A 57,044-nucleotide genomic window follows, 5' to 3' on the forward strand; every position below is an offset into this window, starting at 1 on the left:
ACTCCGGTCGGCGCACGCATCGCCGAGCACTCAGATCGGTTCACGCAGGGCGCCACAACAGGTGAGCTAACCGTTCCCGACGACGACGAAACCACGTCACGGGAACGGTTTTACTCATTCCTTACCCACATGGCGTCGTCAACGAAAACGAGACCCCCGCCATCCCGGTGTTTTCAAGGGATCTGCGGGGGTCTCAGCTGGCGGTGACGGTGGGATTTGAACCCACGGTAGGGGTGAACCTACACAACATTTCGAGTGTTGCACCTTCGGCCGCTCGGACACGTCACCGCCGACCAGTTTACGACAGGTTCACCTCACTGGCCAATCGAGCCGGCGAGCGACCGGTCCCGCGGGCAACGACGGCTTGCTTCGATGTCGAGAGACCCCCTCCCCACCGCTCACCGAGCCCCGCCATACTGGCCTCATGAGCGTGATCGAGAACTCGAAACTCACCGTCGTCGGCGCGGGCAGTGTCGGTGCGAGCACGGCCTACGCGGCCCTCATCCGAGGGTCCGCCCGACACGTCGCCCTCTACGACATCAACGCCGCCAAGGTCGAAGCGGAAGTGCTCGACCTCGCCCACGGCACGCAGTTCACCGGCTCGAGCGACATCGTCGGCTCCGACGACGTCTCCGTGGTCGAGGGCTCCCAGGTCGTCGTGATCACCGCGGGCGCCAAGCAGAACCCCGGCCAGACGCGCATCGAGCTCGCCGGCGTGAACGCCGGGATCATGCAGAAGATGATGCCGCAGCTGCTCGAGGTCGCCCCCGACGCCGTCTATGTCGTCGTCACCAACCCGTGCGACGTGCTCACGGTGCTCGCGCAGGAGTCCACGGGGCTCCCGTCCGAGCGATTGTTCGCCTCCGGCACCGTTCTCGACACCTCGCGCCTGCGCTGGAAGCTCGCCGAGCGCGCGGGGGTCTCGCGGTCGAGCGTCCACGCCTATATCGTCGGCGAGCACGGTGACACCGAGTTCCCGCTGTGGTCGAAGGCCACCATCGGCACGGTGCCGATCCTCGACTGGGTCACCCCTCGTGGCGACAAGATGACCGTCGACGAACTCGACCAGATCGCCGACGACGTGCGAAACGCCGCCTATAAGGTGATCCAGGGCAAGGGCGCCACCAACTACGCCATCGGCCTGTCCAGCGCCCGCATCGTCGAGGCGATCCTCAACGACGAGCACGCCGTCATGCCCGTCTCCCCCGTCCTGCACGACTTCCACGGCGTCGACGGGGTCGCCCTGTCGGTTCCGTCCGTCGTGAGCGCATCCGGTGCGCGCCCCATCCGCGAGACGACGTTCGCGCCGAACGAACTCGAGCTGTTCCACCGTTCCGCCGAAGCGCTTCGCGACGTGGCGTCGTCGCTGCGCTGATCACACTCCCGGATGCCGTGCCGCGACGAGGTCTGCACTCCCGCCGGCGGTGCGGCATCCGGTGCTCCGTGTGCCGCTGACCGCCCTCAGCCCGCGGAGACCCCGCCGCCGGGGATCGCGCTCAGCAGCTCACGGGTGTAGTCGTGCCGGGGATCGGCGAAGATGTGCTCCGCCGTGCCCTGCTCGAGGATGACCCCGCGACGCATCACCGCGACCTCGTCGGAGATCTGCCGGATGACGCCGAGGTCGTGCGAGATGAACAGGTACGTCAGACCGTGCTCGGCTTGCAGATCCACCAGCAACTGCAGCACCTGCTCCTGCACCGAGACATCGAGCGCCGAGACCGGCTCGTCGAGGATGATCATCTCGGGCCGCAGGGCGAGGGCCCGCGCGATCGCGACCCGCTGACGCTGACCGCCCGAGAGCTGGGCGGGCCGCCGGTCGGCGAGGGCGGGGTCGAGTCGCACGTCGGCCATGAGATCACGCACGGCGGTTGCGCGCTGGGCACGCGATCCCATCCCGAACGCACGGAGCGGCTCGTCGATGATCGCCCCGATCTTCATGCGCGGATCGAGGGAGCCGAAGGGGTTCTGGTAGACGACCTGCAGACGACGGCGCAGCTGTCGAAGCGCCGCGCCCCGCAGCCGGGTGATGTCGGCCCCGTCGAAGAGCACCGTCCCGGCATCCGCATCCACGATCCTCGCGACCATGCGCGCCGTCGTGCTCTTCCCCGACCCGGACTCGCCGACGATCGCGAAGGTCGTTCCCCGCGCGATGGAGAAGTCCAGAGCGTCGGCGGCGACGATCGGAGCGGCCGACGATCCGTACGTCTTCGACAGTCCCGCCACGCGCAGGAACGGCTCCACCGCATCGGCCGCCCGTCGGGCGCCCGATGTCGGCTCGAGCCGGTGACTGCGCAGGCCGGGAGCGGCGGCGACGAGGCGACGGGTGTACTCGTGGGTCGGGTCGGCGAGGACCTCGGCGGAGGTGCCGCGCTCGACGATCTCCCCCTTGTTGACCACGACGATCCGGTCCGCACGGTCGGCGGCGACCCCGAGGTCATGGGTGACCAGCAGCACCGACGTGCCGTGCGCCTCGCGCATCTTCTGCATGCGGTCCAGCACGTGCCGCTGCACGGTGGCATCCAGGGCGCTGGTGGGTTCGTCGGCGATGACGAGCTCGGGGTTGCACGCCCACGCGATGCCGATGAGCACCCGCTGCCGAAGACCGCCGGAGAGCTCGTGCGGGTACTGCCGGGCACGCTGGGCGGGTTCGGGCACGCCGACCTCATCGAGGATCTCGATCGCCCGTGCCGCGGCGGCGGGCGGCGTGAGACCCCCGTGACGACGAATGACCTCGGCGATCTGCTCGCCGATGCGCAGCACGGGATTCAGGCTGTGCGAAGGATCCTGCGGGACGAACCCGATCCGAGCGCCGCGGACGCGACGGAGAGCCCGCTGGGACAGCGACATGATGTCGACGTCGTCGAAGCGGATGTCGCCGCCGACGATCGTCGCCTCCTGCGGAAGAAGCCGCACCAGCGCATGCGCGATGGTGCTCTTGCCCGATCCGGATTCACCGACCACCGCGACGACTTCGCCGCGGGCGATGTCCAGATCGACGCCCCGCAGAGCGGGATTCACACCGGTGGGTGTCGCGTAGTCGACGCGCAGGCCTCGGACAGAGAGCAGAGGTTCGGGGCTCATCGCTCTCCTCCGATGTAGCGGGCGATGCGGTTCACGGCGAGCACGACCACCAAGATGACCACACCCGGGAGGATGCTCAGCCACGGCGCGATCGCCACGAAGTCACGACCCGCCGAGACGAGCGCTCCCCACTCCGGTGCGGGCGGCTGCGCGCCGAAGCCGAGGAAGCTCAGCGCCGAAACGGCGAGGATCGCGACGGCGAGCTCGAGCGCGGCCATCGAGATGATCGGACGGGCGGCATTCGGCAGCACGTGGCGTACGAGGATCGTCGGCCCCCGCACCCCCAGGGTGCGCGCCGCTTCGATGTACTCCTCTGCACGTACCCGGATCACCTGAGCGCGCATGACGCGGGCGAAGGCCCCGGAGGTCCCCAGGCCGACGCCCAGTCCCACCGCAACGGGTCCGAAGCCGAGCGAGGCGACCACGATGAGGGCCAGGAGGATGCCGGGGATCGCGATCACGACGTCGACGAAGCGCATGACGACCGCATCGACGACACCGCGCAGGTAACCGGTGATCAGGCCGATGATCGCACCGAGCGTCACGCCGGCGACGACCGCCAGCCCCGCGGCCGACAGCGACAGCCGGGCGCCGTAGACGACGCGGGAGAAGACATCGCGGGCGAGATGATCCGTGCCGAACAGGTGCTCCCAGCTGGGCGGTGCGAGCCGCATCGCACCCACCGACTCGTACGGGTCGTAGGGGGCGAGGAGTGCAGGTGCTGCCACGGCCAGCGCGGTCAGGGCGAGGAGCAGGATCGAGACGACCATGCCGGGGTAGCGGAGGATCCTCATGAGCGCGCCCCCGTCTCATCCTCCGACCTCGCCGGATCACCGGCGGGCCCACCGAATGCCGCGGGGACGGGGGCCGAGCCGCCGAACGTCGAGGCGACAGGATCACCGTCGACGGGCGCTTCGGCAGCCGGGCGCGCGCCGACCACCTGCGTGCGCGTGCGCGGATCGATCACGCCGTAGAGCGCGTCGACGACGAGGGTGACCACCGCGTAGACGCTCGCGACCACGACCACGACGCCCATCAGCACGTTGATGTCTCGGGCGAGGACGGCATCGACGGTGAGTCGACCGATGCCGTCGCGCGAGAAGACGGTCTCGACCACCGCGGTGCCTCCGGCGAGGTACCCGACCTGCAGGCCGATGATCGTGATGGCGGGGAGCATCGCGTTGCGGAGCACGTGCCGGAAGACGACCGTGGACTGCGACAGCCCCTTGGCGTTGGCGGTGAAGACGAAGGGGCTCGCCCCCGCGTCGAACACCGCGGCGGAGAAGACCTGGAAGAAGATGGCCGCCGTCGGCAGGGCCAGGGTGATGCCGGGCAGGACCACGCTGGCGAATCCGGTCGCGCCGGAGGCGGGGAACCACCCCAGTCCGAACGAGAAGACCGTGATGAGCACGAGGCCGGTGAGGAAGGCCGGGATGGCGATTCCGAGCGGGGGGATCTGCACGATGACGTTGCGCACCCAAGCCGGGCGTGCAACGTAGGCCCAGACGGTGAAGCCGAGGGCGATGAGGAAACCGACGACGAGCGCGAAGCCGGCGAGTGCCGCCGTAGGACCGGCGACACGGAGGATCGTGTCGGTGACCGGGAGGCCGGTCGCGATGGAGACGCCGAGGTCGCCGCGGAAGATTCCGAAGAACCCGACGAGGTACTGCTGCCACAGCGGCCCGTCGAGGCCGTAGCGGGCACGCAGCTCGGCGAGCGCCTCGGGATCGGTGGTGGTCGCGTCCCCGCCACGGACGGCGAGGGCGGCCAGGACAGGGTCGCCGGGCAGCGCGTGGATGAGCAGGAATGCCACGGTGTAGGAAGCCCACACCACGAACAGAGCCTGAGCGATCTTGGGAAGCAGGAACCGTGCGGCGGTCCCCGCCTTCGCTCTCCTGCCCTTCGCGTCCACGCGCTGCACCGGCGATGCCATCAGTCGGAGGTGACGACGGCGTCGTAGAGGTTCAGACGCGAAGCCGAGTCGAAGGTGATGCCCTCGACACCCGCACGCGAGGCGTGCAGCTGCACGGTCTCGAGCGTCGGCATGACGTACGCGCGCTCGGCGACGATCTGCTGGATCTCGTCGACGATCTCCTGGCGTGCGTCGACGTCGGCGGTCTCGCGCTGCTCCTGGAGCAGCGCCTCGAGCTCGGCGTCCTCGACGATGCCCCACCGCGAGGGCGAGTCGACCGACAGCAGCACGCGGAGCACGTCCGGGTCGGTGCGGGTCAGCCCGGCACCGAGCATCTCGTAGTCGCCGGTGGCGATGGCGCCGAAGAAGTCACCCGCGGTGACCATGTTCAGCTGCAGGTCGATGCCGACCTCGCGCAGCTGCTGCTGGGCGGCTTCGAGCACGTCCTGGGCGTAGAAGGCGGTGACCGTGACGGTCAGCGTCTCGCCGTCGCGCTCGTAGATCCCGTCGGATCCCAGCTCCCAGCCGTCGGCCTCGAGGAGCTCGGTCGCACCCTCGGGGTCGTAGGCGAGGGTGTCGCCGAGGTCGGTGAAGCCGGGGGTCGACGAGGTCAGCACGCTCGTGGGGGCGGATCCGCTGACCGAGCCGGCGATGACGTTGATCTGCTCGCGGTCGAGACCCTTGGTCATCGCCTGACGCACGATCTCGTCCGACATGAGACCCTGCGTGGTGTTGACCACGAAGCCGTTGGGCACGCCAGGGTTCGCCTTGGCGTACAGGTTGTACTCGTCGGTGGTGAAGCGGGCCTCGTCGATGTAGGGGAGGTCCTGGATGACGTCGTACTCCCCCGAGGAGAGCCCGCCGGTGCGCACGCTCGCCTCGGTGATGATCGGGAACGTGACGGTCTCGAGGTAGGCCTCGCCCTCGTGGCCGCGCAGCTCCGACGGCCAGTCGTAGCCCTCGCGGCGGTCGATGACGATCGAGTCGTTCACGACGTAGGAGTCCAGCACGAACGGTCCGGAGCCGATCGGGGCGGCGCACCGCTCTTCGGCGGTGGCGGTGGCCGAGGCCTCCGACAGGATGCCGAGCGACATGGTCGTCGCACCCTGCAGGAACGCGACGTTCGGGGTGTCGAACGAGACGATGAACTCGGTGTCGCTGACGACCTCGGTCCCGGTGTAGCCCTCGAGGTAGGCACCGGCGAGCGACGCCGATCCGCCGAGTTCGATGATGGCGTCGAAGTTGGCGGCGACGACGTCGCTGGTGAGCGCGGTGTCGTCGCTGAAGGTCACATCGTCGCGGAGGGTGAAGGTGTACGACGTGAGGTCGTCGCTCACCTCCCAGCTCTCGGCGAGCCACGGCACGATCTCGCCGGTCTCGGGGTCCTGGTCCAGGAGCGAGTCGGTGAGCTGGCGGCCGACGTTCAGCGCGGTGGTGACCGAGGTCTGCTGCGGGTCGATGCAGCCGGCGTCTTCCTTGATGGCGAAGACGACCTCCTGCGCGACGTCGGCGGCGGGGGTGGGCGAGCTGTCCGCGTCGCCGGCGCAGGCCGACAGGGCGACCGCCGCGACGGCGATGCCGGCCGGCGCGACGACCCAGCGGGCCGTTCGGGTTCGGGTGATCACAGGGTTCTCCTTCGGAGTGGGGGGCTACGGAGGTGGTGCGTCAGTCCGGCAGGGAGCCGGCCACGAGCTCACCACGGGCGACGACGGCCACGATGTTCTCGGTGGTCAGGGTGTCGATGTCCTCCCACGGGCGACCGCGGACGACGACGAAGTCGGCGCCGAGACCCGGGAGCAGGCGCCCGGTGGTCTTGCCCATGCGGATCGCGTCCGCGGCGTCGGAGGTTCCGGCACGCAGCGTGCGCTCGGCGCTCCAGGCGAAGCTGCGCGCCATGAGACGCATCTCTTCGAGCTGGTCGCCGAAGGCGATCATGACGCCGTTGGCGTCGGTTCCCAGCACGAAGCGCACACCCGCGGCGGCCGCCCCGACGAAGTTCGCGTCGCGCTCGGCGACGACCGCCTGCGCCTTCTCGCACGCCTCGTCGCTCACGGGGAAGCGACGTTCGGCGATCGCATCGTTGATGAGCAGGGTGGGGGCGACCGGGATGCTCCGCTCGATGAGGGTGTCCCAGTGCCGCTCCTCGATGCCGGTGCCGTGCTCGATGGAATCGACCTCGAATTTCAGCGCGAGGTCGATGCCCTCCGCGTTGTGCGCGTGCGCGGCGACGAGCATGCCGAGCGCGTGCGCCTCGTCGACGGTGGCCGCGATCTCGGCCTCGGTCTGGTTGCGCCACCCGACCTTGTCGCCGACGGAGAGCACGCCGCCGCTGGTGTAGATCTTGATTCCGTCGGTGCCCGAACGGGCCCACTGGCGCACGAGTTTGCGGCATTCGTCGGGCGAGTCCGCGGTCGGCGGACGATGCGGATAGAGGGGCGGCGTGAAGAGGTCGCCGTGTCCGGCGGTCATCCCCACCGGGCAGTGCACGCGGATGCGCGGACCCGGGATGAGCCCGGCCTCGAGAGCGCGCGCGGCGGCCAGCTGCACCGGCGACCCGCCGAGGTCGCGCAGCGTGGTCACGCCCGCAGCAGCCGCGCGACGGGCGTGGGCGACGACGTGGAGCGACCGCTCCTCGGCAGGAGTGATCAGCGGCCAGGTCATCCAGTCGACCGATCCGGAACCGGCGTAGGCGTCGAAGTGCACGTGCGTGTCGACGAGGCCGGGGATCACGCTGTAGGAGGCGTCAGCCCCGGAGTCGGGCTCGCCCACGTCGGAGATCACGCCGCCCTGCCACGACAGAGAGCGCGCACCGCGGTCGGCGTCGCCGTCCCACAGTGAGATCGCTGCGATCCGCTTCTCCGTCTGCGCCACGCGGGGCCCCTCTCCTGCTGCCGTCCTTCGGCACACGAGTGGTCACACTACCCACTGAAGATCACGGAAAGATCAACAAGTTACGTCCCGAGACAGGTTTTACAGGTCGGAAACAAACAAAGAACGCTGATTTTGCGGCCGATGAGGAAAGCTGGGGGCATCCCGACCGACGATCTTGTCGATAAGTCGGGAGTCGAGAGGGGAACACGATGCGCACGGCAGCGCTGGAAACAGGGCGGCGGATCGCGGTCTCGCTCGAGCCGGGGGACGATGTCCTGGGGTCGATCGCGGACGCGTGCTCGCAGTACAGGATCGCACAGGGCGTCATCGTCACCCTCAGCGGAGCCTTCCGCGACGTCGAGCTCATCGCCGCGCAGACGCCGTCGGCCGACCCCGAGCCGCCCCTGCCGTCGAGCGTTCGCATCCCCTACACCGAGGGCATCGGCTCCGGAACGATCACCTCCGACGACGACGGACCAGCCGTGCACGTGCACCTCGCCGTCGGCCGCAAGGACTCCGGAGCACGCGGCTTCGCCGGACACGTGCTCGCAGCCGAAGCGCACTACGTCGTCGAGATCGTCATCGACGAGATCCTGCACCCCCGCATGACGCGCACCGCGACCCCGGCCGCCTTCGGCCTCGCGACCCTCGGCTTCGCTGCAGAGACGGAGGGATCACGATGACCACCTCGCTCCCTCTGCCCTCGTCCCATGGCGACCGTGCCGCGCTACGCGTGCAGCACGAGCTGCTGCGCTTCGTGCGCGAGGCCGCCGACAGCGGCGCCCCGCTGCCCGGAGAGCTCGAGCTGACCGCGCGCCTCGGCTGCACGCGCCAGCAGCTGCGCAACGCGATGTCGTCCCTCGAGGCGCAGGGCATCGTCAGGCGCCGCCAGGGGACCGTCACGACCGTCGATCCCGTGGCCCTGCGCCTCAGCGTGCGCCTCGAGGAGCAGTTCGAGCACACCGATCTGCTCGACCGCCTCGGTTACCGCGCCCGCGTCGAGGTGCTGAGCTCCGGAGCATCCACCCTGCCCCCGCAGGCCGCGGCCCTCATGGAGTACCCCGCAGCGATGCCGGCGATGTGCGCGCGCAAGCGGTGGCACGCCGACGATGCCATCGCGATGGTCGCCGACGACGTCGTGCCGCTGAAGGATGACACAGAGACGCGCGAGGGCGAGTCGATCTTCGACCTCGCCCGGCGCGTGTGGGGCGAGCCGGTGATCTGGGAGGTCAGCACGCCGGGCGTCGCCCTGCTCGATGTCGAGATGGCGTCGATCTTCGCGCTGCCGCCGGGCACGCCGGTCATGACCTTCGAGCTCGTCGGCGTCGGCGCGAGCGGACGCCGCCTGATGTACAGCCTCGAGTACCACAACCCCGCGATCGCGTCGTACTCCATCGTTCGCACCGTGCGTCCACCGTGGCACGGTGCCTGATCTACGACGCGGCGCCTGATCTACGACGCGGCGCCTGATCAACGACGCGGCGCCCGACCAGACGCGCACACGACGTGTCCTCTTGTAGACAAGTCGGGCCACCTGCTCGTCGACTGTGCACGCCACCGGCCGGAAAGTCAGGCAAGCATTTCCGTCGTGTTACATGTTCTCTCGCCGTGGGCTCTCACTTGTCAACAAGTGCTTCTTCTCGGCTAGGGTCGTCAGCGTTCCCCCGAAAGGTCGTCATGCTGCATCCGCTCTCCACCGCCCCCCGGATCGACGAACAGCAGATCCGAGCGCTGCCCAAGGCGGAAGTCCACGTGCACCTGGAGGGCACCTTCTCGCTGATCGACCTGCTCGCGCTCGCGAAGGAGAACGGCATCCCTCTCCCGGGTCCGGCAGCGACCATCTTCGACATCTCGACGCACGACGGATACACCGCTCCCGACGAGACCTCGGGAGGCGGATCCGGCGCCGGAGCGGCGGGCCTCACGGGCTTCCTCCGCTTCCTCGACTGGCAGTGCGGCCTCGTGCGCACGCCGCAGCAGGCCGCTCGCGTCGCCTACGCCTTCGCCGCCCGGCAGACGGCAGCCGGCGTGCGCTACAGCGACGTGATCGTGAACCCGACGCATTGGAATGCGTGGCGGGGCCGCGAAGGGGCCCTCCTGGCCGCACTCGCGGCCGGATTCGACGAGGCTGAGCAAGACGGTCTCTGCCGCGTGGGGATCGCGTACTCGCTCCTGCGCTCCCAGAGCGCGACGGAGGCCGAGGCGATCGTGACGGATCTGACGACCATCCGCCCACACCGGCTGGTCGCGCTGTCCGTCGACGGGGATGAGAAGGTCGCCGGTCGCACGGGCGAGAAGTTCCGCGGCGCGTTCGGGATCGCCGCGCGCGCAGGGCTCCACCGCACCGTTCACGCGGGGGAGTCGAGCGGCCCCGACGGCGTGTGGGACGCGCTCGATCTCCTGCAGGCCGAGCGCATCGACCACGGCGTGCGCGCCATCGAGGACGACGCCCTCCTCGCACGACTGATCGATGACCGCATCAGCCTCGGCGTCTGCCCCCGATCGAACGTGACGCTCGGCATCTACCCCGACTGGGCGTCGCATCCCATCCGGCGTCTCGTCGATGCCGGCGTGCTCGTCACCCTGAACACCGACGACCCCGCCCCGCTCGGCACGACCCTCGACGTCGATTGGGCCGTGACCGCCGACCGCTTCGGATTCGACCTCGCCGACATGGTCGGCTTCGCCCAGCGCTCGATCGACGCGTCCTTCGCCGACGTCGATCTCAAGCGTGATCTCACCACCGAGCTGCTGACCGTGAGCGCCGCACTCCGGTGACCCCGAGCCGGCTGTCGCCATCGTGTCGACCCCCCGCGACACGATGGCGGCAGTCTTCCCCTCAGACTGGATCAGGATGAGCCCCGAGACGAAAGCCCCCGGCACGAGAGCGGAGGAGAGATGACCGACAAGGCGGAGCTTCTTCCGACGACCGCCGAACTCCAGCGACTGCGCGAGGTCGCTGCCGGCCTCGAGGATCCCGATGTCATCGTGCGCGGAGGTCTCGTGCTCTCCCCGGGCACCGAGGAGTGGCTCGAACGCGACATCCTCATCGTGGGGCGGCACATCGCGGCGCTCACGCCGTGGGACCACGTCGCATCCGGCACGAGCGAGGTCGACGCGCGAGGCGCCTGGGTCGCGCCCGGCTTCATCGACGCGCACCTGCACGTCGAATACACCAACCTCACCCCCGGTCAGCTCGCCCGCGTGAGCGTTCCGCGTGGGACGACCACCGTGCTCACCGACCCCAACGCCGCAGCGAACGTCTGGGGCCCGGAGGGCATGGACTATCTGCTCACCACGCGCGCACCGTTCAACATCTTCCAGCAGGTCTCCCCCACCACGCCGGCCTCGACGACGCTCGAGCGCGGCGGCGTCGTCATCCCGGAACAGACCGTGCTCGACCGCCTGCACGACGACGTCACCGCGACTCTGGGTGAGGGCAACCCGTTCGACCTGGGCGAGGTGTCCACCGCCCGCTACCGCGAGGCGCTGATCGCCGGGCGCCGCATCACCGGCCACACCGCGGCGCAGACCCACGAGTCACTCTGGAGCTACCTGGCCGCGGGGGTCGGCGACGATCACAACTCCGCCACCGTCGACGAAGCCCTCGAGCGCACCCGCCTCGGCGCGATGATCACCGTCATGGGCTCGTCTCTCGCCGACAACACCGTGCCGCTGTTCGCCGACCTCGACGCGATCGCGCCGGCGCTGCGACACATGTGCTTCTGCGCCGACGACAAGCACGCGCTCGATCTCAGCACCGAGGGTCACATCGACCACCACGTGCGCCAGGCGATCCGCTTCGGCGTCGATCCCGTGCTCGCCTACCGCATGGCCACCGCTCAGCCGGCGCATTACTACCGGCTCGACCAGGTGGTCGGACTCCTCGCACCGTCGCGCCTGGCCGACCTGCAGATCATCCCCGACCTCGCCGACGTGCGCCCGTCGACGGTGATGGTCGCCGGATCCGTCGTCGCTCGGAACGGGACCGCGAGCTTCGAGGTCGACGACGACGTTCCGGAATGGACGCGCGACAGCATCCGTCTGCCGGAGACGCTCGACGCCGATCTGCTGCGCGTGAGCGCCGACGGACCCCGCGCGCATGTTCGCGCGATGGAGATGTACAACGGATACTTCAAGCGCGCGTTCGACACGGAGCTCGCCGTCGAGGGCGGCAGCGTGCAGTGCGACACCGGCACCGACGTGCTGAAGATCGCCGTGATCGACCGGCACCACGCCGAGCCGCTCGCCGGAGTCGGGTTCGTGCGCGGGTTCGGACTGCGCCGAGGGGCGATCGCCATCTCGATGAACTGCCCGAACATGAACATCGCCGTCGTCGGTGCCGACGACGCCTCGATGCTGCGCGCCGTCGAGGAGATTCGCGCCATGGGCGGCGGATTCGTCACGGTCGACGGCGACGAGGTTCTCGCCCGCGTGGAGCTGCCGGTCGGCGGCATGATGAGCGACGCCCCGTTCGAAGACACCGCCGCCGCCCTCGCGCACGCGCACGCCGTGACCGCGGAGCTCGGATGCCCGATCCCTTCGCCGTACATCATCCTGTCCTTCGTCGGCCTCTACGTCGTGCCCGATCTCGGCGTCACCGAACGCGGACTCGTCGACACCCGCACACAGCAGTTCGTCGACGTGCTGCTTCCCGGTCCCGTCGACGCGTGCGGCCACGTCGACCCCGCACATCCCTGACCCGGAAGGATCCCGATGCTCACCCGCCCCTCCCCCGTCGCCGTCCCCGCCGACGAGCAGCACTGGATCGACACCGTCACGACACTGGCGGCCGACTTCGCCGAGACCGTCGCCGAAGACGACACCGCAGCACGCCTTCCGATCGAGCACCTGCGCGCACTCGCTGACAGCGGCCTCGATGCCGCCTTCCTTCCCGTCAGCCACGGCGGTCAGGGGCTCTCCTACGCCACGCTGGGGCGCATCGTGCAGATCCTCGCCCGGTCCCATCCGGCCGTCGCCACGGTCTGGCTCATGCACATCGGTGCCGCGCATGCCCTGGTGACGGCCTCGCCCGACAAGGCCGCGGCATACTTCGCCGACGAGCTGCGCGCCGGCAGGCGCTTCGCCAACGCGCTCAGCGAGCCCGCCGGCGGCAACCACTTCCTGACCTCGCAGCAGGATGCGACGGCGACCGACGGCGGATGGAGCCTCACCGGCCGCAAGCTGTTCGTCTCCGGCTCGGAGGCCGCCGACCACCTGTTCCTCAACGCGCGCGTCGACGGAGGCCCCGCCTTCTTCGGGGTGACGATCGACGACACGGTTTCCTTCCCGCCGATCGACGAGACCATGGGCATGCGCGCGACCCGCAGCCGCACGATCGTCTTCGACGGCACGCCGCTGCCGGCCGCCCGCCGATGCGGTCCGCCCTCGCCCGAGTACGCCAACCTCATCACCGTCGGGTTCGCCTTCACCTCGCTCGGGATCGCCGAGTCCGCGCTCGACGAGCTGGCCGCAGCCGCCCGCCGGGCAAAGGGCGGCGCGGTGCTCGCCGACCAGCAGTGGGTCAAGCACGAGACCGGCATGGCATGGGCGCAGGTGACCGCCGCGCTCCTCATGGCAGAGCGCACCGCGTGGCTCGCAGACGAGAAGAACCCGGAGGCGATGGCCGCGGCGACCGAGACGAAGATGCTCGCCAACGAGGTGGCCAAGTCCACGGCGGCGCTCGCCTTGCGCATCGGTGGTGGCGGCGCCTATCTCGTGCGCTCGCCCATCCAGCGGATCGTGCGCGACGCGCAGGCCGGCGCGCTCATGGCCTACTCGGTGCCGTTCAGCCAGGAGGTCGTCGGCGCGGCGGCGCTCGCATCCGGAGCGTGACGCCGGGCACCGCGGAGGGCCGATGTCGGAGGGTCCGCGTAGCCTTGCGATGATGGCCACCAGACGCACCACCCAGACCGCCCCGTACCGGTGCACCGAGTGCGGGTGGACGACGATCAAGTGGGTCGGGCGGTGCGGCGAGTGCCAGCAGTGGGGCACCGTCGTCGAGGCCGCCGAGCAGACCGGCATCGTCCGCTCGGTCACCGCCGTCGCCCCGCCGCCGCAGCGAGCTGCGCGTCCGATCACCGACGTCGACACCCGCGACACACCCCGGCGCACGTCCGGCGTGGCGGAGTTCGATCGCGTTCTCGGCGGCGGAGTCGTTCCCGGTGCCGCCATTCTGCTCTCGGGCGAGCCGGGCGTCGGCAAATCGACGCTGCTCCTCGAGGTGGCGGCGCAGTCGGCCCGGGCCGGCCGACGCGTGCTCTACGCGAGCGGCGAGGAGTCCACGGCGCAGGTGCGCCTGCGCGCCGAGCGGACCGGCGCCCTCCACGACCAGCTCTACCTCGCGAGCGAGACCGACCTCGCGACGATCCTCGGACACATCGACGAGGTCTCCCCCGATCTGCTCATCGTCGACTCCGTGCAGACCGTCGCGTCGTCGCTGAGCGACGGGATGGCCGGTCATCCGTCGCAGGTGCGCGAGGTCGCGTCGACCCTGATCCGGGTCGCCAAGGAGCGGCACCTGCCGGTGATCGTCGTCGGTCACGTCACCAAAGACGGATCGATCGCCGGCCCCCGACTGCTCGAGCACCTCGTCGACGTCGTCTGCCACTTCGAGGGCGACCGGCAGACGTCGCTGCGATTCGTGCGCGCCCTGAAGAACCGTTTCGGTCCCACCGACGAGGTGGGATGCTTCGACATGACCGGGGAGGGCATCGAAGAGGTTCCCGACCCCAGCGCACTGTTCCTCGGACACGGCGATCCCGTGCCCGGCACGTGTGTGACGATCGCCCTCGAGGGCCGCCGCGCGCTGCCGGTCGAGGTGCAGGCGCTCACCATCGGCACGGCCGCACCGAACCCGCGCCGCGTGGTCAACGGCGTCGACGGCGCGCGCGTGGCGATGATCCTGGCCGTTCTCGAGAAGCGCGCCCGGCTTCCGCTCTCGCAGCACGACGTCTACGTCTCGACGGTGGGCGGGGTGCGCCTCGTCGAGCCCGCGGCAGACCTCGCCATCGCCGTGGCGATCGCCAACTCGTTGAAAGACCGTGCCCTCGCCCGCGGCACCGCCGCGATCGGAGAACTCACCCTGTCGGGCGAGATCCGGCCGGTCGCCCAAGCGGCCCAGCGCCGCACGGAGGCCACACGTCTGGGCTACACCACCGTCGTGGATGCCGAGCAGCGCACGGTCGCAGCGGCTCTCCGCACGATGGAACGGCACGCAGCGCCCGCGCCGGCAGAGCCGCCGCCGCGGTTCTGACCGCGTGCGTCAGGCGTCGAGGGCGGCGATCAGATCGGACGGCGAGGCCTGCATCGGATGCGGGCCCGCGATGTCGAGGAAGACCGTCGTGATCTCCTTCTCGTGCGCGGCGAGGAAGGCGCGCAGCCACTGCGGCGACTGCAGCGCCACACCGGGCGGCAGCGTCTCGGGCTTGTGGGCGGCGTCGCTGAACAGCAGAAGCGCGACGTCTGCCGTGTTGGGGTCGCGGTAGGTCCAGACCTCGCCGACATCGAGCGGATCATCACGATCGCCGACCGTCATGAGCGGCACGACCGTGGGGCCGTGCCGGAGGGCGAAGGCGACGGCCGCCATGTCCTGGGTCTGCAGCGCATCCGTCAGCTGGGTGTTGCGGAAGTCCACCGGCTCGGATGCCTTCGCGCGCTTCTTGCGTGACGCCATCGCTCCAGCGTAATCGGCGCCGGCAGCAGCCGGAAAAAAGGGGGGACGTGGGGACGAGGCGAACTGGGGGATCGACTCGGCCCCACGTCATGCTCACGACCGAGGCCGGAGCAGGCTTCGGGCCCGCTGGGTGATCCACTGGGAAGGATCAGCTGCTGGGGACAGTTCCAGACGTACACCGAAGCCTGTTCAGTCTAGCCCGCGCGCGGTAGTGTATCTGTCCCCTTTTCGGGGGACACGCTGATATATCGGCCGCCAGTTTCTTCCTCAGTACAGGAGGAAGTACGCGGGTTCCGTCGAGCCGATGCCGCCGATCTCGACGTCGAGGTAGTACGACGCGCCGCCGCCGGGCGCACCGGGTCGTCCGGCATCCGAGCAGGTGTCCACCGACGACCGCGTGCGGTCCCACTCCACCGGGGTGGAGCTCTCCACCGTCTGCCCCGCCTCCAGCAGCACCAGCATGTCGCTCGGCTCGCTCTGGCAGTCGGTCGACCGCCACCACGTGTCGGATCCGCTCGTGACGGTGAAGGCCTGCGCAGCGGTCCCGACGTTGAGCGTGCAGTCGGCGCCGTTGTTCGTCAGCCGGATCGACAGCAGCGGATTCTCCCCCGCAGCGTACTCGGACTTGTCGGTGACGGCCTCGACGGTCAGGTCGCGCGCGACGCACGGCGTGGCGGTCGGCGTCTCGGACTCCTCCGGCTCCGGGGTCTCCGCGGCCGGCGTGGTCACGGTCGTCGTCGGATCAGGTGTCGACGTCGGCGTCGCGGACGAAGCGGCCGGTGTCGGCGCCGGCGCCTCCTCGGATGCCGCCCACGCCTGCCACGGCTGTGCCACGAACAGCCACACCAGGCCGGCGACGATGAGCAGCGCGAGCAGCAGCACGGCCAGCCGCCGGCGACGATAGACCGCCGGTGAGTGTCGCCGCCTGCGCGGGGTGTCGCCGCTCATGCTCTCCAGGGTACGCACGCACGCCGTGCGAGCCCTGTGGGCGCGCCCAAGGGGTTTGCCGTCAGAGGTGCTTGAGCATCCGGGTGTTGCCGAGCGTATTGGGCTTCACGTGGGCGAGATCGAGGAACTCGGCGACTCCCTCGTCGGGGCTCCGGATCAGCTGCGAGTAGACATCGGGGTCGACTACCTGTTCGCCGATCACGTCGAACCCTCGACGGGAGAAGAACTCCACCTCGAACGTGAGGCAGAACAGGCGGGTGAGACCGAGCTCACGCGCCTGCGTCTCGAGAGCGTCGACGATCGCCGTGCCGACCCCCTTGTGCAGCCACTCATCCGAGACGATGAGGGTGCGCACCTCGCCGAGCTCCTCCCACATGACGTGGAGGGCACCGCATCCGATCAGGTTGCCGTGCGCGTCCTCTGCCACGAAGAACTGCTGCACCGCCTCGTAGAGCACCACGAGGTCTTTCCCGAGCAGAATCCGCTTCTGGACGTACGGCTCGAGCATGGTCTGGATCGGCCGCACGTCACGGGTTCGGGCGGGACGCACGACGTAATCGGCCATCCCCCCACCTTACTTCGCGCGATCCGCATACGACGAAGGGCGGATGCTTCGCCTCGACCGCACATTCTGGTCGAGGCGGAGCATCCGCCCTCGTTCGTCGTCAGTTGGAGGCGGCGATGTCCGGCGTCGCGGTGATCTCACCGGCGGTGCCGACACCGACGGCGACCTTCTCACCGCGCGGACCGTGCTCGAACTGGAAGACGCCGTTCTCGGCATCGACCTTCACGTGGTCACCGGGGTTGAGCTCGCCGTGCAGGATCTTCTCCGACAGGCGATCCTCGATCTCGTGCTGCATCGCACGGCGCAGCGGGCGGGCACCGAGTGCGGGGTCGAACCCCACCTCGATGAGACGCTCCTTCGCCGGCATCGACAGCTCGATCGTCATGTCGCGGTCGAGCAGGCGCTCGCTGAGACGCTTCGTGAACAGGTCGACGATCTGGATGAGCTCGTCGCGGTTCAGCTGCGGGAACACGATGATGTCGTCGACGCGGTTCAGGAACTCGGGCTTGAAGTGGCGCTTCAGCTCCTCGTTGACCTTCCCCTTCATGCGGTCGTACGACGTCGACGTGTCACCCTCGACCTGGAAGCCGACCGGGCCGCCGGCGATCGCCTGCGAACCGAGGTTCGTGGTCATGATGATGACGGTGTTCTTGAAGTCGACGATGCGACCCTGACCATCGGTCAGGCGACCTTCTTCGAGAATCTGCAGCAGCGAGTTGAAGATGTCGGGGTGGGCCTTCTCGATCTCATCGAAGAGCACGACCGAGAACGGCTTGCGGCGCACCTTCTCGGTGAGCTGCCCGCCCTCTTCGAAGCCGACGAACCCGGGAGGGGCGCCGAACAGCCGCGAGACGGTGTGCTTCTCACCGAACTCCGACATGTCGAGGGAGATCAGCGCACCCTCGTCGTCGAAGAGGAACTCGGCGAGCGCCTTGGCGAGCTCGGTCTTTCCGACACCGGTGGGACCGGCGAAGATGAACGAGCCCGAGGGCCGCTTCGGGTCCTTCAGCCCTGCGCGCTGACGACGGATGGTCTTCGACAGCGCGGCGATGGCCTCTTCCTGGCCGATGACGCGCTGGTGCAACGCCTTCTCCATGAAGACCAGGCGGCTGGACTCCTCCTCGGTGAGCTTGAACACCGGGATGCCGGTCGCCTGCGCGAGCACCTCGGCGATCAGACCCTCGTCGACGACCGCGTGGCTCGCGACATCGCCGGAGCGCCACTGCTTCTCCAGGCGCAGGCGCTCGGCCAGCAGGGACTTCTCCTCGTCGCGCAGCGACGCGGCCTTCTCGAAGTCCTGCTCCTCGCTGGCGGTCTCCTTGTCTTCGCGGACCTTCGCGATCTTCTCGTCGAACTCGCGCAGCTCCGGCGGGCTCGACAGGATCGACAGGCGCAGGCGTGCTCCCGCCTCGTCGATCAGGTCGATGGCCTTGTCGGGCAGGAAGCGGTCGGCGATGTACCGGTCGGCGAGGTTCGCGGCGGCGACGATCGCGCCGTCCGTGATCTGCACCTTGTGGTGGGCCTCGTAGCGGTCGCGCAGCCCCTTCAGGATGTTGATGGCGTGCGGCAGAGCCGGCTCGTTCACCTGGATGGGCTGGAAGCGACGCTCGAGGGCGGCATCCTTCTCGAAGTGCTTGCGGTACTCGTCGAGCGTGGTCGCACCGATCGTCTGCAGCTCGCCACGGGCGAGGAGCGGCTTCAGGATGCTCGCGGCGTCGATCGCACCCTCGGCGGCTCCGGCACCGACGAGGGTGTGGATCTCGTCGATGAAGACGATGATGTCGCCGCGGGTGCGGATCTCCTTCGTGACCTTCTTCAGGCGCTCCTCGAAGTCACCGCGGTACCGCGATCCGGCGATGAGCGAGCCGAGGTCGAGCGAGTAGACCTGCTTGTCCTTCAGCGTCTCGGGCACATCCCCCTTCACGATCGCCTGGGCGAGGCCCTCGACGACGGCGGTCTTTCCCACACCGGGCTCGCCGATGAGGACGGGGTTGTTCTTCGAGCGGCGCGAGAGGATCTGCATGACCCGCTCGATCTCCTTCTCGCGCCCGATCACCGGGTCGAGCTTGTTGTCGCGCGCGGCCTGCGTGAGGTTGCGACCGAACTGGTCGAGCACCTGCGAGCCGCCTTGAGCACCGGACTGCGCCTGCTCGCCGCTGCCGGCGGCGACGCCGGCGGGCTCCTTGCCCTGGTATCCGCTGAGGAGCTGGATGACCTGCTGGCGCACCTTGTTCAGGTCGGCGCCGAGCTTGACGAGCACCTGTGCGGCGACGCCCTCGCCCTCGCGGATGAGTCCGAGCAGGATGTGCTCGGTGCCGATGTAGTTGTGGCCGAGCTGGAGCGCCTCGCGCAGGCTCAGCTCGAGCACCTTCTTCGCGCGCGGCGTGAAGGGGATGTGGCCGGTGGGCTGCTGCTGCCCCTGGCCGATGATGTCCTGCACCTGCTCGCGCACGGCGTCGAGCGAGATGCCCAGGGACTCGAGCGCCTTCGCGGCGACGCCCTCCCCCTCGTGGATCAGACCGAGCAGGATGTGCTCGGTGCCGATGTAGTTGTGGTTGAGCATCTTCGCCTCTTCTTGGGCGAGCACAACCACGCGACGGGCACGGTCGGTGAATCTCTCGAACATCGTTCACTCCCTCGGCGCTTGGGGTGCAGGTCGCACTGCTGCGCGATACATCGAGGTTAGCCAGCGGGGGGATGCCACGGGCCGCTGTTCGCCAGGGGCATATCCGGTGCCCGTCCCGCGCGCCACGCCTCGCCCCTCCGCACTCCGCGCGCGACGCCTCGCCCCTCCGCACTCCATCGCTCCGCAGTCACAATCTGCGGGCCTGCCGCCGCGCGACCCGCAACTCCTGACTGCCGAGCAGCGCCCGGATTCGCTCCGCAGTCGCGAAGTGCGGGTCTGCGGCGTCAGGACCCGCAGATTGTGACTGCGGAGCGGACGGGTCAGATGGTGCGCGAACGGATGGCGCGCCGCACGCGCTCGACGAACGCACGCGGCTCCGCGAAGACGTCGCGCTTCGTGACCCGGATGACGACCCACCCGAGCTCGGCCAGACGCTCGTGCCGCCGGATGTCGCGCGCCCACTGCTCCGGGTCGCGCAGATGATGCTCCCCCTCGTACTCGATGGCGATCTTGAGCGTCGGGTACGCCAGGTCGACGCAGGCCACGAAGAGTCCCAGAGGATCGAAGACGTCCACGTTCAGCCCCGGCTCGGGAAGGTGCGCGTCGATCAAGAGCAGGCGGCACCGCGTCTCCATCCGCGACGCCGACCGCGTGCGCACCCGCTCCAGGGCTTCTCGCAGCGCGGGTCCTCCGACGCGGCGTCCCGCCTGCACCGCCGCGCGCAGGTGTTCGAGAGTGGCGAGGGGTGGCGGGTCGCCGTCGAACATCGGCTCCCGCACGGTCGCGTCTCCCGCGGCGACCAGATCATGTCCATCGAACAGCACACTCCCGAGCATCGCCCACGTGCTCGCCGGCGACGCGAGCCGAACGTTCAACATCGGATGCACGACGACATGGGCCAACGACGCCCTCACCTGGTGCCCGGCGACACCCGCATGCCTCGGATGCCGGAGCGGCGCGAAGACGCCGACATCCAGCGCACGGAGGTGCAGTTCGGGGTCGATCAGCGCGGATCCCGGCAGGGGTAACCCCCACAGCACCGCCGCCGTGACGTGGCTGAAGAACTGGGTGTCGGGCATCGTCCGCGCAAGCAGGAGGGCGCGAGCCTGCATTTCGTCAACAGCGGCGGCCGCGGTCGGGCTCAGGTCTGTCCCGCGGACGTCGGGGTCCTTCGCGCCGACCGACACCGAGGTGCGCAGTCCGCGGTACGGGCGATGAAGGTCGGCGGCACGCAGTCGCGACGGGGACACACCGATGTCGCGCGCGTGCGCCACGGTGAAGGTCGATCCGAGCCCGGCGGGAAGCGGCGAGCGGTGCATGCCACGAGCGTGGCACTTCGCGTCGCGGCCAGCGTCAGCATCCACCTGAGCTGTGGAAGCAGCATCCACGAACCGCCCTGTGAACGATGGGTGGTCGGCGCCGATTCGGCCACTCGCCGCCCCGGCCGGCCGTCCCGCTGGTCTCACCGCTCGGCCGGCTTCACAGCTCCGCAGTCACTTCCTGCGGGTGCCAATCCCGAAGACCCACAGGTTACGACTGCGGAGCAGGGGCTCCCCCGCTCAGCAGTCACAAAGTGCGGGTGTGACCGCGAGTAATTCGCAGAAGGTGACTGCGGAGCGGGCACGGGGCGACCGCCGGAGCGGGCCGGGGCGAGGCGGATGCGGGTCACCGCCGGTGGGGACGGCCGCGGATGCGGGTCACCGCCGGTGGGGACGGCCGCGGACCGGGGTCAGCGGGAGCCGGCGATGGGGATGCGCACCGCGTCGTACTCGTCGCCGGCGAGCACTGCCTCGACGCGCTCGTCGGCGTCGTCATCCAGACCCTCCACGGCGATCACCGAAACCCGCGGACCGAAGTCGGCCGTGCAGACCTGGTCGGCGGGGAGCGGATCGATCGTGACGGTCACCTCGGTGGGGGTCGTCGCGACGGCTCCCGAGATGAGCGGCGGGCAGGTGGATGAACCCCACGTCAGCAGCAGGAAGATCTCCGCGGTGGCCCAGCCGGCGCTGGGAGCGGCCTCGTCGAGCCCGCCGCCCTTGCCGTCGAGTGTGGCATCGCCGGCGATCTCGGTCTGCCCGCGGTACGAACCGGTCACGACCACCTCGAGGTCATCGGCCGGGTCGACCCCCTCCGGGAGCGACACGTAGGTGGCGCGCGCCACGAGGTCCCGCGTGCAGACGACCCCGTGGGGATCGGTGAGCTCGACGGTCACCACTCCGTCGTCGTACGACGGGTCGCCCGCCGTGGGAAGGCACGTGGAGCTGCCGAAGGTGAGGATGCCGACGGCGCTGCCGTCGTCGAGCCACGCGGCGTCGATCTCGGCGTCGAGGCTCTCCGCGTCGTCGGTCGAGGGCACGGGCACCGGGGTCACCGCCGGCGCCGCTGCGCCGCCGCACCCGGCGATGAGGACCGACGAGACGGTCAGCGCGAGGGCGGCGACGGCAAGGCGAGCACGGAGCATGAGGTCATCTTGCTCCGTGTCCCCGAACGATCGCGACACGTCTGGTCACAGCGGAATAACGAAATCTGCCCGTGGCGTCACTGCAGCGCCGAGGTGAGGCGCGCGAGGTTGTCCAGGACGGTGGAGCGCAGCGGCTGCTTCTCCCACTCGTCGCGGGTGAGCTCCCGGCTGAGCGAACGGTACTCGGCCTCGACCTCGCGCATCTCGGTGATGAACTCCTCACCGCGCACCAGCATCGAGATCTCCATGTTCAGACCGAACGAGCGCATGTCCATGTTGCTCGACCCGATCACGGCGACCTCGTCGTCGACCGTCATCGACTTCGAGTGCAGGATGAACGGCTTGCGGTACATCCAGATCTTCACCCCCGCCTTCAGCAGCACTTCGTAGTAGCTGCGCTGCGCGTGGTAGACCATCGCCTGGTCGCCCTCCTCGGAGACGAACAGCTGCACCTCGACGCCGCGGTGGCACGCGCTCGTGATGGCCAGGAGCATCGCCTCGTCGGGAACGAAGTAGGGGCTCACGATGATGAGCTTGCGCTGGGCGGCGTACATGAGGGCGGCGAACAGGCGCAGGTTGTTCTCGAAACGGAAGCCGGGACCGGAGGGCACGATCTGGCAGTCGAGGTCGCCGGGACCGGCCTTCAGCTCGTCGAGGTCGGTCTCGGTGTAGAGCACCTCCTGCGTCTCGGCGTACCAGTCGCTGAGGAACACCGCGTTGATCGACGCGACGACGGGACCTTCCAGGCGCACCATCAGGTCGACCCAGTGCAGGCCGCGTCGGATGTTCTTCTTCAGGTTGTAGGTCGAATCGGTCACGTTCTGCGAACCCATGAACGCCACGAGACCGTCGACGACCAGGAGCTTGCGGTGGTTCCGCAGATCGGGTCGCTGATACTTGCCCTTCAGCGGCTGGACCGGGAGCATCAGCTGCCAGTCGGCGCCCATGTCGCGCAGACGCTTCAGCGTCTTCTTGTAGAACGGCTTGCCGCGGTTGGCCCAGTGGTCCAGGAGCACGCGCACGGTGATGCCGCGCGCGCACGCCTCTTCGAGCGCGCGGAACAGGTTGTCCGTCGCGTCGTCGGACTGCAGGATGTAGAACTCGACGTGCACGTAGCGCTGCGCCCCGCGAACGGCGTCGGCCATCGCATCCAGGCTGGCCTGATAGTCCGAGATCAGGTGCGCGTCGTTGTCCCCCGACAGCGGCATCGCCCCGAGGTTGCGGTTGAGGGTGACCAGCGAGGTGAACCAGTCCGGCGCATTCGGACGCAGACTCCCGAAGTCGAGCGCCTCGCTGGATTCCCGGATGTACGCGTTGATGTCGTCCTGCATCTTGCGTCGCTTGCGGGGGAGGCGGGGATTGCCGATCACGAGGAAGAGCAGCACCCCGACGAACGGGATGAAGTAGATCGCCAGCAACCAGGCGAGGGCCGAGGTCGGACGCCGATTGCGCGGAATGACGATGATCGCGGTGATGCGGATGATGAGGTCCACGACGAAGAGCGTCACGACCCACCAGCTGGGCGGGGTGAACACGAAGGTGACGGCATCCTCGGCCACGGTGGTGTCCCCCTGACTGGCCCGCATCGCGATCGACGGGCGCGTTGCGTCCAGGCTATCGGGACGCGGTGTCAGTTCCCGGACGCGGGAGCCTCGGGTGCCGGCGGCAGCCCGCGACGGGCACGCTCCTTCGCCTCGAGTCGCGCGTAGGCGCGGCGCTCGTTGCGGTCGGCGCGGATCATGCTGCGGATGACCCAGAAGAACAGGAGGCTGACGACGAGGGTGGGCAGGATCGCCCATGCGGCCGCGAGCCAGAAGTCATCCACCCCTCCAGGATACGCGCCCTGTCGCGGGGTTCGCTGGGAGCCGGCGTCCTGCCCCCGACGAGCCTGTGGACAACGTCGAGTTCCCCCATCGCGCCGATCTCGTCCCCACGGCCGCGATCGCGCGATGACGGTGGATCCATGACCTCGATCGTGAAGGCCGCCAACGCGGCGCAGTTCCTCGCCCTCGTCCCTCGGCTGGCCGGATATCAGCCCACCGAGAGCCTCGTCCTCGTGCCGTTCGTGGGCACCCGCACCACCGGCGTCATGCGCGTGGACCTCCCCGTCGGCGCTGATGCCGACGAGGTCGACCGCTGCGCGGCGACGTTCCTCGGGATGATCTGCCGCCTGCCCGAGGTCGACGGGTTCGCGGCGATCGTCTACACCGCCGCGAGCTATCGCGATGGGATGCCGCACCGCGCGCTGCTCGAGGCGCTCGCCGTGCGGGCCGACGCGGCCGGGCTCCGGGTGAGCGACGCCCTGTGCGTCGCCGCGGACGGATGGGGCTCCACGCTGGACCCGGAGTCTCCCGACGGCGGCTGGGATCTGGATGAGATCGAGCGGGGCGCGGAGGCGATGCCCGAGCTTCCCGCGCCGACCGGAGATCAGGCATCCGGCGCGACACTCCCCGCACCCGATCTCGCCACCAAGGAGCGCGTGGCGCGCGCCCTGACGCAGCTGGACGCGGCGATCCGCGCCGTTCTCGGCACCCCGACGAAGGAGCGCATCGATCCGCAGGCGGTGGCCGCCATCGACGCGCTCGACGACGTCCCCTCCCTGTTCGAGGAGGTCGTCGAGGCGGAGGCCGACACCGCCGCGGAATTCGACCTCGCACTGCTGACGTGGTGCCTGTCGCGCCCCGCGCTGCGCGACGTGGCCCTCGTTCAGTGGTGCGGAACGCTCCTCGACGGTGATGACGCGCTCGATGCGCAGGCGCGGTGGGAGAACGGCGAGGCGTATCCGCCCGACATCGCCCGGCGAATGTGGGGAGAAGGCCCCATGCCCGATGTCGAACGTCTGACCCGAGCACTGGATGCGGCGCGCGCGGCAGCCGCGGCGGCTCCGCAAGCGCGCCGCGCCGGGGCCCTCGCGACCTGCGCGTGGCTGTCGTGGGCGTTGGGGCGCTCCACGCACGCGGCGGCCTTCGCTGAGATGGCGTTCGCGATCGAACCGGACCACGGCCTCGCGGGCATCGTCCTGACGATGGTGAACGCCGGACACCTTCCGGAGTGGGCGTTCCACCGGCCGCGTCCGGGCGAGTCGGCGGGAGACCGGGGTCCGGACCCTACTTGACCAGCGGGAAGAGGATGGTCTCGCGGATGCCGAGGCCGGTGATGGCCATGAGGAGCCGATCGATCCCCATGCCCATACCGCCCGACGGCGGCATCCCGTGCTCGAGGGCGCGCAGGAACTCCTCGTCGATGCGCATCGCCTCCACATCGCCCTGCGCGGCGAGCTTCGCCTGCTCGGTGAAGCGCTCGCGCTGGATCACCGGGTCGACGAGCTCGGAGTATCCCGTGGCCAGCTCGAAGCCGCGCACGTACAGGTCCCACTTCTCGACGACGCCCGGAATGCTGCGGTGTTCGCGCACGAGGGGGCTCGTGTCCAGCGGGAAGTCCATGACGAAGGTCGGCCGCTCGAGGCCGCCCTTGACGAAGTGCTCCCACAGCTCCTCGACGAGCTTGCCGGGGATCGCGTGGGAGGGCACCTCGACCTCGAAGCGCTCCGCGATCGCGATCAGCGGCTCGAGCGGGGTCTGCGGGTCGATCCTCGGCGCGGCGCCGTCGGTCCACGCCTCGGCGAGGGCCGCGTTGAGCGAGTCGTACATCGAGATGCGGTCCCACTCTCCGCCGAGGTCGTAGACGGTGCCGTCGGCCCACGTCACCTCGGTGGTCCCCGCCACGGCGATCGCCGCATCCTGGATGAGGGTCTGCGTCAGATCGGCGATGCCCCGATAGTCGCTGTAGGCCTCGTAGGCCTCGAGCATCGCGAACTCCGGGCTGTGGGTGGAGTCGGCGCCCTCGTTGCGGAAGTTGCGGTTGATCTCGTAGACGCGGTCGATGCCCCCGACGACGGCGCGCTTGAGGTAGAGCTCCGGCGCGATCCGAAGGTAGAGATCGGCGTCGAACGCGTTGGAGTGCGTCACGAAGGGGCGGGCGGATGCGCCACCGTGCTGCACCTGCAGCATCGGCGTCTCGACCTCGACGAAGCCGCGCTCGGTGAACGTCTGGCGCAGGCTCTGATTGACCTTCGCGCGGGCGAGCACGGTCTCACGCGCACGGTCGCGCACGATGAGGTCGAGGAACCGGCTGCGCACGCGGCTCTCCTCGCTGAGGTCGCTGTGCAGGTTCGGCAGCGGCAGCACGGCCTTGGATGCGATGCGCCACTCGGAGACCATGATCGACAGTTCGCCGCGACGCGAGGAGATGACCTCTCCCGAGACGAAGACGTGGTCGCCGAGGTCGACCAGTTCCTTCCAGGCCGCCAGCGACTCCTCGCCGACGTTCGCCAGCGACACCATCGCCTGGATGCGGCTGCCGTCGCCGGACTGCAGCGAGGCGAAGCAGAGCTTGCCGGTGTTCCGGCTGAAGACCACGCGGCCGGCGACCGCGGCCACGGTGCCCGTCTCGGCGCCCGCCTCGAGGTCGCCGTAGCGCGCCCGCAGCGCCGGGATCGTGTCGGTGACGGGCACGCTCACCGGGTAGGCGCCGCCGGCGGCGTCGGCGCGATCGGCGATGAGGCGTTCGCGCTTGGCCAGCCGCACCGCCCGCTGCTCGAAGGTGTCGTCGGCGGACTGCTCGGCCGCGTCTTCGGGCGCAGCGGACGTGTCTGTCATGTCGGGGGGCTCCTCGCGAAAGTCGCCGCCCAGTCTAGCCGCGGCGGCAGGACGAGCCGGATGGGCTCAGCCGATGTAGATCTCGACGTTGTCGATGAAGCGGTGGCCGGCCACCGTGGCCGCGATCAGCGCGAGCGCCGGCCCCGCGTGCCCCTCGTCGACGGGCAGGAACGTGGCCGGGTCGACGACGTTGAGGTACTCGAGGGCGATGCGCGGTTCGCCCATGAGGGCGCCCTGCGCCGCCGCGATGCACGCGTCGACGCCGCGGTCCGCGTTGGCGGCCGCCGCCTCCAGCGCGAGGGGGAGCTTCGCCGCCGCCGCGAGGTCGGCGTCATCGAGCAGCGCCACGCGCGAGGACACGGGCAGCCCGCCGCCGTCGCGCACGATGTCGACCGTGACGACGTCGATGTCGAGGAAGAAGTCGCGGATCATCCGCTCGACGAGGAACACCCGCTGCCGGTCGCGGCGCCCGTAGACGGCCACATCCGGTCGCACGAGGGAGAACAGCTTCGCCTCGACGGTGAGCAGCCCGTCGAAGTAGTACGGACGAGAGCGCCCCTCGTAGCGCAGCCCCAGGTCGCCGGCGGAGACCTTCGTCGTCGAGGAGAGGTCGGCGAACAGCTCGACGGTCGTCGGAGCGAACGCGATGTCGACGTCGAGCTCGTCGAGCATCGCCCGGTCCGCCTCCGGGGTGCGCGGGTACGCCTGCGCATCGGCGGCCGTGCGGAACCGCAGCGGGTTCAGGAACATCGAGACGACGACGATGTCGGCCGCCTCTCGTGCGGCGCGGATGAGGTCGCGGTGGCCGTCGTGCAGTGCGCCGATCGTCGAGAGGAGGGCGACCGTCGACGCGGGGGCCTCTGCTCGCAGCTCGGCGAGCCGGGTGCGGAGCCCCGCGGTGGTGCTGATCATCCGATGATCGTATCGACCCTCGCGGGCCGGACCCGACCGCGTCAGACCGCGGTGTGGTCGACGAGGGCCTGGTCGACCGTCGTGTGCACGAGACCCGACAGATAGCGCCCCGGATCGGCGACCCCCGCCTCGGCCAGCAGGGCCGCCGCCTGCGCGACGATCGATCGCGAGAAGGTGGTCGCCGTCGCGATCGCCTCGGCATAGGCGGGGCGAGCCGCTTCGGACACCACGACCGGCTCGCAGCCGAGCTCCACGGCGAGCGCCTGCGCGATCGGCAGCACCGCGGCGGGGGCCGTGACGGCCGCATAGGACTGGGCGAGCAGGCGCAGGTCCATGGATGTGCCCGCGAAGGTCATCGCGGGGTGGATCGCCAGCGGGATGACGCCCCTGGCCACCGCCGGAGCGAGCACGTCGGTCCCCCAGGCCGGGTCCAGATGCATCGCGAGCTGACCCGCCTGCCAGTCGCCGGTCTCGGCCAGGCCCGCCACGAGGCCGGGGAGCTCGTCGTGCGGCACGGCGAGCACCACCAGTTCGCTGCGGCGCACGACCTCGGGGGCGTCGAGGAACGGCACACCGGGAAGCACCGCCTCGACGCGCTCCTCGTCGGAGCCGTGCGTGATCCCGATGAGCGCGTGGCCGACGCCGGCGAGCGCGGCGCCGATGACCGGTCCGACGCGTCCGGCGCCGACGATCCCGACGCCGAGGCGCCCTTCGCGCGTCATCGGTCCGCCTCCGCCGGTCCGGCGGGCGAGACGGGTTCATCGGCACCGTCCGTTGCGCCGGCACCGTCCGTTTCGCCGGCACCGTCCGTTTCGCCGGCACCGTCCGGTTCGCCGTCCCAGCGATGCGAGTGGTCGGAGGCCGCTGCGCGCACGGCACCGGCCGCGACGGCCTCGAAGAGATCGACGGCGGCATCCCGATCCACGATGCCGAGGGCACCCGACACCCGACCCGCGATCGTGTGAGCCCGCACGTTCGCGACGCGCAGGCGCCGATCCACGGGACCCTGGGTCACATCCACGCTCTGCAGCCGGGCGAGGGGGAAGACCCCGAGGGTGCGCCAGATGACACCGCGTCGCAGGAAGAGCGTGTCGTCGCTGAGCTGGAAGCCGTTGCGCTTCCACGAGAGCAGGCGGAACAGACGCGCGCGACGCGGCGTGGTCGTGTACGGATCCTCGGGCTGCGGCCCGAGCACACCGTCCTCGAAGATCGCGCGCCACTGATCCGGCGTCAGGTGCGGCAGCACGAGGCCGAGCACGCGCGCGACGTCGTCGCGGTCGCCGACGGGAAGCACGGTGGCGAACTGATCCGTGCCGGTGTCGGTCGCCCCTCGGCCCGACAGGCGGTTGAGCGTCACGGACCACCAGCCGAGCGGTCGCCAGAAGATGGACTGCGACACCTCGACGGCGTGCACGCGGCCCGGCGGCACGATCTCGGTCACGGTGGTGAACAGCCCGAAGGTGATGCGCACGCCGCTGCGGGTCGGCGCGATCGAGTATCGCAGCGAACGGGTGATCCGCCGGAAGGCGTAGGTGCCGAAGCCGAGCAGCACGGGGAGCATCGCGAAGAGCACCCAGGGTGTGCCGTAGACACCGCCCAGCACGACCGCGACGATGCCGAGCACGAGCGCGATCGTCGATCCGCTGAGCAGCTGCGAGAGGATCAGCCGGCCGGGCGGGATGCGCACGACCGACTCCGGTTCGTCGGCGGGATCCTCCGCCCCGTGCACGAGTCCGTCGATGCCGGATGAGACCGTCGACGCCGCCGTGGCGGCCAGATCACCCGCCGCGCGGCCGTGCATGCGCTCGGCCCGCACGCTCGCCTCGGCGAGCTGGCGCCCGGACGCGAGGCGCAGGATGTCGGCGCGCACCTCCTCGGCGTTGGTCGTCGAGAGGTATTCGAGCTTGACGTTCGCATCGAGACCGGCCCCGACCACCTCGAGCTTGGCCATGCCCGCCAGCCGCGCGATCATCGGCCGTGTGAGGTTGACCCCCTGCACGCGGTCCAGCGGTGCACGGCGGTGGGTGCGGAAGAGCACGCCCGAGCGCACCTCGACGTCGTCGCCGGTGATGCGGAACGTGTGGAACCGCCACGTGATGTAGAAGATCCCGAGCACGACCAGGAGCACGCCGAGCACACCGAGCAGCACGACCAGCACCAGCCCGTGGCCGAGCACGTAGTCCACGGGGTCCTGGCCGGCGTTGTAGCCACCTGGGATCACGCCGTCGAAGAAGAACGCGATCACCCGGTCGCGCAGGTTCGCGACGATGATGCCCACCACGACCACGAGCACGAGGCCGCCCCGGAACACGGGGGTCAGCGGATGCATCCGGTGCCAGTCGCCGTCGCTGAGCGGCGATCGCGTGACTCCGGTCGCCGGATGCGGTCCCCCGGGCACGGGGGAGGTGGGAGGGATCTCTGTCACAGTCCCGTCCGACGGGTCTCGGCGACGTCGATCAGGGTGTCGCGCAGCACCTCGGCGGCCTCCTGCGTGAGCCCGGGGATGACGACGCCCGTCGAGGCCGCGGCGGTGACGAGCTTCAGCTGCGCGATGCCGAAGCCCCGGTCGAGCGGACCGTGGGTGATGTCCACGAGCTGCATGCGCCCGTAGGGCACGGCCACCACGCGCTGCCACAGGATGCCCTTGCGGAAGACGAGGTCATCGCGTCGCAGCTGGTACCCGACGGCGCGCGCCTGACGCGGCGTGATGATCAGGCCGATCCCGGTGACCACCAGGACCACCCCGGCCGGGATCCAGATCCACCACTGTCCCAGCACGACGGTCATCACGACGGCGACCGCGAGCACGAGGGCGAAGAAGAAGCCGCCGGAGATGAGCTGGACCCACACGTACGGCCGTGCGAGCTGGTGCCACGTGCCGTCGCCGAGAGGAAGACGCGCCTCGCCCTTCGGCTCGCGGATGTGCTCGAACGTGCCGTCGTCGAGCGCGGCGTCGCGGTACGGGCTCGCGGCAGCCGCGTGGTCGCCGATCGTCGGGAGCGTCGGGTCAGACGCCGCCGGCTCCGATTCCGGTGTCGGGACCTCCGGGGTGTTCGTCATCGTCGTCCTTCCGGATCGTGCACAGGTGCTCGGCGACCAGGCCCGCGGCGACGAGTGCCGCCCCACCGCCGACGGTCGCCAGCACGACCCCCAACGAGCCTACCGAGGGGAAGACCGGCCGGGTGAGGAGGAACAGTGCGAGTCCGACGGCGAATCCGGCGGTGAGAGCACCCACGATCGAGGAGGCCTTGGCGAGCATCGCGATCCGCAGGGCCTGGAACGGGTTCGGCGAGGCCCCGGTGCCGCGTGTGGCGCGGCGCACCGGAACGGCGAGGGCCACGACCGCGCCGCCCAGCAGCACGAGGAGGATCGGCAGCATCACCGCGGGGGTGAAGGTCGGCCGCCCCGACGCGGTCAGCACCTGGTCGACGAGGAACCCCGCGCCGACGCCGAGCACGGCGCACACGAGAAGCACGCCCGCGCCGGTACGACTCACGAGGAGCCCCGCAGCCGGCCGAGCAGGTCGGCCACCCGGCCGTGCCCGGCCAGCTCGGCGTCGGGATCGATCACCAGCCACGGCACCAGCACGAACTCGCGCTCCGCCGCGCGGGGATGCGGCAGGGTGAGGGCCGGCTCGCGCGAGACCATGTCGCCGTACGAGACGAGGTCCAGATCGAGGGTGCGGTCACCCCAGCGCTCGTGGCGCTCCCGACCGTGCCGCGCCTCGATGGCGTGGAGGTAGGACAGGAGGATGGCCGGCGAGAGGCGCGTAGTGAGCACAGCGACGGAGTTGAGGTAGGCCGGGGCGTCTTCGTCGGGTCCGGTCGGCTTCACGGCCACCGACTCGATCGGCTCGGCGGCGCGGACCTCGTCGACCAGCGGCAGGCGCGCAAGATCGTGCACGGCCTCCCGCAGCGTCTCCTCCCGGTCGCCGAGGTTCGCCCCGAGCGCCACGACGGCCTCGACCGTCGCGCGCGATTCGCGCGACGGCGGATCGCCGATCCCCTGCGCCAGTCGTCGGCTCATCGTCCCGACCGCGCACGGGTCACGCGCACCGAGACATCCGAGAAGGGCACGGGGATCGGGGCGTTCGGCTTGTGGACCGTGACCGTCACGCGGCGCAGACGGGAGTACCGGGCCAGAAGATCGCGGGCGATCCGCGCCGCCACCGTCTCGATGAGATCCACCGGATCGTGCGCGACGAGGCCGGCGACATGCTCGGCCACCTCGCCGTAGTGCACGGTCTTGTCGACGTCGTCGGCCCCGGCCGCCTCGCGCACGTCGAGGTGCATGACGACGTCGATGATGAACTCCTGGCCGTCGCGCCGCTCGTGAGAGAGCACGCCGTGGTGACCGAAGACGCGCAGCCCGGTGAGCGTCAGCTCGTCGGTGCCGCTGAGGTCGGTGGGGGCATCCATGCCGGTCACTCTCCTTGGTAGGTGGCGATGCGGAGGGCATCGCTGGTCGTGGCGACGTCGTGCACGCGTACCGCCCAGGCGCCCGCCTGCGCCGCCAGCACACTCGTCACGGCCGTCGCGAGGTCGCGTCGTGCCGGATCCGCACCGCCCTCGCCGAGGGCCTCGGCGAGGAATCGCTTGCGACTGGTGCCGACCAGCACTCGAGGCCCGAGGTCGACGACGTGCGACAGGCCGCGCAGCAGCGCCCAGTTCTGCGCACCCTGCTTGCCGAATCCGAAGCCGGGGTCCACGATGATGCGCGCGGGGGCGATGCCGGCGGCCTTCGCCGCGCTCACGCGGTCCGCCAGCTCGCGGACGACCTCGCGCACGGTGTCGCCGTAGTGCGCTCGGGCGTACATGTCGGACGAGGGGCCGCGCCAGTGGCCGAGGGCGATGTCGGCTCCGGATGCGGCGACGGCCGCCAGCATGTCGGGGTCGGCCAGTCCACCGGAGACGTCGTTGACGAGCACCGCGCCGGCCGCGACGGCGGCGGTGGCCGTGGCGGCGTTCATCGTGTCGATGCTGACGGCGAGTCCCTCCGCCGCGAGCGCCGTGACGACGGGGATGACCCGGCGGCGCTCCTCGTCGGGATCGATGCGCTCGGCACCGGGTCGCGTGGATTCGCCCCCGACGTCGAGCAGGTCGGCGCCGGCGGCGCGGAGCGATCGCGCATGCGCGATCGCGGCATCCGGGTCGATGTATCTGCCGCCGTCGCTGAACGAGTCGGGCGTGACGTTGACGATGCCCATGACGGCCGTCATCGCGGTCCTCCGAGGAGCGCGAACAGTTCCGCTCGCTGCGCTGGGTCGGTGAAGGCGCCACGCGCGGCGACGGTCAGGGTGGCCGCATCGGGCTGCCGGCCCCCGCGCATCGTGACGCACTCGTGCACCGCGTCGAGCACCACCAGGACACCGCGTGCATCGAGCGCGTCGTCGATGGCGTCCGCGATCTGCTCCCCGAGCCGCTCCTGAACCTGCGGTCGTGCCGCGAGCACGTCGACGACCTTCGGCAGCGCACCGAGACCGACGACCTGCTCGCCCGGCAGATAGGCGATGTGCGCATGTCCGCGGAACGGCAGCAGGTGATGCTCGCACATCGAGCGGAAGCGGATGTCGCGCAGCATCACGGCGCCCGACGGCAGCGTCTCGGGCGCCGGACCCTGCGAGACGCTGATCGTGTGGGCGAGCGGCGCCGAGGCGTCTTCGCCGACCCCCGCGAAGAAGTCGACATACGCGTCGGCGACCCGGTCCGGGGTGAGCTTCAATCCCGGACGCTCGGGGTCCTCGCCGATCGCCTCGAGCAGCTGTCGCACGAGCGCGGCGACACGATCACGGTCGACGGCCACGGACGAGAGCCTACGCGGTTGCGGGCCGCGCGCGCCCGGAGGGGCGCCGCTCGGGCGCCGACTCGGTCACCGTCTCCGCGTCGGCGGCGGTGGCCGCCGCCACGCCGACGGCGGGCTGACGCACCGGCACGTCGACCGGAGGCAGCTGCGAGACCGGGCGCTCTTCACTGGAGAGCCACTGCGGGCGCGGCGGGAGCTTCTTGACGTCGGTGAAGATCTCGGCGAGCTCGAGGTGGTCGAGGGTCTCCTTCTCGAGAAGGGCGAGGGCGAGCTTGTCCAGCACGTCGCGGTTGTCGTTGATGACCTGGTACGCCTCGTTGTGCGCCTGTTCGATGAGGCCGCGCACCTGCTGGTCGACGCGTTCCGCCACCCGTTCGCTGAAGTCGCGGCCGTGACCCATGTCGCGACCCATGAACACCTCGCCGGAGGACTGACCGAGCTTGACGGGGCCGACATCGGTGGTCATGCCGTACTCGGTGACCATCTTGCGGGCGATGTCGGTGGCCTTCTCGATGTCGTTGGAGGCACCGGTGGTGGGGTCGTGGAAGACGATCTCCTCGGCGACGCGGCCGCCCATCGCGTACGTCAGCTGATCCTGCAGCTCGTTGCGGGTGACGGAGTACTTGTCGTCGAGCGGCAGCACCATCGTGTAGCCGAGGGCCTTGCCGCGCGGGAGGATCGTGACCTTCGTGACGGGGTCGGTGTGGTTCATCGCCGCCGCGGCGAGGGCGTGACCGCCCTCGTGGTAGGCCGTGATGAGCTTCTCCTTGTCCTTCATCACGCGCGTGCGACGCTGGGGACCGGCCAGCACGCGGTCGATGGCCTCGTCGAGCGCGCGGTTGTCGATCAGCTGCGCGTTCGAGCGAGCGGTGAGCAGGGCCGCCTCGTTCAGCACGTTGGCGAGGTCTGCGCCGGTGAAGCCCGGGGTCTTGCGGGCGACGACCTCGAGGTCGACGCCGTCGGCCAGGGGCTTGCCGCGGCCGTGCACCTCGAGGATGCGCTTGCGGCCCTGCAGGTCGGGCGCGTCCACGCCGATCTGACGGTCGAAGCGGCCGGGGCGCAGCAGCGCAGGGTCGAGGATGTCGGGTCGGTTGGTCGCCGCGATGACGATGACGTTCACCTTCGGGTCGAAGCCGTCCATCTCGACGAGCATCTGGTTCAGCGTCTGTTCCCGCTCGTCGTGCCCGCCGCCCATGCCGGCGCCGCGATGGCGGCCGACCGCGTCGATCTCGTCGATGAAGATGATGGCGGGCGAGCTCTCCTTGGCCTGGTTGAACAGGTCGCGCACGCGGCTCGCGCCGACGCCCACGAACATCTCGACGAAGTCGGATCCCGAGATCGAGTAGAACGGCACGCCCGCTTCGCCGGCCACCGCGCGTGCGAGCAACGTCTTTCCCGTGCCGGGAGGGCCGTACAGCAGCACGCCCTTCGGGATGCGGGCGCCGACCGCCTGGAACTTGGCGGCGTCTTTCAGGAATTCCTTGATCTCGTCCAGCTCTTCGATGGCCTCATCGGAGCCGGCGACGTCTTGGAAGGTGACCGTGGGGGTCTCCTTGGTGACCATCTTCGCCCGCGACTTGCCGAACTGCATGACCTTGCTGCCGCCGCCCTGCGCCGAGGAGAGCAGGAACCAGAACAGCAGGCCCAACAGCAGCAGCGGGATCATCAGCGAGAGGAACCCGTCGAACCACGACGGCTGCGGCACCACGTCGTTGAACCCGTCGGCGGGGTTCGCCGCGTCGATGGCCTGCACGACCTCTTCCGCGCGCGCGTCGACGTAGTAGAACTGCACGTCGGTCGCGCCCTCGTACGCCTCCGACAGCGTGAGGTCGACGCGCTGGTCGCCGTCGGTGTTCGTCACCTCGGTGACCGTGCCGCCGTCGAGGAGCTCGAGACCCTCCTGGGTCGAGACCTGCTTCGCGCCGCCGAGACTCGAGATCAACGAGAACCCGACGATCAGCATCACGCCGATCAGCACGATGTAGAAGAGCGGGTTCCGAGTGATCTTCTTGATGTTCATGGTGCGGGCGCGGCCCGATCCCTTTCGTCAGCGGCCACCGGGCGGCGCAGCGCCGCCAAGGCGGTCCGAACAGGGTATCGCGGGCCGGCTATGCCCCGACTGTGCATTCGCCCACGGCGGAATGCACGCCGACGCGCGCGCTCAGGCGTACACGTGCGGCGCGAGCACCGCCACGTCGCGCAGGTTGCGATAGCGCTCGGCGTAGTCCAGGCCGTAACCGACGACGAAGTCGCTCGGGATGTCGAAGCCGACGTACTTGCAGGGCACCTCGACCTTGGCCGCATCCGGCTTGCGCAGCAGCGAGAAGATCTCGATCGACGCGGCGCCGCGAGAGGCGAAGTTCGCCAGCAGCCAGTGCAGGGTCAGGCCCGAGTCGATGATGTCCTCGACGATCAGCACGTGCTTGTCGTGGAGGTCGGTGTCGAGGTCCTTGCGGATCTGCACGACACCGCTCGATTTCGTCGACGCACCGTAGGACGACACCGCCATCCAGTCCATCGCGGCGTGCATCGGCAGTGCGCGCGCGAAGTCGGCCATGACCATGACGGCGCCCTTGAGCACCCCGACCAGCAGCAGGTCCTTGCCCTCGTAGTCGGTCGCGACCTGCGCGGCCACCTCCTGCAGCTTCTCCTGGATCTGCTCCTCGGTGACGAGGATGTCGGTCAGGTCGTCTCTGATGTCGGCGGCGCGCATGGGGGAAGTCTAGGAGCGTCGGCGTCGAATCACTTCTTGCGGTCCCGCGCCGCCACCCATGCGATGCTCCACAGCGTCGCGAAGGACTGCGCCGCCTCGGACGACGGCGCATATGCCGCGACGGGCTTGCGCTCGGATCCCATGCGCTCCACGACGACCGTCGCCGGGATGACGACCTTGCACATGTCGGGCTCGTCGGCCGGAAGCTCCTCGACCGCGGTGCGATGGGTCTTCTTGCGGCGATCGACCATCGACAGGAACGACACGATCTTCGCCGGCTTCGACTCCGCCGCGATGACATCGCGCACCTGCTGCAGCGATCGCAGCGCGAGCGGCGTCGGGACCACGGGGAGCACGACGAGATCGGCGGCCCGGATGACGTTCTGCGCGAGAAGGGACGCACCGGGAGGGCAGTCGAGGATCACGACGTCGTAGTTGTCGGAGAGCGGCCCGAGGGCGCGCTGGATGCGCCGCGTGGAGTGCTTGGCGGCATCCAGGGCGAGCTCGAGATCCCGATAGCTGTCGTCTCCGGGCAGCACGTCGAGGTCCTGATAGGCCGTCTCCCGCACAGCCCGGCCGATCTTGCCCTTCCCGCCGATGATCGATTCGGCGCCGCCCTTGAGCTTGGGCTTGACCTCGAGCATGTGGGTCGCGGCCGCCTGCGGGTCGAGGTCCCACAGCAGAACGCGCTGGTCCTTCGCCGCCTCGTAGGCCAGGTTCACCGCCGTCGTGGACTTGCCCACTCCACCCTTGACGCTGTACACCGCGATGACCTTCACGTGCGCCACCCTAACGAGCGGGGCCCCCTCCCGTCACGGGTTCGGTCGTGCGCAGACTCACGACGTGGCGGTGAACTCCACGCGCGCGCCGACCCGGCGGGCGCGGCATCCGGGCAGATCGATCGACCCCTGACCCGACCAGTCGGTCACGAGTCGCGCGACCTCGAGGGTCTGCACGCGCGTGAGGCTCGCGCCGAACTCGCTCGCCACGACGAGTCGGATGATGCGGTGCCGCACCGCCGCGGGATTCGCGGCGAGGGCCGGCACCGAGACGGAGATGCCGGCTTCGGCGTGCTCGACGATGTCTTCGATCGTCTCCTCGATCATCTCGTCGAACGCCTCGGCGTCTTCCCGCATCTGCTCGGCCGTGCGCGCGAGCGCCTCCGCCACGCCCGGTCCGAGCTCGCGCTCGAGCATCGGGAGCACGGTGTTGCGGGTGCGCACCCGCGCGAAGCGGGGATCGTCGTTGTGCGGGTCGTCCCACGGCTCGAGTCCCTCGGCCGCGCACGCCGCACGCGTGGTGGAACGCCGCAGCGCCAGCAGCGGCCGCACGAGCGCGACACCGTCGAGGTCGGACACCGGCGACATGCCCTGCAGGCTCGCCGCACCGGATCCGCGCGCCAGGCCGAGCAGGACCGTCTCGGCCTGGTCGTCGAGGGTGTGCCCCACGAGCACGGCCGCCGCGCCGGTCTCGCGCGCGACGGCACGCAGCGCCCGGTATCGCGCGTCGCGGGCCGCCGCTTCGAGTCCGCCGCCGCCGTCCACATCCACCTCGACCACGCGGGCGGCCAGTCCCAGCGATGACGCGGCTGCGGCCGCGCCGCGTGCGACCTCGGCGGAGGTCTCCTGCAGCCCGTGGTCGACCACGACGGCGGTCGCGGATGCATCCGCACCCCCGGTCTCGAAGGCGACCGCCGCGGTGAGGGCGAGGGAGTCGGCGCCACCGGACAGGCCCACCACGAGCGGAGCGTCGGCGGCGAGGCGGGCCAGGGCGCCGCGCACCGCGCGACGCACGTCGGCGACGGCGGGATCCAGACTCGGACGGTGCGGCATGCGGCCACGGTACCGCGCGCATCGGCGCGCCTCACGGGGAGCCGGCGTGCAACTAGGCTGGTCGCGCATCCGCACGTCTTCCGAAGGAGCAGCAAGCATGGGCGCGTACGACGCCGTCATCGAGATCCCTCGCAACAGCAGCATCAAGTACGAGGTCGACCACGGCACCGGCCGGGTCTACCTCGACCGCATCCTGTACACCCCGATGGGATACCCCTCCAACTACGGGTTCTTCGAGAACACCCTGGGCGAAGACGGCGACCCGCTCGACGTGCTCGTGCTGCTGGACCGCGACATCATGCCGGGCGTGCTCGTGAAGGTGCGGCCCGTGGGCGTGCTGAAGATGTCGGACGAGGCCGGCGGCGACGACAAGGTCGTCGCGGTTCTCGCGAAGGACCCCCGCTGGAACCACATCCAGGACGTCTCCGACATCGATGAGTGGACACGCAACGAGATCAACCACTTCTTCGAGCACTACAAGGACCTCGAGCCCGGCAAGTGGGTCAAGGTCGACGAGTGGGCGGATGCCGCCGAAGCCGAACGCCTCGTCGACGAGGCCTTCGCGCGGTTCGAGGAGCACGAGGGCGAGACCCGCACGCAGGGTGAGGGCGAAGCCCCCAGCACCCGCTGATCCGGACGGGAGACCACATGGCGCGACGCGGGGCGGTGCGACGGCGCATCGCCGTGATCAGCGATGCGGTCGCGTCGCGCCTGTGGCCCGTGCCGCTCATCGCGGTGATCGGGGCCGTGCTCATCGGCCTGGCGCTGCCGGAGCTCGACCGCTCCGTCGACGCGTCCCTCGCCGACACGGTGACGGCATTCATCTTCTCCGGCGGGACGGATGCCGCGCGCGCCGTCCTCTCCGCGATCGCCGGATCCCTCATCACGGCCACGTCGCTGACGTTCTCACTGACGGTGGTCGCCCTGCAGCTGGCGAGCAGCCAGGCGTCTCCGCGGCTCCTGCGCATGTTCGCCTCGGACCCGATGGTCCAGGGCACGCTCGCGGTCTTCCTCGGCACGTTCGCGTACGCGCTCACGGTGCTGCGCACGGTCGAGAACGCCACCGACGAGGCAGACGCCTTCGTGCCGCGCATCGCGGTGACCGTCGCCTCGGTACTCACCCTGGTGAGCGTCGTGGTGCTCACCTTCTTCCTCGCTCATCTCGCCCGGCAGCTCCGGGTGGAGACGATGATGCGCGATGTGCATCGTGAGGCGGCGCACACCATCGCGCTGCTGGCGGATGCGCCACCCGGAACCCCCGCCCCGGCACCGATCGAGCCCGACCGCGGGCACACCGTGTTCGCGCGCACGTCGGGTTTCGTCTCCGGCGTCGACCGCGGCGAGCTGATCGATCTCGCCGTCGCTCACGACATCGTGGTGCGCGAGCTGCGCCCCGTGGGCGGCAGCATCATCGCGGGCACGCCGCTCGCACGATGGTGGCATCCCGCCCAGATCGACGGGCCGGGGCGCACCGACGAGCGCATCGCGGATGAGATCGCCGCGTGTTTCAGCGCCGACTACGAACGCACGCCCGCGCAGGATGTCGGGTTCGGGCTGCGGCAGCTCGTCGACGTCGCCAGTCGCGCCCTGTCCCCGGGCGTCAACGATCCGACGACAGCGGTCCACGCGCTCAGCCACATCTCCGCGCTCCTGTGCGACCTGGCGGCCCAGCCTCCGCGCCCGGAGGCGTACGCATCGCAGGACGGCGTCACGCGCCTGCTCCCATGCGGCGACGACTTCGCCGAACTCCTCGATGTCGCGATCTCACCTATTCGTCGCTACGGCGCCGGCGCACCGGATGTGCTGGAGCGGCTGCTCTGGACGATCGATGACGTCGCGTGGCACGTGCAGCACGCCGCGCAGCGCGATGCCCTGTCGCAGCAGCTGGGACGAATCGAGGCGTCGCTCGAGGCATCCGATCTCGATGCGGTCGAACGCGACCGGTTGGCCGCGGCCGCTCAGCAGGCCAGGGCCACGCTCGAACGCGCGTCGTCGGCCTGATCGGTGCTCAGACGCTGACGCCGCGCGCCGCCATGAAGTTGATCGGGTTCACGGGAGAGCCGTTGATGTACGTCTCGAAGTGCAGGTGACAGCCGAAGGAGTTGCCGGTGTTGCCCTCGGCGGCGATGGCCTGCCCCGCGCTGACGCGCTGGCCGTAGCCCACCCAGATCCCACCGTTCTGGATGTGGGCGTACCCGGTGCCGATGCCGCCGCCGTGGTCGATCTTGATGTAGTTGCCGTAGCCGCCGTTGTATCCGGCGTAGACGACTGTTCCGGCTGACGCGGCGTAGATCGCAGAACCGCAGCCGGCCGCGAGGTCGACGCCCGCGTGGAAGCTGGAGGAGCAGTAGCTCGGACCGCACTGGCTCGTGCGCCATCCGTATCCCGAGGATCGGTACCCGGAACCGGGCCGCGCCCACCCGGATCCGACGACGGCACCGCCGTTGCCGCCACTGGAACCGGACGACCCGCCACTGCTGGAGCCGGAGGATCCGCCACCGGAGTTCTGCTGCTCCTGTTTCGCGCGTTCGGCCGCCTCGCGGGCGAGGCGCTCGGCCTCCGCTTTGGCCCGGGCGGCGGCTTCGGCCTTGCGCCGCTTCTCCTCTTCGACGCCCGCCTTGTAGTCGGCGATCGTCTGGGCGGTCTCGTCTTCAAGGGCCGCGAGCTGGGCCTGAAGGGTGGAGAGATTGGACTCCTGCGCAGCGAGGGCGGCCTGAGCGGCCTCTGCCTTCTCCTGCGCCTCGACCATCTTCTCCTCGGCGACCTTCTGCAGGCGATCCCGCTCCTGGCGAGCCACCTCGGCCTGGTCGGAGAGGCTCTGAGCGGCGTCGCGCGCCGTGACGGCCTCGCTGTAGACGGTCTGGTTCCGCTCGAGCAGCTTGTCCATCGTTCCCAGGCGCGACAGCAGGTCGTCGGCGGTCGCGGCCGAGCCCGAGAAGAACAGTTCCAGCGAGGTGTCGTCGCCGCCGTTGCGATACAGCTGCGCCGCCACTCGCCCGGCCTTGTTCGCGGCCTCGTTGGCGGCCTCGGCCTGCTCGTCGGCCTGAGCCTGAAGCTCATCGGCCTTGAACGACGCCTCGAAGAACGCCTGCTGCGCCTCGTAGAACTCGTTCGATGCGGCCTCGGCTTCTGCCTGCGTGCGCGCGACCTCGGCCTGGAGGCTCGAGATGAGGTTGCGGATCTTGGAGACCTCGGCGGCCTTCGCCGCCTCGTTCGCCTTGGCGGCTTCGACCTCATCCCACGAGGGGTAGCCCTCGATGGCGATCGCACCCGGAGAGTAGGCGAGCGACGAGAAGGTCAGGAATCCCAGGGCGCCGAGTGCGCCGATGCCGATCGCCGAGCGGCGGTTCACCGACGGCCAGAGCCGTTTCTTCTCCGCTTCGGTGGGCGCGCAACCGCAATCGAGGTCGCTGTGCTGGGCGTCCACGGATCCTCCTCGCAGGGGCAGTCAACGTTGATCACAGTAGCAACACGAGTCACAACCGCAACAGGTGCGGACCGATTTCCGCACGATGAACGATCCCCTCCCCGATGGGCTGTTCGCCGTCGGCGCGCCGCGAGAACGGTCATACGGGGGCCGATTGGCGTTTCCACGGAATCTCTCTTATGCTTGAGCGTCGGTAAGCGTGAGCACCGGGTCGCAAGATCAGGGGTTCATTCGGCCCCATCGTTTAGCGGCCTAGGACGCCGCCCTTTCACGGCGGTAGCACGGGTTCGAATCCCGTTGGGGTCACTCTTTCCGACACAACTCAACAATCATGGCCCTGTAGCGCAGTTGGTTAGCGTGCCGCCCTGTCACGGCGGAGGTCGCGGGTTCAAGTCCCGTCAGGGTCGCTCCGAGCGACGGGCCTTCTTTCGAGGAGGCCTTTCGTCTAGGACGCGGCAGACATGTCGCGCGGCTCTGTAGCTCAGTTGGTAGAGCGTTCGACTGAAAATCGAAAGGTCACCGGATCGATGCCGGTCGGAGCCACAAGGGTGATCGTTACAATCATCCCAGGAACCCTCGCGTAGCTTCTACATCGCGGGGGTTTCGCTTTGCCCGGTCAGAGGGCGCGCCGGCCGTGAACAGCACAGGAGATTCGACGGCGGAAGCCGCGAAAGCTCGCGACCCCGCCGCTGCGCGGCAGAATCTCCTGTCATCTTCACCTTCACCGCCTATCGGCGGGCTGAGACGTGACGCGGCTGCGCCGGTCTGATCGCGCGAGGTAGCGCGTACCGTGCGCCTCTACCCCACGGACAAGGCGGCCGACAACATCGAACGCCTGGACGCCGCGTGGAACCGGCTCCTGGAGGGCATTCTCGACGACCGAGAAGTAGCGGAGACGATCGTGCGCCTCCAACGCATCGAGCACGCGCTATCGGAGCGCCATGGAACCCCGGACATCCCCGACGCCACGACGTCGTGAGTGTGTGAGGCTGGGGACATGGGGCCGCTCGAGCAGGAGGAACTCCGTCGCCTGCGTCTGCGCGCCTACGGACCGTCCGCCGACATCGACCGCGACCCCGCCGCGATGGCTCGACTGACCGAACTCGAAGCCGCCGCCGGCACGGGGGATGCTTCGGACACGCCCGCGCCGGAACCCCATCGCGACAACCCCTCGGACCCACGCCCCAAGGCCCCCGCGGACGCGTCGATGATCGACGCGTCGCTCGTCGATGAGGCGGCGCCCGTCGCCGACGGCGATCCTGCCGTCTGGTCATCGTCGCCGGATACGAGACGGCGACCCCGCTGGCTCGTGCCAGCCCTCTGGGCGGCGTCACTGGCGATCACGGCCGTCTTCGCGGCGATCGTCACCTCGACCGCATCTTCGCCGCCGACCGCGGCGCCCGACGGCGGCACGCCCGTCGCGGTGCTGGCTCCCGACCCGAGCTTCGACCCCTCGGAGATCTTCGGCACCCGAGGCTACGGCGCCCAAGGCTTCGAGGACTTCCATGGCCTGACGCCGATCGCCGTCGACGACCGGTGGGCCGCCAGCTTCGGAACGGATTCCTGCCTGATGATCGTCGCCACGGGAGTCGTCGACGGCGACGACGGCATCTATACGGGACGCTGGCGCACCGGATGCGCGGCGGGCCCGATCCCGGCGAGTGTCGCGATGGACGTCGATTCCACCGTTCCCGCCGAGACCAGCGTCGCCTATCCCGACAGCGTCCTGCTGTTCGTGCACGAGGGCGACCTCGTGCGCGTCTACGAGTACCCCGCGACGTAGGACCGCCTCTGCGCCGGCGCATCGCCCGGATACGCCGCGCTGAGGATTCGCACAAGGGGAATGCAGGCCCGGTCACACTCGGCCAGAGTGGCTGCATGACAGAGCGTCGGCCCGTCGTGTCGGCCCGCGGCGTGCACAAGTCCTACGGTCGCGGAACCGCACGCTTCGAGGCGTTGCGCGGCGTCAGCCTCGACATCGATGCCGGCGAGAGCGTCGCGATCGTCGGCAAGAGCGGATCGGGCAAGTCCACCCTCATGCATGTGCTCGCCCTCATGGATGCCCCCACGTCGGGAACCGTGCACCTCGACGGCCGGGACACCGCCGCGCTGCGCGGCCGCGCACTGAACCGCACCCGCAACACCACCTTCGGCTTCGTGTTCCAGCAGTTCTTCCTGACACCGAACGCCTCCGTGCTCGAGAACGTCACCCTGCCCCTGAAGATCGCCGGCGTGGGCGCACGCGAGCGGCGGCGCAGGGGCATGGCCGCACTGTCGCAGCTCGAACTCGACGACAAGGCCCGCAACCGGGCGACGGATCTGTCGGGCGGGCAGAAGCAACGGACCGTCATCGCGCGAGCCCTCGTCAACGATCCTCGCATCATCTTCGCCGACGAACCCACCGGCAACCTCGACTCGGCGACCGGCGGGATCGTGGCCGACATCCTCTTCGACCTCAACCGGCGGCACGGGATCACCCTCATCCTCGTGACGCACGATCACGATCTCGCCGCCCGCTGCGACCGGCGCCTGCACATCCGCGACGGGGTCTTCGACGACGCGGAGGCGATGACGTGAGAACGTCGAGCCTCATCTCGTCCGCGGTGCAGAACTCGTTCCGCGCCAAGACCCGAACGCTGCTCACGGTGCTCGCCGTGTTCATCGGCGCCTTCACCCTCACCGTGACCAACGGCCTCGGCACGGGGGTCGGCCGGTTCATCGACGACACCGTCGCGGCGATCGGCGCGGACGGGGTGCTGACCGCGACCAAGGCGAGCGAGACCGCGCCGACCGGCTTCGGTGACGAGCCGCTGGAATACGATCCGGATGTGGTCGACACCACCGTGCCCGGCGCACCCGACGGAGCACCCGGGGCCACCACCGGTGTCGTGGCGATGACGCCCGACGACATCGCCGAGCTCGAGCAGATCGAGGGCGTGGACCGGGTCGAACCGACCAAGGGTGTCTCGGCGGACTTCATCCGATACGGCGAAGACGGCACCCCGTACGTGACCGCGGTCGAGAACACCGTGCCCGGGCAGAAACTGCAGATGGCCGCCGGATCGGAGCCGTCGGGCTCATCCGACGAGCCCGAGGTCGCGATCCCCGTCTCCCTCGTCGAGCCGCTCGGCTTCGCCGATCCCGACAGCGCGATCGGCGAGATCGTCACGATCGCCGTGACCGACGGTTCCCGCACGCAGCACCTGCTGGAGGCGACCGTGACCGGCGTCGTCGAGGAGACCTTCAGCGCGGGCACGACGACCATCCCCAACTCCGCCGCCACCGACGAGCTCTTCGCCCTGCAGAACACCGGCGTGCCCGAGGAAGACCTCGACCGATACGCGACGGCGAGCGTGTTCTTCGACCCCGAGGCAACGGATGCCGAGGTCGAGGCGCTCAAGGAGCGCCTCGACGATGCCGGCTACACCGGCCAGTCGATCGCCGATCAGCTCGGCGCGTTCGTCGCCGTCATCGACGGCATTGTGCTCATCCTCAACGCCTTCGCGATCATCGCGCTCATGGCCGCGACGCTCGGGATCGTGAACACGCTGCTGATGTCGGTCCAGGAACGCACGCGCGAGATCGGCCTCATGAAGGCGATGGGCATGGGATCGGGGCGGGTGTTCGCGCTGTTCAGCTTCGAGGCGATGTTCATCGGATTCCTCGGCAGCGCGCTGGGGGCGGCCGCGGCGATCACCCTCGGCACCACGGTGAGCCGTCAACTCGCAGCGACCCTGCTCGCGGACCTTCCCGGCCTCGAGCTGTTCGCGTTCGATCCGCTGTCGATCGTGCTGACGACCGCGGTGGTGATGTTCATCGCCTTCCTCGCCGGCACGCTGCCCGCGGCGCGCGCCGCCGCCGCCGACCCGGTGGCGAGCCTGCGCTACGAGTGACCGGCCGGGGCGACGGTCACGTCGACCTGGAGCTCGGCGGCGATCTCCTCCAGGGCGATGCGCACGTCGCCGGGATCGCTGCCTCCGGGCATCCGGGCCGTGAACGTGGCCTCGAACAGTCGCCCGCCCGACATGGCGGCATCCCGGGTCTCGGTCGACAGGTGATCGATGCTCAGACCGTGCGCCTCGAGGGTGGATGCGAGCTCGCGCACGATGCCGGCGCTGTCGTTGCCGAGCACCGTGAGATCGAGCTCGACGCCGGTGCGCTCGGAAGCGCGCGGGTTCTCGTGCACCGCGACCGCGAGGGTGCCCTCGAGAGCGGCGAGCGCTTCGCGCAGCCCGTCCGCGGCGGAGTCGGGCACGACGACCTCGACCACGCCGGCGAAGGTTCCCGCGAGTTCGGCGAGTTCGCTGCGCTCCCAGTTGCCGCCGTGATCGGCGACCACCCGGGAGACGGCCGCGACGAGACCGGCGCGGTCATCGCCGACGATGGTGAGCACGAGCAGGGTCACGGGGTCGATGCTACTGCGCAGGTGCCCGTTGCGACACCGAGGTCATCGCCGCCCGCGCCCGATCCCCTCGCACCCCGGATGCATCCACGACGAGCGTCGCTCCGAACAACCTTCAGCGGGGAACGACCCCGGGATGAGGGGACGAGCATGGCAGCGACACGAATGTCGGCGCGTGCCTGGCTGTGGAGCGCACTGTCCGGGCTGATCGGCGGGGCGGCCTTTCTCGCCGCGGCGGAACTCGTCGCGCTTCTCGTCGCCCGCGGAGCGAGCCCCGTGCTCGCGGTCGGCTCGTTCATCGTCGACGTGGTGCCGCAGCCGCTGAAGGCGTTCGCGATCGCCACCTTCGGCGAGGCCGACAAGCTCGTACTGCTGATCGGCATCGGGCTCGCCGTCGCCATCGCCGCCGCCCTGGCCGGCGTGCTGCAGTACGTGCGCGCGCCGCTCGGCGTCGCCGCCTTCGTGCTCGCGGGCATCCTGGCGACGGCCGCGACCGTCACCCGCGCCGGCGCCACGGTGCTGAGCGCCCTGCCGCCCGTGGTCGGCACGATCGCCGGCGCCGTCGTGCTGATGCTCCTCGTGAACCGGCTCCGGCGCTGGCTGAATCCCGACCGGGCGCTGCAGGCATCCCCCACCGACACCTCGTCTTCGGCGACGGACGAACCCGCATCCGCGGATGCGCGAGGCGTCGACCGTCGCGGGTTCTTCCGCTTCGGCGCGATCGCGGGAGTCTCCGCGGTCATCGTCGGCGTGGGGGCTCGCGCGATCAGCGCGGCGAGCTCCTCGCTCGGGGCGATCCGCGAGGAGCTCGCCCTCCCCGAGCCGGGAAGCACGGTGACGATCCCGGAAGGGGCCGAGTTCGACATCGACGGCCTGTCACCGCTGATCACGCCGAACGAGGACTTCTACCGCGTCGACACGGCCCTGACGGTGCCGACGGTCGACCCGGCGACGTGGCGGCTGGTCATCGACGGCATGGTCGACGAGCGAATCGAGATGAGCTTCGACGACCTGCTGGCGATGGGTGTCGACGAGTACGCCGTCACCCTCACGTGCGTCTCCAACGAGGTCGGCGGCGGCCTGGTCGGCAACGCCGTGTGGCTGGGCGTGCCGATCCGTGACGTGCTCGCACGGGCGGGCGTGCAGGACGGTGCCGACATGGTGCTCTCGCGCAGCGTCGACGGCTACACCGCATCCACCCCGCTCGCCTCGCTCACCGACGACGGTCTCGACGCGATCTTCGCCGTGGGCATGAACGGCGAGCCTCTCCCGGTCGAGCACGGCTTCCCCGTGCGGATGGTCGTGCCCGGGCTGTACGGCTACGTGTCGGCGACGAAGTGGGTCACCGAGCTGAAGGTGACGACCTTCGCCGAGGACGAGGCCTATTGGACACCGCGCGGGTACAGCGCCAAGGCGCCGATCAAGTTCTCCTCGCGCGTGGACACCCCGCGCACCGGCACGCCGGTTCCGGCGGGAACGGTGCCGATCGCGGGCATGGCGTGGGCGCAGACGGTGGGGATCGAGCGCGTCGAGGTGAGCATCGACGACGGCGAGTGGCAGCAGGCGACGCTGTCGACCCCGATCAATGACGACACCTGGGTGCAGTGGTACCTCGAGTGGGAGGCGGAGCCGGGCACGCACTACGTCGCCGTGCGCGCGGTCAACGCCGACGGTGATCTGCAGATCGAGGAGCGCGCCCCCATCGCCCCGGACGGCTCATCCGGGTGGCAGCGCGTGCTCGTGACCGTGGAGTAGGCCGCCTCAAGCGTCCGTTTCCGCGTCTCCGCCGGTCCGCCGAGCGACCCCTTTCGCGTCGAGCCACCCCTCTGTTGCGAACGCGAAAGGGCCCGCTCGGCGAAAGAGGGGTGGCTCGCCACGAGGGCATCCTCGACGGCGAGCAGGTCAGCGGGTACGCAGGGGGCGAGATCCAGGGAGTTCCCCCGACCGGTGACCCGACACCGCCGAACTGCGGGTGAGGTGCGTCCTCACAGCTCGCCGGGAGCGGACGCGAGGTCGTCGATCTCCTCGACGACGCGTCGCGCCTTGGACGGCTCGCCGGCCTTGCGCGGTGCGTAGACGACGAGAGAGTGGAAGACGAAGCGCACGAAGAAGGCCAGCACGAGGGTGATCGCCGTGGCCAGCACCGCGGAGACGTGCCCGGTCTCCACCAGCAGGGCGACGAGGGGGATGCGCACGATCGCCTCGGCGTTGTTGAAGCCGAACGACTTCGCGAAGCGCACCCATCCGCCCGATGCGGCGCCCTTCATGTCCTGGAAGACGAAGCGCTCCATGAGCAGGAAGTTGCCGATGATCGTCGCCTCCGCGGCGACGATCGCGGCGATGAGGTAGTCGACGCCGAGCGCCGTCAGCGCCCAGACGATCGCGAGGTTCGCGATCGCGCCGAGTCCGCCGATGACGGCGAACAGCGACATCTTGCCGAAGCGCAGCGCCGTCAGCTGCGAGAGGAAGTGGATGCCCTGACGCACCGACGCTTTGGAGTCGCCCGCGTGCCGGTCGGCGAAGGTGAAGGGCACCTCCGCCACGCGCAGGGGCTTGCGGGCGAGGATCTCCAGCAGGATCTTGAACCCGCGCGGACGCAGCGTGTCCGCCTCGATCGCGCGCCGATCCAGCACGAAGAACCCCGTCATCGGGTCGGAGACATCCCGCAGCCGCACCGGGAACATCGATTTCGTCACCGCTGTCGACACCTTCGACACCAGCACGCGGGTCTTGTCGGCGAAGCCGGCATCGGCCTGACCCGCGTGGTATCGCGAGGCGACGACGACATCGGCATCCCCCGCCGAGAACCTCTCCCACAGCGCCGGGATGTCCTCGGGCGGATGCTGCAGGTCGGCGTCCATCACGAGACACGCATCCGACCGGGCCGCGGCGAATCCCTCGACGACGGCACCGCCGAGTCCGCCGGTTCGCTCGTCACGGTGGATGATGCGCAGCGGCACGCTGGTCGTCCCGGCGAGCGCGCGCACCACCTCGGGGGTGTCGTCCGTGCTGTCGTCGACGACGATGATCTCCGCGTCGATTCCCTGGACGGCATGCTCGATGCGCCCCACGAGTTCCGCCATGTTGGGGGCCTCGTTGAAGGTCGGCACGATGATCGAGAGCTGCATCCGACGTCCATCGTCCCACGACCGGCGCCGCGGCGGTGCCGCGCGATTACGCTGGATGCCATGACTTCTCCCCTCGATTCCGCCACGATCACGATGTTCGGCGCCGACTGGTGCCGCGACTGCATCCGCACGAAGGCGCAGCTCGACGGCCTCGGCGTCGAGTACACCTACGTCGACCTCGTCGCGACGCCCGACGCCGCGGAGGTCGCTCGCGACATCTCGGGTCGCACCAACATCCCCGTCGTGGTCTACCCCGACGCGTCCCACCACGTCGAGCCGACCAACGCCGACGTCGAGGCCAAGCTCCGCGAGCTCTCCCTCATCTGAGCGCGGGCGTCGCGATCTCCGCCGACAAACGCGGAACGCCGCGGGACACCACGCATTGCGGTGTTTCTCGCGGCGTTCGGCGTTTCTCGTGATGGGCGGTGGGCGGATGCGCGCCGGCGAGCGTGGAGCGTAGCCTGAAGCCGAAGGAGACGGCCATGACGAACCTCGACCCCGCGGTGATCGCCGCCCGCTTCGGTCCGCGAGCCGACGTCGGCCATCTCGCCCTCACGGGGGAACACGGCGTCGTGCTCCCCGCGTTCACCGACCACCACGTGCATCTCGCCCTCTTCGCCGAGCACGCCCTCGCCGCGCGGGGGATCGCCGGCGTCGTCGACCTCGGCGGCGACCCCTACGCCCTCGCTCGCCGCGATCCGCACGCCGTGCCGCGACCCGCATACGCGGGCGCCTTCCTCACCACCCCGGGGGGTTATCCGACCGGACGCCCCTGGGCACCCGACGCCATCGTGCGCCACGTCACGGACCCGTCGCGGCATCCCGGTGTCGCCGGGGGCGCGGCGACGGCGGTCGACGAGCAGATCGAGTGCGGTGCGTGCGTGATCAAGGTGGCCCTGAACGCCGAGGCGGGTCCGACTCCGGAGCCCCCGGTCCTCGAGGCGATCGTGGCGCACGCCCATGACCGCGGCGTGCCGGTCGTCGCTCACGTGCAGGGAACGGGCATGTTCGCACGGGCGCTCGATGCCGGCATCGACGCCCTGGCCCACACCCCCTTCACCGAAATCCTCGACGAGGCCGACATCGCCCGCGCGGTCACGACGGAACAGATCTGGATCTCGACGCTCGACATCCACCGCGACACACCGGATCTCGCCCGCACGGCGGAGACGAACCTCGCGAGATTCCACGCCGCCGGCGGCCGCACACTCTACGGCACCGATCTCGGGAACGGCGATCTGCCCGTGGGCGTCGACCCCCGCGAGATCTCCGCCCTCGTGGCGGCGGGATTCAACGCCGCTGCGGTCGTGGCGGCGCTCGCCGACCCGTGGCCGTTCCCGGATGCGGTCCCGGGCGTGTGCACCTTCGTTCCCGGCCGTCCGCCCGGCGACGAGCGCGACCTCGGCGCGTGGCTCGCGACGGCCTCGACGGTGCCGATCGATGAGATCAGCCGCGATGAACCCTGACCTGGCGGCCACGGCCGACGCCCTCGACACCGCGGACCCGCTGCGGGGATTCCGCGACCTGTTCGTCGGTGCGGACACCCCGCTGGTGTACTTCGACGGCAACTCCCTGGGCCGGCCCCTCACGTCGACGGCGGGGCGCCTGGAGCGGTTCGTCCGCGACGAGTGGGGCGGTCGGCTCATCCGGGGCTGGGACGAGTCGTGGATTGACCTGCCGTTCGCGATCGGCGACGAGATCGGCCGGATCGCGCTGGGCGCCGCTCCCGGGCAGACCGTGGTCGGCGACTCCACCACCGTGCTGCTCTACAAGCTGATCCGGGCGGCCCTCGAGGCTCAGATGGCTCGGGATTCCGCCCGTGTGGAGATCGTGGTGGGAACGGACGACTTCCCCACCGATCGCTACGTCGTCGAAGGAATCGCCGCCGAGCGGGGTGCGCGCGTGCGCTGGATCGACGTCGACCGCGCCGGCGGCGTCACCGCCGAGGGTGTCGCCGCCGCCGTCGGCGAGACCACCGCGGTCGTCGTGGTCAGCCACGTCGCGTACCGCTCCGGGCACCTCGCCGACGCGGCGCGCATCACCGAGATCGTGCACGCCGCCGGCGCCCTCACCGTCTGGGACCTGTCGCATTCGGTGGGCTCGGTGCCGATCCATGCCGATACCTGGCGATTCGACGCCGCCGTCGGCTGCACGTACAAGTACCTCAACGGCGGTCCGGGCTCGCCCGCGTTCGCCTACGTGGCGAACCGACACCACGCCTCGCTCACCCAACCGGTCCAGGGGTGGATGGGCGCCGCCGACGTCTTCGCGATGGGGCCCGAGTATCGCCCCGCCGACGGCATGCGGCGATTCCTGTCGGGCACGCCGCCGATCCTCGGGATGCTCGCGATCGAGGACACGCTGGCCCTCATCGACGATGCCGGGATGCCGGCGATCCGCGAGAAGTCGATCGAGCTCACGACGTTCGCACTCGAGGTCGTCGTGGCGGAACTCGCCCCGCTCGGCGTCGAGGTCGCGTCGCCGATCGAAGCCGCCTCGCGCGGCGGCCACGTGACGCTGCGGCATCCGCTCATGAGACAGGTGACCGCAGCGCTCTGGCGGCGAGATGTGATCCCCGACTACCGCGACCCCGACGGACTGCGCATCGGCCTGTCTCCGCTGTCGACGTCGTTCGCCGAGACGCTGACCGGACTGCTGGCCGTGCGCGACACGCTCCTTCGCCTCATCCCGGCCGACTGACCCCGGGAGGAACCCCGTGACAACCGCGCCCATCGACCTCGCCGCCGACACCCGCGAGGCACTCGACGCCGACATCGACGCACTGCACCGCGGCGCGCGGCTGTGGACGCGGCTCTCGCTCGATCAGCGGGCGACGCTCCTGGAGAGCATCCACGCGAGCACCGCCGCGGTGAGTGAGGAATGGGCCGACGCGGCGGCTGTCTCGAAGAGTCTGCCGCCCGGCCATCCCCTTCGCGGCGAGGAGTGGTTCACGGGTCCGTACATGACCCTCGTCTCGACCGAGTGGCTGGCCCGCACGATGCGGAACCTCGCGCGCGGCGGAAATCCCCTCGACGGGGTGCCGATGGACGTCACCGCCGACGGCCGGGTGCGGGCGCGGGTGTTCCCCGGCGACGCGTCGGATCGGATCATCGCGTCGGGATTCACCGGCGAGGTGTGGTTCGACCGCGACGTCACCGTCGCGCGTGCCCGAGCCGCCGCCGGGCTCGGCCAGCGCACCCCGGCGGCCTCGGGCGGCGTGGGCCTCGTGCTCGGCGCCGGCAACGTGACGTCGATCCCCGTCGCCGATGTGCTCACCGAGCTGATCGCTCACAACCGGGTGTCGCTGCTGAAGGTGAACCCCACGCAGGATGCGCTCGTGCCGGTCTTCGAGCGCGCACTCGCCCCGCTCGTGGAGGCCGGTCTGCTGCGCATCGTGCGGGGCGGTGGCGAGGTGGGCGCCTACCTCTCACGCCATGAGCGCATCGACCACGTGCACATCACCGGCTCGGAGCGCACGTTCGACGCGATCGTGTGGGGATCCGGAGACGATGCCGTCCGTCGCAAGGCGGCCGACGAGCCGCTGCTGACGAAGCCGATCACCGCCGAGCTGGGTGGCGTGTCCCCGGTGATCGTCGTGCCCGGCCCCTGGACCGAGGCCGACCTCGCCTTCCAAGCCGAGCACGTCGCGACCATGCGGCTGCAGAACGCCGGACACAACTGCGTCGCGGGCCAGGTCGTCGTCGTGAGCCGAGACTGGCCGCAGCGCGAGGCGTTCCTCGGCCACCTGCGTCGTGCGATGGCAGCCACGCCCTCGCGCGAGGTCTGGTACCCGGGGTCGAGCGACCGCCTGAGCGCGGTGCGCGCCGCGCACCCCGACGCCGCGTGGAGTGACGGCGGCCGGCGGGCCGTCATCGAGATCGACGCCGGCGACCACGACCTCGAGGTCGTCGAGCAGTTCGCCCCCGTACTCGGGGTGGTCTCGCTCCCGGGCACCGGCCAGGCGTTCGTCGACGCCGCGGTCGACTACGCGAACGAGCACCTCATCGGAACCTTGGGAGCGAACGTCCTCATCGATCCCGTGGAGCAGACACGCCTCGCCGACGGCTTCGAGCACACCCTCGAGCGACTGCGCTACGGCACGATCGCGGTCAACGCGTGGACCGCGATCGGCTTCCTGACGCCGGCGCTGCCGTGGGGCGCGTATCCCGGCGGCACGCTCTCCGACGCGCCGAGCGGGATCGGCGTCGTGCACAACGCCCTCCTGCTCGACCGCATCGACCGTGCGGTCGTGCGCGGCCCCTTCCGCCCGTTTCCGCGCTCGCTCCTCGCGCTGCGCGCCGGGTCGCGTGGCCGGTTCTCCCTCCTGCCCACGCCACCGTGGTTCGTCACGGCGCGCACGGGGGCATCGGTCAGCGCCGGCCTCACGCGCTACCGCGCCGGCGGCGGCCTGCGGGCCCTCATCCCGACGCTCTGGCGGGCGTTTCGCGCCTGAGCGCTCGTCAGCCCTCGGCGACGAAGCGGTCGGCGGCGTCGCGCAGAGCGCGCGCGATGCCCGGCTCCGACGCGGCGTGTCCGGCGTCGGGAACCATCACGAACTCGGCCTCCGGCCACGCCCGGTGCAGGTCCCACGCCGTCATCGGCGGAGTGCACACGTCGTAACGCCCCTGCACGATCACGGCGGGGATGCCGCGGATCGCGTCGACGTTGGCGATGAGCTGCCCCTCGTCGAAGAAGCCGCGGTGCAGGAAGTAATGGTTCTCGATGCGCGCGAACGCGGTCGCCGCCCGCGGATCGGTCATCGCCTGCACGAGGTCGTCGTCCGGGAGCAGGGTGAGGGTGGATGCCTCCCACGTCGTCCACGCGACGGCAGCCGGCACGTGCACGGCCGGATCGGGGTCGACCAGGCGGCGGTGGTACGCCTCGATCATGCGCCCGCGTTCGAGCACCGGGATCGGACCGAGGAACTTCTCCCACCGATCGGGGAAGATCGCCGACGCACCGCCCTCGTAAAACCACTCGAGCTCGTGGGCGCGGAGCGTGAAGATCCCCCGCAGAACGATCTCGGACACCGCGTCGGGATGGGTCTCGGCGTAGGCGAGGGCGAGGGCGCTCCCCCAGGACCCGCCGAAGACCATCCAGGTCTCGATACCGAGATTGCGCCGGAGCAGCTCCAGGTCGGCGACCAGGTGCCACGTCGTGTTGTGGCGCAGGTCGCCCTCCACATCGGCCGCGTGCGGCGTCGAACGGCCACATCCGCGCTGGTCGAGCAGGATGATGCGATAGCGCTCGGGATCGAAGAAGCGGCGGTGCCACGACGACGTGCCGGCGCCGGGACCACCGTGCAAGAACACGACCGGCTTGCCCTCGGGGTTTCCGCACTGCTCGTAGTAGAGGCGATTGCCCTCGCCCGCGATCAGTTCGCCGGTCGCGTACGGCTCGATCTCGGGATAGAGGATGTCGTCGAGGTGTTCGTTCATGGCCGATCCCCTCCCCTCGGCGAGCGCGACGGGGACCCCCGCGGGTGCCTCTTCGCCCCGACGACCGGGGCTTTTGTCGAACGCCATGCGCACACGCTAGCGCCTGCGGGGCCGCGAGACGCGCATTACCGCGGTGCGGCGAGACGATCACGGCGCGAATAGGCTCGCAGCATGCACGTGTCGCGCACGAAAGCGTCCGCTCCTGGACGGCGCCGGTGAGCGGCGTGGAGATCCTCGTCATCGCGGTCGGCGCGATCGTGGTGATCGCCGCCGCGACGACCGTGGCCCCCAAGGTGCGCATCGCCGGCCCCCTCATCCTCGTCGCCATCGGACTGGGCGTGAGCATGCTGCCGTTCGTGCCGCTGGTCGAGGTGGACCCCGAGATCATCCTCGTCGGCGTGCTCCCGCCGCTGCTGTACTCGGCCGCGGTCTCCCTGCCGGCCATCGAGTTCCGTCGCGATCTGCGGCCGATCGCCGGCCTGTCGGTGCTGCTCGTCCTCATCAGCTCGTTCGTGCTGGCCCTGTTCTTCCTGTGGGCTCTGCCCGGGCTCGGGTTCCCCCTCGCTCTCGCGCTCGGCGCCATCCTCAGCCCCACCGACGCGGTCGCCACCGCGATCGCCAAGCGACTGGGGATCTCACGACGCGTCGTGACGCTGCTGGAAGGCGAGAGCCTGCTCAACGACGCCACCTCGCTGGTGCTCCTGCGCACCGCGATCGCCGCGGTCGGCGTCGGCTCCCTCCACTTCGGGGAGTTCGCGCTGTCCTTCCTCTGGGGCGTGGTCGTCGCGGTCGTCATCGGCGGCCTCATCGGGTGGGTGAACCTGCGCGTGCGGTCGTTCATCTCGCACTCAGCGGCGAACACCGCGGTCGGGTTCACGGTCCCGTTCCTCGCCTACCTCCCCACCGAGGAGCTTGGCGGTTCGGGCCTGGTCGCCGCCGTCGTGGCCGGCATCGTCACCGGTCAGGGGGCCGCCCGCCGCTTCACGCCGGAACAGCGCCTGTCCGACGAGCTGAACTGGCGCACGGTCGAGCTGATGCTCGAGGGGGCCGTCTTCCTGCTCATGGGGCTGGAGCTGAAGGACGTGCTCCTCGACAACGCCGGTGACGGACTGGGCACGGCCGCCACGCTCGCCGCCGTCGCCCTGGCGATCGTGCTGGCCGTGCGCGCGGTGTACGTCGCGCTTCTCGTGGGTCTGCAGAGCTCGCGCGCGCGGCGGATCCAGCGCGCACGTCTGGACGCGCTCACCGCACGGATCGACCTCCTTCATCCTGCCGACCCGCCGCCGGAAGCCGAGGTCTCGCCGCGACACCGCTCGCGCGTGGCCCAGGCCCGCGCGAGGATCGGCCGCGCCTACGCCGACCTGGACTACTACGCCGCCTCTCCGCTCGGGTGGAAGCACGGCACGGTCATCGTCTGGGCGGGCATGCGCGGTGTGGTCACGCTGGCGGCCGCGCAGACGCTCCCCCGCGACGCCGACGAACGCTCGCTCGTGGTGCTGGTCGCCTTCCTCGTCGCCGTCGGGAGCCTCATGCTGCAGGGCCTCACCCTTCCCAGCGTCGTGAAGCTGCTGCGCATGCCCCGTGTCGACGAACAGGTGACCCGATCGGAGCAGGATGCGCTCGACGACGAGCTGCGCGAGGCCGCGGCCGACGCGGTGTCCGGCGCCCGCGTGAAGCGCCGCGACGGCACGCCGTTCGACGACTCCTTCCTCGCCGAGATGGGACCGCGCATGGCGCAGCCGCCCGATGATGGCGGCGCTCCGCGCCTGGCTGACCGGCTCGAACTGCGCCTGGCCGTCATTCACGTGATGCGCCGGCGCCTGGAGCAGATGTCGCACTCGGGACGCTTCAGCACCGCAGCGCTCCGCCACGCGCTCGCCGAACTCGACGCCGATCAGCTGAGCCTGGAACTCCGCCTGGACGACGAAGACTGAGAACGGTGCGCGAAATCGCGGCGTATCGGCGAGAATGGATGTCGACGCCGCGCATCTTCGCGACGTCGCGAAGGAGCAGGCCATGAGCGAGATCGCCGACGCGTCGACGACCGGACTGTCGCGCCCCCCGCACCGCGAATCCGCGGTGAACGGGACCGACACGGCACCGCTGCACCTGCCGCACACGGCCGCGGAGTGTCCGAAGTGCTTCACCGAGCTGCAGCAGGATCGTCACTGGTGGCAGGCGCGGCCGATCGGCTCGAAGCTCGTCGGGCTCGTCATCTCCCGCGAGGACATGCCCTCCGTCGTGGAGCAGCGCGAGGAGCTGACCCGCTTCGGCGTGCCGATCGAAGGTTTCCGGCATCCGGCGCCCGAGACGCTCGAGAGCTGGGAGCAGCGTCTCGTGCGCCTGTTCGGCACGCTCACCCGCGGCGACGTGCTCGTCGTCGCGAACGTGCACGCCCTCGGCCGCGACATCGACGAGGAGACCCGCACCGTCGCCGAGCTCCATCGCCGCGGTGTGGTCGTGAAGGTGCTGAGCCACGGCGGTCACCACCTTTTCGCGCCCGGACGCTGATCCCGCGGAGGCGCTACCTGCCGACATAGGTGCGCAGGTGCTGTGCGGTGAGCGTGTCCGATGACGCGACCAGGTCGGCCGG

At 70.1% G+C, this 57,044-nt stretch carries 53 protein-coding genes and 4 tRNA genes (1 of these 57 running past the window's edge); 24 read left to right on the plus strand and 33 right to left on the minus strand.

Annotated elements, in window-relative coordinates:
* Window positions 1-198: 198 nt before the first annotated feature.
* Window positions 199-288 (minus strand) — tRNA-Ser (locus tag ACGG9C_RS09085).
* A 136-nt stretch (window positions 289-424) separates the two neighbouring features.
* Here ACGG9C_RS09085 and ACGG9C_RS09090 point away from each other — a divergent pair.
* Entirely contained in the window at window positions 425-1,375 is a 951-nt protein-coding gene (locus tag ACGG9C_RS09090; protein WP_194384398.1) for an L-lactate dehydrogenase, read from the plus strand.
* Window positions 1,376-1,461: 86 nt separating this feature from the next.
* Here ACGG9C_RS09090 and ACGG9C_RS09095 read toward each other — a convergent pair whose 3' ends face one another.
* From ACGG9C_RS09095 to ACGG9C_RS09115, 5 genes are read right to left on the minus strand one after another with little or no spacing between them, the layout of a single operon-like run.
* Entirely contained in the window at window positions 1,462-3,081 is a 1,620-nt protein-coding gene (locus ACGG9C_RS09095; RefSeq protein ID WP_194384397.1) for an ABC transporter ATP-binding protein, read from the minus strand.
* Window positions 3,078-3,875 carry an ABC transporter permease gene (locus ACGG9C_RS09100; protein ID WP_194384396.1) on the minus strand — a complete coding sequence of 266 codons (798 nt, stop codon included), beginning with the start codon at window positions 3,873-3,875 and terminating at the stop codon, window positions 3,078-3,080. Before ACGG9C_RS09100 ends, ACGG9C_RS09095 begins: the two co-directional genes overlap by 4 nt.
* Complete coding sequence (locus ACGG9C_RS09105) at window positions 3,872-5,014, minus strand: ABC transporter permease (RefSeq protein ID WP_194384395.1); 1,143 nt, start codon at window positions 5,012-5,014, stop codon at window positions 3,872-3,874. The genes ACGG9C_RS09100 and ACGG9C_RS09105 overlap by 4 nt, the downstream gene beginning before the upstream one ends.
* Entirely contained in the window at window positions 5,014-6,618 is a 1,605-nt protein-coding gene (locus ACGG9C_RS09110; protein ID WP_194384394.1) for an ABC transporter substrate-binding protein, read from the minus strand. Before ACGG9C_RS09110 ends, ACGG9C_RS09105 begins: the two co-directional genes overlap by 1 nt.
* A 40-nt stretch (window positions 6,619-6,658) precedes the next feature.
* A complete protein-coding gene (locus tag ACGG9C_RS09115; RefSeq protein ID WP_194384393.1) occupies window positions 6,659-7,864 on the minus strand; it encodes an amidohydrolase family protein in 1,206 nt (401 codons plus the stop codon).
* Window positions 7,865-8,073: 209 nt separating this feature from the next.
* Between ACGG9C_RS09115 and ACGG9C_RS09120 the strand changes: the two genes are divergently transcribed.
* From ACGG9C_RS09120 to radA, 6 genes are all read left to right on the plus strand, one after another.
* On the plus strand, window positions 8,074-8,547 hold the full coding sequence (locus tag ACGG9C_RS09120) for a PPC domain-containing DNA-binding protein (protein WP_071045113.1): 474 nt from the start codon (window positions 8,074-8,076) through the stop codon (window positions 8,545-8,547).
* Window positions 8,544-9,296 carry a GntR family transcriptional regulator gene (locus tag ACGG9C_RS09125; RefSeq protein WP_194384392.1) on the plus strand — a complete coding sequence of 251 codons (753 nt, stop codon included), beginning with the start codon at window positions 8,544-8,546 and terminating at the stop codon, window positions 9,294-9,296. The genes ACGG9C_RS09120 and ACGG9C_RS09125 overlap by 4 nt, the downstream gene beginning before the upstream one ends.
* A 245-nt stretch (window positions 9,297-9,541) precedes the next feature.
* A complete protein-coding gene (add, locus tag ACGG9C_RS09130) occupies window positions 9,542-10,642 on the plus strand; it encodes an adenosine deaminase (protein ID WP_194384391.1) in 1,101 nt (366 codons plus the stop codon).
* 120 nt (window positions 10,643-10,762) lie between these two features.
* Window positions 10,763-12,565, plus strand: coding sequence for an adenine deaminase C-terminal domain-containing protein (locus ACGG9C_RS09135; RefSeq protein ID WP_194384390.1), 1,803 nt, complete (start codon window positions 10,763-10,765; stop codon window positions 12,563-12,565).
* Between the two features lie 15 nt (window positions 12,566-12,580).
* Window positions 12,581-13,699, plus strand: coding sequence for an acyl-CoA dehydrogenase family protein (locus ACGG9C_RS09140; protein ID WP_194384389.1), 1,119 nt, complete (start codon window positions 12,581-12,583; stop codon window positions 13,697-13,699).
* A gap of 52 nt (window positions 13,700-13,751) precedes the next feature.
* Entirely contained in the window at window positions 13,752-15,119 is a 1,368-nt protein-coding gene (gene radA, locus ACGG9C_RS09145; protein WP_194384388.1) for a DNA repair protein RadA, read from the plus strand.
* Window positions 15,120-15,128: 9 nt separating this feature from the next.
* Here the strand turns inward: radA and ACGG9C_RS09150 are convergent, their stop codons facing one another.
* From ACGG9C_RS09150 to ACGG9C_RS09185, 8 genes are all read right to left on the minus strand, one after another.
* Complete coding sequence (locus ACGG9C_RS09150; protein WP_071045119.1) at window positions 15,129-15,539, minus strand: dehydrogenase; 411 nt, start codon at window positions 15,537-15,539, stop codon at window positions 15,129-15,131.
* A 267-nt stretch (window positions 15,540-15,806) separates the two neighbouring features.
* A complete protein-coding gene (locus tag ACGG9C_RS09155; protein ID WP_176759436.1) occupies window positions 15,807-16,487 on the minus strand; it encodes a hypothetical protein in 681 nt (226 codons plus the stop codon).
* A 61-nt stretch (window positions 16,488-16,548) separates the two neighbouring features.
* Window positions 16,549-17,052, minus strand: coding sequence for an amino-acid N-acetyltransferase (locus ACGG9C_RS09160; protein WP_071045120.1), 504 nt, complete (start codon window positions 17,050-17,052; stop codon window positions 16,549-16,551).
* 100 nt (window positions 17,053-17,152) lie between these two features.
* Window positions 17,153-19,678: an ATP-dependent Clp protease ATP-binding subunit gene (locus ACGG9C_RS09165; RefSeq protein ID WP_071045121.1), complete on the minus strand. Its 2,526-nt coding sequence runs from the start codon at window positions 19,676-19,678 to the stop codon at window positions 17,153-17,155.
* A gap of 320 nt (window positions 19,679-19,998) precedes the next feature.
* The gene (locus ACGG9C_RS09170; protein WP_194384387.1) at window positions 19,999-20,997 is read right to left on the minus strand and encodes an endonuclease domain-containing protein; all 999 of its coding nucleotides are present in this window, start codon (window positions 20,995-20,997) and stop codon (window positions 19,999-20,001) included.
* Between the two features lie 410 nt (window positions 20,998-21,407).
* Window positions 21,408-22,139, minus strand: coding sequence for a hypothetical protein (locus ACGG9C_RS09175; RefSeq protein ID WP_286718143.1), 732 nt, complete (start codon window positions 22,137-22,139; stop codon window positions 21,408-21,410).
* A gap of 77 nt (window positions 22,140-22,216) precedes the next feature.
* The gene (gene cls, locus ACGG9C_RS09180; RefSeq protein WP_194384385.1) at window positions 22,217-23,725 is read right to left on the minus strand and encodes a cardiolipin synthase; all 1,509 of its coding nucleotides are present in this window, start codon (window positions 23,723-23,725) and stop codon (window positions 22,217-22,219) included.
* Window positions 23,726-23,769: 44 nt separating this feature from the next.
* Entirely contained in the window at window positions 23,770-23,964 is a 195-nt protein-coding gene (locus ACGG9C_RS09185; protein WP_071045123.1) for a hypothetical protein, read from the minus strand.
* Window positions 23,965-24,102: 138 nt separating this feature from the next.
* On the opposite strand from ACGG9C_RS09185, the gene ACGG9C_RS09190 reads away from it, so the two are divergent.
* Entirely contained in the window at window positions 24,103-25,254 is a 1,152-nt protein-coding gene (locus ACGG9C_RS09190) for a DUF4192 family protein (RefSeq protein WP_194384384.1), read from the plus strand.
* On the opposite strand, the gene lysS is transcribed toward ACGG9C_RS09190, so the two are convergent.
* The 14 genes from lysS to tilS all read right to left on the minus strand — a co-directional run bounded on the left by lysS (window position 25,247) and on the right by tilS (window position 38,056).
* Complete coding sequence (gene lysS, locus ACGG9C_RS09195) at window positions 25,247-26,797, minus strand: lysine--tRNA ligase (RefSeq protein ID WP_194384383.1); 1,551 nt, start codon at window positions 26,795-26,797, stop codon at window positions 25,247-25,249. The genes ACGG9C_RS09190 and lysS overlap by 8 nt on opposite strands.
* Before the next feature lie 66 nt (window positions 26,798-26,863).
* Window positions 26,864-27,709 (minus strand): pantoate--beta-alanine ligase, encoded by an 846-nt coding sequence (locus tag ACGG9C_RS09200; RefSeq protein WP_194384382.1) that lies wholly within the window; start codon window positions 27,707-27,709, stop codon window positions 26,864-26,866.
* A gap of 41 nt (window positions 27,710-27,750) precedes the next feature.
* A complete protein-coding gene (locus ACGG9C_RS09205) occupies window positions 27,751-28,431 on the minus strand; it encodes a DUF2520 domain-containing protein (RefSeq protein ID WP_194384381.1) in 681 nt (226 codons plus the stop codon).
* A complete protein-coding gene (locus ACGG9C_RS09210) occupies window positions 28,428-30,134 on the minus strand; it encodes a PH domain-containing protein (RefSeq protein ID WP_228480902.1) in 1,707 nt (568 codons plus the stop codon). The genes ACGG9C_RS09205 and ACGG9C_RS09210 overlap by 4 nt, the downstream gene beginning before the upstream one ends.
* Window positions 30,131-30,769: a PH domain-containing protein gene (locus tag ACGG9C_RS09215; RefSeq protein WP_194384380.1), complete on the minus strand. Its 639-nt coding sequence runs from the start codon at window positions 30,767-30,769 to the stop codon at window positions 30,131-30,133. Before ACGG9C_RS09215 ends, ACGG9C_RS09210 begins: the two co-directional genes overlap by 4 nt.
* Window positions 30,717-31,205 carry a DUF3180 domain-containing protein gene (locus ACGG9C_RS09220; RefSeq protein WP_194384379.1) on the minus strand — a complete coding sequence of 163 codons (489 nt, stop codon included), beginning with the start codon at window positions 31,203-31,205 and terminating at the stop codon, window positions 30,717-30,719. The genes ACGG9C_RS09215 and ACGG9C_RS09220 overlap by 53 nt, the downstream gene beginning before the upstream one ends.
* Entirely contained in the window at window positions 31,202-31,735 is a 534-nt protein-coding gene (gene folK, locus ACGG9C_RS09225; RefSeq protein WP_194384378.1) for a 2-amino-4-hydroxy-6-hydroxymethyldihydropteridine diphosphokinase, read from the minus strand. The genes ACGG9C_RS09220 and folK overlap by 4 nt, the downstream gene beginning before the upstream one ends.
* On the minus strand, window positions 31,732-32,127 hold the full coding sequence (gene folB / locus ACGG9C_RS09230; RefSeq protein WP_194384377.1) for a dihydroneopterin aldolase: 396 nt from the start codon (window positions 32,125-32,127) through the stop codon (window positions 31,732-31,734). Before folB ends, folK begins: the two co-directional genes overlap by 4 nt.
* Window positions 32,128-32,132: 5 nt before the next feature.
* Complete coding sequence (folP, locus tag ACGG9C_RS09235) at window positions 32,133-32,927, minus strand: dihydropteroate synthase (RefSeq protein ID WP_194384376.1); 795 nt, start codon at window positions 32,925-32,927, stop codon at window positions 32,133-32,135.
* Window positions 32,924-33,511, minus strand: coding sequence for a GTP cyclohydrolase I (gene folE / locus ACGG9C_RS09240; protein ID WP_071045132.1), 588 nt, complete (start codon window positions 33,509-33,511; stop codon window positions 32,924-32,926). The genes folP and folE overlap by 4 nt, the downstream gene beginning before the upstream one ends.
* A gap of 10 nt (window positions 33,512-33,521) precedes the next feature.
* Window positions 33,522-35,531, minus strand: a complete 2,010-nt coding sequence (gene ftsH, locus ACGG9C_RS09245) for an ATP-dependent zinc metalloprotease FtsH (protein WP_194384375.1) — start codon at window positions 35,529-35,531, stop codon at window positions 33,522-33,524.
* A gap of 141 nt (window positions 35,532-35,672) precedes the next feature.
* Entirely contained in the window at window positions 35,673-36,224 is a 552-nt protein-coding gene (hpt, locus tag ACGG9C_RS09250; protein ID WP_194384374.1) for a hypoxanthine phosphoribosyltransferase, read from the minus strand.
* Between the two features lie 29 nt (window positions 36,225-36,253).
* Window positions 36,254-37,003 carry a ParA family protein gene (locus ACGG9C_RS09255; RefSeq protein WP_194384373.1) on the minus strand — a complete coding sequence of 250 codons (750 nt, stop codon included), beginning with the start codon at window positions 37,001-37,003 and terminating at the stop codon, window positions 36,254-36,256.
* 57 nt (window positions 37,004-37,060) lie between these two features.
* Entirely contained in the window at window positions 37,061-38,056 is a 996-nt protein-coding gene (tilS, locus tag ACGG9C_RS09260) for a tRNA lysidine(34) synthetase TilS (RefSeq protein WP_194384372.1), read from the minus strand.
* Window positions 38,057-38,153: 97 nt separating this feature from the next.
* Between tilS and ppa the strand changes: the two genes are divergently transcribed.
* Both ppa and ACGG9C_RS09270 read left to right on the plus strand, forming a co-directional pair.
* Entirely contained in the window at window positions 38,154-38,687 is a 534-nt protein-coding gene (gene ppa / locus ACGG9C_RS09265) for an inorganic diphosphatase (protein ID WP_194384371.1), read from the plus strand.
* A 17-nt stretch (window positions 38,688-38,704) separates the two neighbouring features.
* The gene (locus ACGG9C_RS09270; RefSeq protein ID WP_194384370.1) at window positions 38,705-40,057 is read left to right on the plus strand and encodes a DUF2254 domain-containing protein; all 1,353 of its coding nucleotides are present in this window, start codon (window positions 38,705-38,707) and stop codon (window positions 40,055-40,057) included.
* 7 nt (window positions 40,058-40,064) lie between these two features.
* Here ACGG9C_RS09270 and ACGG9C_RS09275 read toward each other — a convergent pair whose 3' ends face one another.
* Window positions 40,065-41,483, minus strand: a complete 1,419-nt coding sequence (locus ACGG9C_RS09275; protein ID WP_071045138.1) for a M23 family metallopeptidase — start codon at window positions 41,481-41,483, stop codon at window positions 40,065-40,067.
* Between the two features lie 233 nt (window positions 41,484-41,716).
* Between ACGG9C_RS09275 and ACGG9C_RS09280 the strand changes: the two genes are divergently transcribed.
* From ACGG9C_RS09280 to ACGG9C_RS09310, 7 genes are all read left to right on the plus strand, one after another.
* Window positions 41,717-41,789, plus strand: a tRNA-Glu gene (locus ACGG9C_RS09280).
* Window positions 41,790-41,816: 27 nt separating this feature from the next.
* A tRNA-Asp gene (locus ACGG9C_RS09285) sits at window positions 41,817-41,890 on the plus strand.
* 63 nt (window positions 41,891-41,953) lie between these two features.
* A tRNA-Phe gene (locus ACGG9C_RS09290) sits at window positions 41,954-42,026 on the plus strand.
* Window positions 42,027-42,273: 247 nt separating this feature from the next.
* Window positions 42,274-42,462 (plus strand): hypothetical protein, encoded by a 189-nt coding sequence (locus ACGG9C_RS09295; RefSeq protein ID WP_194384359.1) that lies wholly within the window; start codon window positions 42,274-42,276, stop codon window positions 42,460-42,462.
* A gap of 18 nt (window positions 42,463-42,480) precedes the next feature.
* Window positions 42,481-43,266: a hypothetical protein gene (locus tag ACGG9C_RS09300; RefSeq protein ID WP_194384358.1), complete on the plus strand. Its 786-nt coding sequence runs from the start codon at window positions 42,481-42,483 to the stop codon at window positions 43,264-43,266.
* A gap of 95 nt (window positions 43,267-43,361) precedes the next feature.
* Window positions 43,362-44,060: an ABC transporter ATP-binding protein gene (locus tag ACGG9C_RS09305; RefSeq protein ID WP_194384357.1), complete on the plus strand. Its 699-nt coding sequence runs from the start codon at window positions 43,362-43,364 to the stop codon at window positions 44,058-44,060.
* Window positions 44,057-45,376, plus strand: a complete 1,320-nt coding sequence (locus tag ACGG9C_RS09310) for an ABC transporter permease (RefSeq protein WP_194384356.1) — start codon at window positions 44,057-44,059, stop codon at window positions 45,374-45,376. The genes ACGG9C_RS09305 and ACGG9C_RS09310 overlap by 4 nt, the downstream gene beginning before the upstream one ends.
* Here ACGG9C_RS09310 and ACGG9C_RS09315 read toward each other — a convergent pair.
* The gene (locus tag ACGG9C_RS09315) at window positions 45,367-45,888 is read right to left on the minus strand and encodes a glycine cleavage system protein R (protein WP_194384355.1); all 522 of its coding nucleotides are present in this window, start codon (window positions 45,886-45,888) and stop codon (window positions 45,367-45,369) included. The two genes, ACGG9C_RS09310 and ACGG9C_RS09315, sit on opposite strands and share 10 nt — an antisense overlap.
* 147 nt (window positions 45,889-46,035) lie before the next feature.
* Between ACGG9C_RS09315 and ACGG9C_RS09320 the strand changes: the two genes are divergently transcribed.
* On the plus strand, window positions 46,036-47,640 hold the full coding sequence (locus tag ACGG9C_RS09320) for a molybdopterin-dependent oxidoreductase (protein WP_228480901.1): 1,605 nt from the start codon (window positions 46,036-46,038) through the stop codon (window positions 47,638-47,640).
* A gap of 230 nt (window positions 47,641-47,870) precedes the next feature.
* Here ACGG9C_RS09320 and ACGG9C_RS09325 read toward each other — a convergent pair whose 3' ends face one another.
* Entirely contained in the window at window positions 47,871-49,013 is a 1,143-nt protein-coding gene (locus ACGG9C_RS09325) for a glycosyltransferase family 2 protein (RefSeq protein WP_194384354.1), read from the minus strand.
* 60 nt (window positions 49,014-49,073) lie between these two features.
* Between ACGG9C_RS09325 and ACGG9C_RS09330 the strand changes: the two genes are divergently transcribed.
* From ACGG9C_RS09330 to ACGG9C_RS09345, 4 genes are all read left to right on the plus strand, one after another.
* Window positions 49,074-49,340 (plus strand): glutaredoxin family protein, encoded by a 267-nt coding sequence (locus ACGG9C_RS09330; protein ID WP_194384353.1) that lies wholly within the window; start codon window positions 49,074-49,076, stop codon window positions 49,338-49,340.
* Between the two features lie 155 nt (window positions 49,341-49,495).
* Window positions 49,496-50,479: a hypothetical protein gene (locus tag ACGG9C_RS09335; protein WP_194384352.1), complete on the plus strand. Its 984-nt coding sequence runs from the start codon at window positions 49,496-49,498 to the stop codon at window positions 50,477-50,479.
* Complete coding sequence (locus tag ACGG9C_RS09340) at window positions 50,469-51,713, plus strand: kynureninase (protein ID WP_194384351.1); 1,245 nt, start codon at window positions 50,469-50,471, stop codon at window positions 51,711-51,713. The genes ACGG9C_RS09335 and ACGG9C_RS09340 overlap by 11 nt, the downstream gene beginning before the upstream one ends.
* Before the next feature lie 16 nt (window positions 51,714-51,729).
* Entirely contained in the window at window positions 51,730-53,466 is a 1,737-nt protein-coding gene (locus ACGG9C_RS09345) for an aldehyde dehydrogenase family protein (RefSeq protein WP_194384350.1), read from the plus strand.
* A gap of 7 nt (window positions 53,467-53,473) precedes the next feature.
* Here the strand turns inward: ACGG9C_RS09345 and pip are convergent, their stop codons facing one another.
* Entirely contained in the window at window positions 53,474-54,451 is a 978-nt protein-coding gene (pip, locus tag ACGG9C_RS09350; RefSeq protein ID WP_071045149.1) for a prolyl aminopeptidase, read from the minus strand.
* Between the two features lie 215 nt (window positions 54,452-54,666).
* Between pip and ACGG9C_RS09355 the strand changes: the two genes are divergently transcribed.
* Both ACGG9C_RS09355 and ACGG9C_RS09360 read left to right on the plus strand, forming a co-directional pair.
* A complete protein-coding gene (locus tag ACGG9C_RS09355; RefSeq protein WP_228480900.1) occupies window positions 54,667-56,385 on the plus strand; it encodes a sodium:proton antiporter in 1,719 nt (572 codons plus the stop codon).
* Window positions 56,386-56,467: 82 nt separating this feature from the next.
* Entirely contained in the window at window positions 56,468-56,962 is a 495-nt protein-coding gene (locus tag ACGG9C_RS09360) for a recombinase family protein (protein ID WP_143003741.1), read from the plus strand.
* A gap of 13 nt (window positions 56,963-56,975) precedes the next feature.
* On the opposite strand, the gene ACGG9C_RS09365 is transcribed toward ACGG9C_RS09360, so the two are convergent.
* Window positions 56,976-57,044, minus strand: partial view of an excinuclease ABC subunit UvrA gene (locus ACGG9C_RS09365; protein WP_194384349.1) — the 3' end only. 2,292 nt of this gene lie beyond the right edge of the window; 69 of the gene's 2,361 nt are visible here — the last part of the coding sequence; its start codon lies off the right edge, out of view — the gene reads right to left on this strand; it ends in the stop codon at window positions 56,976-56,978.

Origin of the sequence: Microbacterium sp. MTN4-26 (genome assembly GCF_042846595.1) — a bacterium.
GTDB lineage: Bacteria > Actinomycetota > Actinomycetes > Actinomycetales > Microbacteriaceae > Microbacterium > Microbacterium luteum.

Coding starts and splice junctions, on each gene's coding strand:
- ACGG9C_RS09090 (WP_194384398.1), top strand. CDS start 425: ATGAGCGTGATCGAGAACTCGAAACTCACCGTCGTCGGCGCGGGCAGT.
- ACGG9C_RS09095 (WP_194384397.1), bottom strand. CDS start 3,081: ATGAGCCCCGAACCTCTGCTCTCTGTCCGAGGCCTGCGCGTCGACTAC.
- ACGG9C_RS09100 (WP_194384396.1), bottom strand. CDS start 3,875: ATGAGGATCCTCCGCTACCCCGGCATGGTCGTCTCGATCCTGCTCCTC.
- ACGG9C_RS09105 (WP_194384395.1), bottom strand. CDS start 5,014: ATGGCATCGCCGGTGCAGCGCGTGGACGCGAAGGGCAGGAGAGCGAAG.
- ACGG9C_RS09120 (WP_071045113.1), top strand. CDS start 8,074: ATGCGCACGGCAGCGCTGGAAACAGGGCGGCGGATCGCGGTCTCGCTC.
- ACGG9C_RS09125 (WP_194384392.1), top strand. CDS start 8,544: ATGACCACCTCGCTCCCTCTGCCCTCGTCCCATGGCGACCGTGCCGCG.
- add (WP_194384391.1), top strand. CDS start 9,542: ATGCTGCATCCGCTCTCCACCGCCCCCCGGATCGACGAACAGCAGATC.
- ACGG9C_RS09135 (WP_194384390.1), top strand. CDS start 10,763: ATGACCGACAAGGCGGAGCTTCTTCCGACGACCGCCGAACTCCAGCGA.
- ACGG9C_RS09140 (WP_194384389.1), top strand. CDS start 12,581: ATGCTCACCCGCCCCTCCCCCGTCGCCGTCCCCGCCGACGAGCAGCAC.
- radA (WP_194384388.1), top strand. CDS start 13,752: ATGGCCACCAGACGCACCACCCAGACCGCCCCGTACCGGTGCACCGAG.
- ACGG9C_RS09150 (WP_071045119.1), bottom strand. CDS start 15,539: ATGGCGTCACGCAAGAAGCGCGCGAAGGCATCCGAGCCGGTGGACTTC.
- ACGG9C_RS09155 (WP_176759436.1), bottom strand. CDS start 16,487: ATGAGCGGCGACACCCCGCGCAGGCGGCGACACTCACCGGCGGTCTAT.
- ACGG9C_RS09160 (WP_071045120.1), bottom strand. CDS start 17,052: ATGGCCGATTACGTCGTGCGTCCCGCCCGAACCCGTGACGTGCGGCCG.
- ACGG9C_RS09165 (WP_071045121.1), bottom strand. CDS start 19,678: ATGTTCGAGAGATTCACCGACCGTGCCCGTCGCGTGGTTGTGCTCGCC.
- ACGG9C_RS09170 (WP_194384387.1), bottom strand. CDS start 20,997: ATGCACCGCTCGCCGCTTCCCGCCGGGCTCGGATCGACCTTCACCGTG.
- ACGG9C_RS09175 (WP_286718143.1), bottom strand. CDS start 22,139: ATGCTCCGTGCTCGCCTTGCCGTCGCCGCCCTCGCGCTGACCGTCTCG.
- cls (WP_194384385.1), bottom strand. CDS start 23,725: ATGCGGGCCAGTCAGGGGGACACCACCGTGGCCGAGGATGCCGTCACC.
- ACGG9C_RS09190 (WP_194384384.1), top strand. CDS start 24,103: ATGACCTCGATCGTGAAGGCCGCCAACGCGGCGCAGTTCCTCGCCCTC.
- lysS (WP_194384383.1), bottom strand. CDS start 26,797: ATGACAGACACGTCCGCTGCGCCCGAAGACGCGGCCGAGCAGTCCGCC.
- ACGG9C_RS09200 (WP_194384382.1), bottom strand. CDS start 27,709: ATGATCAGCACCACCGCGGGGCTCCGCACCCGGCTCGCCGAGCTGCGA.
- ACGG9C_RS09205 (WP_194384381.1), bottom strand. CDS start 28,431: ATGACGCGCGAAGGGCGCCTCGGCGTCGGGATCGTCGGCGCCGGACGC.
- ACGG9C_RS09215 (WP_194384380.1), bottom strand. CDS start 30,769: ATGACGAACACCCCGGAGGTCCCGACACCGGAATCGGAGCCGGCGGCG.
- folK (WP_194384378.1), bottom strand. CDS start 31,735: ATGAGCCGACGACTGGCGCAGGGGATCGGCGATCCGCCGTCGCGCGAA.
- folB (WP_194384377.1), bottom strand. CDS start 32,127: ATGGATGCCCCCACCGACCTCAGCGGCACCGACGAGCTGACGCTCACC.
- folP (WP_194384376.1), bottom strand. CDS start 32,927: ATGACGGCCGTCATGGGCATCGTCAACGTCACGCCCGACTCGTTCAGC.
- ftsH (WP_194384375.1), bottom strand. CDS start 35,531: ATGAACATCAAGAAGATCACTCGGAACCCGCTCTTCTACATCGTGCTG.
- hpt (WP_194384374.1), bottom strand. CDS start 36,224: ATGCGCGCCGCCGACATCAGAGACGACCTGACCGACATCCTCGTCACC.
- tilS (WP_194384372.1), bottom strand. CDS start 38,056: ATGCCGCACCGTCCGAGTCTGGATCCCGCCGTCGCCGACGTGCGTCGC.
- ppa (WP_194384371.1), top strand. CDS start 38,154: ATGGGCGCGTACGACGCCGTCATCGAGATCCCTCGCAACAGCAGCATC.
- ACGG9C_RS09270 (WP_194384370.1), top strand. CDS start 38,705: ATGGCGCGACGCGGGGCGGTGCGACGGCGCATCGCCGTGATCAGCGAT.
- ACGG9C_RS09300 (WP_194384358.1), top strand. CDS start 42,481: ATGGGGCCGCTCGAGCAGGAGGAACTCCGTCGCCTGCGTCTGCGCGCC.
- ACGG9C_RS09305 (WP_194384357.1), top strand. CDS start 43,362: ATGACAGAGCGTCGGCCCGTCGTGTCGGCCCGCGGCGTGCACAAGTCC.
- ACGG9C_RS09320 (WP_228480901.1), top strand. CDS start 46,036: ATGGCAGCGACACGAATGTCGGCGCGTGCCTGGCTGTGGAGCGCACTG.
- ACGG9C_RS09325 (WP_194384354.1), bottom strand. CDS start 49,013: ATGCAGCTCTCGATCATCGTGCCGACCTTCAACGAGGCCCCCAACATG.
- ACGG9C_RS09330 (WP_194384353.1), top strand. CDS start 49,074: ATGACTTCTCCCCTCGATTCCGCCACGATCACGATGTTCGGCGCCGAC.
- ACGG9C_RS09335 (WP_194384352.1), top strand. CDS start 49,496: ATGACGAACCTCGACCCCGCGGTGATCGCCGCCCGCTTCGGTCCGCGA.
- ACGG9C_RS09340 (WP_194384351.1), top strand. CDS start 50,469: ATGAACCCTGACCTGGCGGCCACGGCCGACGCCCTCGACACCGCGGAC.
- pip (WP_071045149.1), bottom strand. CDS start 54,451: ATGAACGAACACCTCGACGACATCCTCTATCCCGAGATCGAGCCGTAC.
- ACGG9C_RS09360 (WP_143003741.1), top strand. CDS start 56,468: ATGAGCGAGATCGCCGACGCGTCGACGACCGGACTGTCGCGCCCCCCG.